Annotated in this window: 44 protein-coding genes; 18 read left to right on the top strand and 26 right to left on the bottom strand. The window is 64.1% G+C overall.

What is annotated here, in order from left to right:
* Positions 1 to 181 (bottom strand): hypothetical protein (locus tag ACFPWW_RS12330; RefSeq protein ID WP_377311850.1); only part of this gene is annotated, 181 nt, incomplete at its 3' end.
* Between the two features lie 177 nt (positions 182 to 358).
* Positions 359 to 1732, bottom strand: coding sequence for a class II 3-deoxy-7-phosphoheptulonate synthase (locus tag ACFPWW_RS12325; RefSeq protein ID WP_377311849.1), 1374 nt, complete (start codon positions 1730 to 1732; stop codon positions 359 to 361).
* Between the two features lie 255 nt (positions 1733 to 1987).
* Here ACFPWW_RS12325 and ACFPWW_RS12320 point away from each other — a divergent pair, with 255 nt between their 5' ends.
* Entirely contained in the window at positions 1988 to 3271 is a 1284-nt protein-coding gene (locus ACFPWW_RS12320) for a pilus assembly protein (RefSeq protein WP_112705237.1), read from the top strand.
* Positions 3272 to 3572: 301 nt separating this feature from the next.
* On the opposite strand, the gene gor is transcribed toward ACFPWW_RS12320, so the two are convergent.
* The 3 genes from gor to rpiA form a co-directional block, all read right to left on the bottom strand.
* Positions 3573 to 4958 carry a glutathione-disulfide reductase gene (gene gor, locus ACFPWW_RS12315; RefSeq protein WP_377311848.1) on the bottom strand — a complete coding sequence of 462 codons (1386 nt, stop codon included), beginning with the start codon at positions 4956 to 4958 and terminating at the stop codon, positions 3573 to 3575.
* Between the two features lie 106 nt (positions 4959 to 5064).
* Positions 5065 to 5631 (bottom strand): DUF2059 domain-containing protein, encoded by a 567-nt coding sequence (locus ACFPWW_RS12310; RefSeq protein ID WP_112569379.1) that lies wholly within the window; start codon positions 5629 to 5631, stop codon positions 5065 to 5067.
* A gap of 17 nt (positions 5632 to 5648) precedes the next feature.
* Entirely contained in the window at positions 5649 to 6347 is a 699-nt protein-coding gene (rpiA, locus tag ACFPWW_RS12305; protein ID WP_377311847.1) for a ribose-5-phosphate isomerase RpiA, read from the bottom strand.
* Between the two features lie 194 nt (positions 6348 to 6541).
* Between rpiA and ACFPWW_RS12300 the strand changes: the two genes are divergently transcribed.
* Positions 6542 to 7252: an HAD family hydrolase gene (locus ACFPWW_RS12300; protein WP_377311845.1), complete on the top strand. Its 711-nt coding sequence runs from the start codon at positions 6542 to 6544 to the stop codon at positions 7250 to 7252.
* Positions 7253 to 7570: 318 nt separating this feature from the next.
* On the opposite strand, the gene ACFPWW_RS12295 is transcribed toward ACFPWW_RS12300, so the two are convergent.
* Both ACFPWW_RS12295 and ACFPWW_RS12290 read right to left on the bottom strand, forming a co-directional pair.
* Entirely contained in the window at positions 7571 to 9469 is a 1899-nt protein-coding gene (locus ACFPWW_RS12295) for a L,D-transpeptidase family protein (protein WP_112705331.1), read from the bottom strand.
* 113 nt (positions 9470 to 9582) lie between these two features.
* Positions 9583 to 9825: a hypothetical protein gene (locus ACFPWW_RS12290; RefSeq protein WP_377311844.1), complete on the bottom strand. Its 243-nt coding sequence runs from the start codon at positions 9823 to 9825 to the stop codon at positions 9583 to 9585.
* A gap of 63 nt (positions 9826 to 9888) precedes the next feature.
* Between ACFPWW_RS12290 and fumC the strand changes: the two genes are divergently transcribed.
* The gene (gene fumC / locus ACFPWW_RS12285) at positions 9889 to 11280 is read left to right on the top strand and encodes a class II fumarate hydratase (RefSeq protein ID WP_377311843.1); all 1392 of its coding nucleotides are present in this window, start codon (positions 9889 to 9891) and stop codon (positions 11278 to 11280) included.
* Positions 11281 to 11334: 54 nt separating this feature from the next.
* Here fumC and ACFPWW_RS12280 read toward each other — a convergent pair whose 3' ends face one another.
* Together ACFPWW_RS12280 and ACFPWW_RS12275 are read right to left on the bottom strand one after the other, a co-directional pair.
* Complete coding sequence (locus ACFPWW_RS12280; RefSeq protein WP_112569391.1) at positions 11335 to 11625, bottom strand: type II toxin-antitoxin system RelE/ParE family toxin; 291 nt, start codon at positions 11623 to 11625, stop codon at positions 11335 to 11337.
* Positions 11618 to 11878 (bottom strand): ribbon-helix-helix domain-containing protein, encoded by a 261-nt coding sequence (locus tag ACFPWW_RS12275; RefSeq protein ID WP_377311851.1) that lies wholly within the window; start codon positions 11876 to 11878, stop codon positions 11618 to 11620. Before ACFPWW_RS12275 ends, ACFPWW_RS12280 begins: the two co-directional genes overlap by 8 nt.
* A 165-nt stretch (positions 11879 to 12043) precedes the next feature.
* On the opposite strand from ACFPWW_RS12275, the gene ACFPWW_RS12270 reads away from it, so the two are divergent.
* Positions 12044 to 13651, top strand: coding sequence for a fumarate hydratase (locus ACFPWW_RS12270; protein WP_377311841.1), 1608 nt, complete (start codon positions 12044 to 12046; stop codon positions 13649 to 13651).
* Between the two features lie 260 nt (positions 13652 to 13911).
* On the opposite strand, the gene ACFPWW_RS12265 is transcribed toward ACFPWW_RS12270, so the two are convergent.
* Entirely contained in the window at positions 13912 to 14133 is a 222-nt protein-coding gene (locus tag ACFPWW_RS12265; RefSeq protein ID WP_112759307.1) for a hypothetical protein, read from the bottom strand.
* Positions 14134 to 14494: 361 nt separating this feature from the next.
* Here ACFPWW_RS12265 and ACFPWW_RS12260 point away from each other — a divergent pair, with 361 nt between their 5' ends.
* Complete coding sequence (locus ACFPWW_RS12260; protein WP_112755063.1) at positions 14495 to 15565, top strand: GGDEF domain-containing protein; 1071 nt, start codon at positions 14495 to 14497, stop codon at positions 15563 to 15565.
* Positions 15566 to 15600: 35 nt separating this feature from the next.
* On the opposite strand, the gene ACFPWW_RS12255 is transcribed toward ACFPWW_RS12260, so the two are convergent.
* Together ACFPWW_RS12255 and ACFPWW_RS12250 are read right to left on the bottom strand one after the other, a co-directional pair.
* On the bottom strand, positions 15601 to 16254 hold the full coding sequence (locus tag ACFPWW_RS12255; protein ID WP_112755061.1) for a LysE family translocator: 654 nt from the start codon (positions 16252 to 16254) through the stop codon (positions 15601 to 15603).
* An 85-nt stretch (positions 16255 to 16339) separates the two neighbouring features.
* Complete coding sequence (locus ACFPWW_RS12250; RefSeq protein WP_377311840.1) at positions 16340 to 18748, bottom strand: glucan 1,4-alpha-glucosidase; 2409 nt, start codon at positions 18746 to 18748, stop codon at positions 16340 to 16342.
* Between the two features lie 159 nt (positions 18749 to 18907).
* Here ACFPWW_RS12250 and ACFPWW_RS12245 point away from each other — a divergent pair, with 159 nt between their 5' ends.
* The 4 genes from ACFPWW_RS12245 to ACFPWW_RS12230 all read left to right on the top strand — a co-directional run bounded on the left by ACFPWW_RS12245 (position 18908) and on the right by ACFPWW_RS12230 (position 21580).
* Positions 18908 to 19651, top strand: coding sequence for an ROK family protein (locus ACFPWW_RS12245; protein WP_377311839.1), 744 nt, complete (start codon positions 18908 to 18910; stop codon positions 19649 to 19651).
* Positions 19652 to 19757: 106 nt separating this feature from the next.
* On the top strand, positions 19758 to 20393 hold the full coding sequence (locus ACFPWW_RS12240; protein WP_112759305.1) for a LysE family translocator: 636 nt from the start codon (positions 19758 to 19760) through the stop codon (positions 20391 to 20393).
* Between the two features lie 181 nt (positions 20394 to 20574).
* Positions 20575 to 20997 carry a hypothetical protein gene (locus ACFPWW_RS12235; RefSeq protein ID WP_112569407.1) on the top strand — a complete coding sequence of 141 codons (423 nt, stop codon included), beginning with the start codon at positions 20575 to 20577 and terminating at the stop codon, positions 20995 to 20997.
* 4 nt (positions 20998 to 21001) lie between these two features.
* Positions 21002 to 21580 (top strand): OmpA family protein, encoded by a 579-nt coding sequence (locus ACFPWW_RS12230; RefSeq protein ID WP_112759304.1) that lies wholly within the window; start codon positions 21002 to 21004, stop codon positions 21578 to 21580.
* A gap of 49 nt (positions 21581 to 21629) precedes the next feature.
* Here the strand turns inward: ACFPWW_RS12230 and ACFPWW_RS12225 are convergent, their stop codons facing one another.
* The 4 genes from ACFPWW_RS12225 to ACFPWW_RS12210 all read right to left on the bottom strand — a co-directional run bounded on the left by ACFPWW_RS12225 (position 21630) and on the right by ACFPWW_RS12210 (position 25841).
* Complete coding sequence (locus ACFPWW_RS12225; protein WP_377311837.1) at positions 21630 to 23069, bottom strand: transglycosylase SLT domain-containing protein; 1440 nt, start codon at positions 23067 to 23069, stop codon at positions 21630 to 21632.
* Between the two features lie 93 nt (positions 23070 to 23162).
* Complete coding sequence (locus tag ACFPWW_RS12220) at positions 23163 to 24818, bottom strand: arylsulfatase (RefSeq protein WP_112759303.1); 1656 nt, start codon at positions 24816 to 24818, stop codon at positions 23163 to 23165.
* A gap of 107 nt (positions 24819 to 24925) precedes the next feature.
* Positions 24926 to 25300 (bottom strand): MarR family winged helix-turn-helix transcriptional regulator, encoded by a 375-nt coding sequence (locus ACFPWW_RS12215; protein WP_112755081.1) that lies wholly within the window; start codon positions 25298 to 25300, stop codon positions 24926 to 24928.
* Positions 25301 to 25394: 94 nt separating this feature from the next.
* A complete protein-coding gene (locus tag ACFPWW_RS12210) occupies positions 25395 to 25841 on the bottom strand; it encodes a MarR family transcriptional regulator (protein ID WP_112705225.1) in 447 nt (148 codons plus the stop codon).
* 85 nt (positions 25842 to 25926) lie between these two features.
* Here ACFPWW_RS12210 and ACFPWW_RS12205 point away from each other — a divergent pair, with 85 nt between their 5' ends.
* Positions 25927 to 27744 carry a chloride channel protein gene (locus tag ACFPWW_RS12205; RefSeq protein ID WP_112569415.1) on the top strand — a complete coding sequence of 606 codons (1818 nt, stop codon included), beginning with the start codon at positions 25927 to 25929 and terminating at the stop codon, positions 27742 to 27744.
* 18 nt (positions 27745 to 27762) lie between these two features.
* Here the strand turns inward: ACFPWW_RS12205 and ACFPWW_RS12200 are convergent, their stop codons facing one another.
* Together ACFPWW_RS12200 and ACFPWW_RS12195 are read right to left on the bottom strand one after the other, a co-directional pair.
* Positions 27763 to 28032 (bottom strand): hypothetical protein, encoded by a 270-nt coding sequence (locus ACFPWW_RS12200; RefSeq protein WP_112569416.1) that lies wholly within the window; start codon positions 28030 to 28032, stop codon positions 27763 to 27765.
* On the bottom strand, positions 28032 to 28229 hold the full coding sequence (locus ACFPWW_RS12195; RefSeq protein WP_112759301.1) for a hypothetical protein: 198 nt from the start codon (positions 28227 to 28229) through the stop codon (positions 28032 to 28034). Before ACFPWW_RS12195 ends, ACFPWW_RS12200 begins: the two co-directional genes overlap by 1 nt.
* 233 nt (positions 28230 to 28462) lie before the next feature.
* On the opposite strand from ACFPWW_RS12195, the gene ACFPWW_RS12190 reads away from it, so the two are divergent.
* On the top strand, positions 28463 to 29302 hold the full coding sequence (locus tag ACFPWW_RS12190; protein ID WP_377311835.1) for a DUF4118 domain-containing protein: 840 nt from the start codon (positions 28463 to 28465) through the stop codon (positions 29300 to 29302).
* A 131-nt stretch (positions 29303 to 29433) separates the two neighbouring features.
* Positions 29434 to 29613: a hypothetical protein gene (locus ACFPWW_RS12185; protein WP_112569422.1), complete on the top strand. Its 180-nt coding sequence runs from the start codon at positions 29434 to 29436 to the stop codon at positions 29611 to 29613.
* Positions 29614 to 29655: 42 nt separating this feature from the next.
* On the opposite strand, the gene ACFPWW_RS12180 is transcribed toward ACFPWW_RS12185, so the two are convergent.
* Positions 29656 to 29967: a hypothetical protein gene (locus ACFPWW_RS12180; RefSeq protein ID WP_112759299.1), complete on the bottom strand. Its 312-nt coding sequence runs from the start codon at positions 29965 to 29967 to the stop codon at positions 29656 to 29658.
* A 144-nt stretch (positions 29968 to 30111) separates the two neighbouring features.
* A complete protein-coding gene (locus ACFPWW_RS12175) occupies positions 30112 to 31326 on the bottom strand; it encodes an alpha/beta hydrolase family protein (protein ID WP_112759298.1) in 1215 nt (404 codons plus the stop codon).
* A 147-nt stretch (positions 31327 to 31473) separates the two neighbouring features.
* On the opposite strand from ACFPWW_RS12175, the gene ACFPWW_RS12170 reads away from it, so the two are divergent.
* Positions 31474 to 33027, top strand: a complete 1554-nt coding sequence (locus tag ACFPWW_RS12170; protein WP_112759297.1) for an acetolactate synthase large subunit — start codon at positions 31474 to 31476, stop codon at positions 33025 to 33027.
* A gap of 36 nt (positions 33028 to 33063) precedes the next feature.
* Here the strand turns inward: ACFPWW_RS12170 and ACFPWW_RS12165 are convergent, their stop codons facing one another.
* A complete protein-coding gene (locus ACFPWW_RS12165) occupies positions 33064 to 33345 on the bottom strand; it encodes a hypothetical protein (RefSeq protein WP_112755038.1) in 282 nt (93 codons plus the stop codon).
* Between the two features lie 98 nt (positions 33346 to 33443).
* Positions 33444 to 34340, bottom strand: a complete 897-nt coding sequence (locus ACFPWW_RS12160; protein WP_112759296.1) for a LysR substrate-binding domain-containing protein — start codon at positions 34338 to 34340, stop codon at positions 33444 to 33446.
* Positions 34341 to 34508: 168 nt separating this feature from the next.
* Between ACFPWW_RS12160 and ACFPWW_RS12155 the strand changes: the two genes are divergently transcribed.
* From ACFPWW_RS12155 to ACFPWW_RS12145, 3 genes are all read left to right on the top strand, one after another.
* Positions 34509 to 34670 (top strand): DUF1127 domain-containing protein, encoded by a 162-nt coding sequence (locus ACFPWW_RS12155; RefSeq protein ID WP_112569435.1) that lies wholly within the window; start codon positions 34509 to 34511, stop codon positions 34668 to 34670.
* 51 nt (positions 34671 to 34721) lie between these two features.
* Positions 34722 to 35642, top strand: a complete 921-nt coding sequence (locus ACFPWW_RS12150; RefSeq protein WP_377311833.1) for an NmrA family NAD(P)-binding protein — start codon at positions 34722 to 34724, stop codon at positions 35640 to 35642.
* Between the two features lie 129 nt (positions 35643 to 35771).
* Positions 35772 to 36170: a cupin domain-containing protein gene (locus tag ACFPWW_RS12145; RefSeq protein WP_377311832.1), complete on the top strand. Its 399-nt coding sequence runs from the start codon at positions 35772 to 35774 to the stop codon at positions 36168 to 36170.
* A gap of 41 nt (positions 36171 to 36211) precedes the next feature.
* On the opposite strand, the gene ACFPWW_RS12140 is transcribed toward ACFPWW_RS12145, so the two are convergent.
* Together ACFPWW_RS12140 and ACFPWW_RS12135 are read right to left on the bottom strand one after the other, a co-directional pair.
* The gene (locus ACFPWW_RS12140) at positions 36212 to 36823 is read right to left on the bottom strand and encodes a pyridoxamine 5'-phosphate oxidase family protein (RefSeq protein ID WP_377311831.1); all 612 of its coding nucleotides are present in this window, start codon (positions 36821 to 36823) and stop codon (positions 36212 to 36214) included.
* A gap of 48 nt (positions 36824 to 36871) precedes the next feature.
* The gene (locus tag ACFPWW_RS12135) at positions 36872 to 37822 is read right to left on the bottom strand and encodes an alpha/beta hydrolase (protein ID WP_377311830.1); all 951 of its coding nucleotides are present in this window, start codon (positions 37820 to 37822) and stop codon (positions 36872 to 36874) included.
* Positions 37823 to 37867: 45 nt separating this feature from the next.
* Between ACFPWW_RS12135 and ACFPWW_RS12130 the strand changes: the two genes are divergently transcribed.
* Positions 37868 to 38335, top strand: a complete 468-nt coding sequence (locus tag ACFPWW_RS12130; RefSeq protein ID WP_112569446.1) for a MarR family winged helix-turn-helix transcriptional regulator — start codon at positions 37868 to 37870, stop codon at positions 38333 to 38335.
* Between the two features lie 15 nt (positions 38336 to 38350).
* On the opposite strand, the gene ACFPWW_RS12125 is transcribed toward ACFPWW_RS12130, so the two are convergent.
* Together ACFPWW_RS12125 and ACFPWW_RS12120 are read right to left on the bottom strand one after the other, a co-directional pair.
* Positions 38351 to 39538, bottom strand: a complete 1188-nt coding sequence (locus ACFPWW_RS12125; RefSeq protein ID WP_377311829.1) for a low temperature requirement protein A — start codon at positions 39536 to 39538, stop codon at positions 38351 to 38353.
* A 25-nt stretch (positions 39539 to 39563) separates the two neighbouring features.
* Complete coding sequence (locus ACFPWW_RS12120; protein WP_112569449.1) at positions 39564 to 39938, bottom strand: gamma-butyrobetaine hydroxylase-like domain-containing protein; 375 nt, start codon at positions 39936 to 39938, stop codon at positions 39564 to 39566.
* Positions 39939 to 40074: 136 nt separating this feature from the next.
* Between ACFPWW_RS12120 and moaA the strand changes: the two genes are divergently transcribed.
* Positions 40075 to 41121: a GTP 3',8-cyclase MoaA gene (gene moaA / locus ACFPWW_RS12115; RefSeq protein WP_113414713.1), complete on the top strand. Its 1047-nt coding sequence runs from the start codon at positions 40075 to 40077 to the stop codon at positions 41119 to 41121.
* The last annotated feature ends 606 nt before the right edge of the window (positions 41122 to 41727 follow it).

The raw sequence follows: 41727 nt of genomic DNA, 5'->3' as shown, positions 1-41727 counted from the left end.
CCGAAGACTGGAAACGTCCGCCGCGCGAATGGTTCGAGGCCAAAACCCAATTCGCCGTCGTCTTCGGCGAACGGTTCTTCAACCAATGACGAACCGGCCTCACGCACAGAATTCCTGACAGTCCCGATGCCGGGCGGCGCGCCACGACGACCATCTGCATGTTCAGGTGCAGTGATGCCATCTCCTCCCTCATCTCTGTGCCTTGTGCTGGCACGAGGGCACAGAGATGAGGGAGTGCGGGGTGTCCCGCTCCACAAACAGAAAGCCCAGCTTCGCAGCCGGGCCTTCAACTCTACTCACTACTCACTACTCACTATTCGCCACTCACTATTCACTATTCGCTACTCACTACCCGCCATCAAGCGCTCGCAGCCATCCGCTTCTCATCCCGGCCACCCTTCATGCGCTCGGCCAGCAGGAAGGCCAGCTCCAGTGCCTGGTCGGCGTTGAGGCGCGGGTCGCAGTGGGTGTGGTAGCGGTCCTGCAGGTCCTCGGCGGCGACGGCGCGGGCGCCGCCGGTGCATTCGGTCACGTCCTTGCCGGTCATTTCGACATGGATGCCGCCCGGATGCGTGCCTTCGGCGCGGTGGATCTGGAAGAAGCTTTCCACTTCCGAGAGGATGCGCTCGAAGGGGCGCGTCTTGTAATTGTTGAGCGTGATCGTGTTGCCGTGCATTGGGTCGCAGGACCAGACGACCTTCCTGCCCTCGCGCTCGACGGCGCGGATGAGTTTCGGCAGGTTTTCGGCCACCTTGTCGTGGCCGAAGCGGCAGATCAGCGTCAGGCGGCCGGCCTCGTTGGCCGGGTTCAGCGCGTCGATCAGCTCGATCAGGTTGTCGGGCTGCAGCGACGGGCCGCATTTCAGGCCGATCGGGTTCCTGATGCCGCGGAAATATTCCACATGCGCGTGGTCGAGCTGGCGCGTGCGGTCGCCGATCCAGATCATGTGGCCCGAAGTCGCGTACCAGTCGCCCGAGGTGGAATCGACGCGGGTCAGCGCCTCCTCATAACCGAGCAGCAGCGCTTCGTGGCTGGTGAAGAAATCGGTCTCGCGCAGGCTCGGATTGTTTTCCGAGGTGATGCCGATCGCCTTCATGAAATCCATGGTTTCGGTGATGCGGTCGGCAAGCTTGCGGTAGCGCTCGCCCTGCGGGCTGTCCTTGACGAAGCCGAGCATCCACTTGTGCACGTTGTCGAGATTGGCATAGCCGCCCATGGCGAAGGCGCGCAGCAGGTTCAGCGTCGCGGCCGACTGGCGGTAGGCGTCGAGCTGGCGCTCCGGCGCCGGGATGCGGGCTTCCGGCGTGAACTCGATGCCGTTGACGATATCGCCGCGATAGCTCGGCAGCGACACGCCGTTCTGCGTTTCCATCGGCGCCGAACGCGGCTTGGCGAACTGGCCGGCGATGCGGCCGACCTTGACCACCGGTAGCTGTGCGCCAAAGGTCAGGACGACGGCCATCTGCAGGAAGGCGCGGAAGAAATCGCGGATATTGTCGGCGCCATGTTCCAGGAAGCTTTCGGCGCAGTCGCCGCCCTGCAGCAGGAAGGCGTTGCCTTCGGCCACATTGGCAAGCGCGCTCTTCAGGCGCCGGGCCTCACCGGCAAAAACGAGCGGCGGATAGGTGGCAAGCGTGGCTTCCGTCGCCGCCAGCGCAGCCGCGTCAGGATATTCCGGAACCTGCTGGATCGGCTTGCTCCGCCAGCTGCTCGGGGTCCAATTCTGTGCCATGTCACTCATCCGCTTCCCCACCCGGTTTGCCCCGGATGCCTGCCCGTTAAAGATTGCGGCGGCTTATAAACCTTTCGGCATCCCTTGCCTAGCGCATTCGGCGCCCGGCGGGCGTTTCCGCAAGCGGCCGACGGCACCGTGCCGGCCGTGCCGGTATGGCGCAAAATTTTATGGTTAAGGCCGCATTTATCATACTATTTTCCAGCTAATTTAGAATCTGAATGTACAGCTACCCCTAAAAAACGGGGGTTGAATATGCATTTCCTTTTGTCCGCTTTCTTTTCGGACCGATCCGGCAATTTCGGCATCATGACGGCGCTCCTGATGGTGCCGCTGGTCGGCTCTGCCGGCCTGGCGCTCGACTATGCCCATGCGCTTAGCCTGCGCACCCAGCTCTATGCGGCGGCCGATGCCGCAGCCGTCGGCGCCGTTTCCGAGAAGTCGGATGCGGTGGCCGCGGCCATGACCATGCAGGGCGACGGCACGATCTCGATCGCCAAGACGGATGCCCGCAACATCTTCTTCTCGCAGATGTCCGGCGAGCTGGCCGCAACCCCGGTGGAGCTCGCCATCGACGTCACCAAGACGGCCAACAAGATCAATTCGCAGGTCGTCTTCAGCGCCACCGTGCCGACCACGTTCATGCACGTGCTCGGCCAGGACTCGATCACCGTTTCGGGCATGGCGACGGCGGAATACCAGACCGCCTCCTTCATGGATTTCTACATCCTGCTCGACAATACGCCGTCCATGGGTGTCGCCGCGACCCCGGCCGACGTTTCCAAGCTGGAGGCCAAGACCGGCTGCGCCTTTGCCTGCCACCAGATGGACCAGAGCAGCAACAATTACACGATCGCCAAAAGCCTCGGCGTCGCCATGCGCATCGACGTGGTGCGCAAGGCGACCCAGGCCCTGACCGATACGGCCAAGACCGAGCGCGTCAGCGCCGACCAGTTCCGCATGGGCGTCTACACGTTCGGCACCAAGGCGGAAGACGCCAAGCTGACGACGATATCGAGCCTCACCTCGGACCTGACGAAGGTGAAGAACTATACCGACGCCGTCGACCTGATGACCATTCCCTACCAGAACTACAACAAGGACCAGCTCACCAGCTTCGACAGCGCCATGAGCCAGATGAACACCATCATCACCCCGGCCGGCGACGGCACGTCGAATATCAGCCCGGAAAAGATCCTGTTCTTCGTGTCGGACGGCGTCGGCGACAGCTACAAGCCCTCGACCTGCACCAAGAAGACGACCGGCGGCCGCTGCCAGGAGCCGATCGACACGTCCTTCTGCAAGCCGCTGAAGGATCGCGGCGTCAAGATCGCCGTGCTCTACACCACCTACCTGCCGCTGCCGAGCAACAGCTGGTACAATGACTGGATCAAGCCCTTCCAGAACGAGATCCCCTCGCGCATGGCCGCCTGCGCCTCGCCCGGCCTCTATTTCGAAGTATCGCCGACCGAAGGCATTGCCGAGGCCATGAAGGCGCTGTTCCTGAAGGTCATCCGCGCGCCACGCCTGACCGGCTAGAAAGGAAAGGCGCTAGAGCCTTTCCTGGTTAGATTGAAGCATTCTGCCGGAGCAGGTTTGTGTCAGGGCGGAAGCGATTGGCGAAGGGCATACCCCAAGGTACGTTCGAGCCGATCGCTTCTGATCCTGGCGCAAAGATGCCCGGCCCCGGCTGGTTTGCAAACCACCGGGGTTGGCTGAAACGGGCCGCCTGATCGACCGGCCGGCTTGGCCGTAGATCTGGGCTACGACGCGCGCCGGCCGGTCGACCATCCGACTCCGTTTGAGCCAACAGAATGCTTCAATCTAACCAGGAAAGGCTCTAGACGCGCTGCCCGTCGCGGATGCGGTAGCTCGGCGCATACATCGTCACCAGCTCTTCGGCCGCCGTCGGGTGCAGCGCCATCGTGCGGTCGAAATCGTCCTTGGTGCAGCCGGCCTTCAGCGTGATGCCGAGGATTTGCGCCATTTCGCCGGCGTCGTGGCCGAGAATATGGGCGCCGACGACCTTGCGGCCGGCTGCATCGACGATGAGCTTCATCATCATCTTTTCCGCCCGGCCCGAGAGCGTGGCCTTCAGCGGCCGGAACTGGGCGCGGTAGACTTCCAGCTCCTTGTAGCGCTTGCCCGCCTCTTCCTCGGAAAGGCCGACCGTGCCGATCTCCGGCTGCGAGAAGACGGCGGTCGGGATAAGGTCGTAATCCGGCCGGGTCGGATTGTTCTTGTACTCGGTTTCGATGAAGCACATCGCCTCGTGGATCGCCACCGGCGTCAGCTGTACCCGGTCGGTGACATCGCCGAGCGCATAGATGTTTTCGACATTGGTGCGCGAATATTCGTCGACGATGACCGCGCCGCGCTCGTTGAGCGCAACGCCCGCCTTTTCCAGCCCCAGCCCCTTGGTGTTCGGATCGCGGCCGAGCGCCAGCATGACGACGCCGGCATGCAGCGTCTCGCCCTTCATCGTCTGGATGACAAGGCCGTCTTCGCCCTTCGTCACCTTCTCCATCACATCCTGGCAGAGGATGCGGATGCCCTTGGCGACCATCGCCTCGTGCAGCCCGCGGCGCAGATCCTCGTCGAAGCGCGACAGGATCTCGGTGCCGCGATAGATCAGCGTCGTTTCGACGCCGAGCCCGTGGAAGATATTGGCGAATTCGACGGCGATATAGCCGCCGCCGGCGATCAGGATGGATTTCGGCAGCTCTTCCAGATGGAAGGCCTCGTTGGAGGAAATGCAGAGCTCGTGGCCGGGCAGCGCATCGTGCGGGTTCGGCCTGCCGCCGGTCGCAATGACGATGGTCCTCGCCGTCACCGTCTCGCCGGTTTTCATAAGCTTGATCGTGTGGGCGTCGACCAGTTCGGCCCGCGTCTCCAGGATCTCGGCCTGGGCGCCGGCAAGCCCCTTCTTGTAGAGCCCTTCCAGCCGTGAAATCTCGGCGTCCTTGGCGGCGACGAGTTTCTTCCAGTCGAAGGCGCTTTCGCCGACCGTCCAGCCGAAGCCGGCCGCGTCCTCGAAATGCTCGTGGAACTGCGAGGCATAGACGAAGAGCTTCTTCGGCACGCAGCCGCGGATCACGCAGGTGCCGCCATAGCGATATTCCTCGGCGATCGCCACCTTCTTGCCGAGCGAGGCCGCGACGCGCGCGCCGCGCACGCCCCCCGAACCGCCGCCGATGACGAAGAGGTCGTAGTCGTAGGAAGGCATGATGATCTCCGCAGGAATCGAAAGAAGGGTCTTTCACACATAGGGACAGGCGGAGAAAAACAAAAGCCCGGACGAGGCCGGGCTTTTGCGAAAGGTGAAGGCGGCCTTACGGCTTGGCCGGGGCAGCGGCCGGAGCCGGCGCCACCGGGCTTTCGGTTGCCGGCGGCGGAGCCTTGATGACCTTGGAAAGCTCGGCATTGCTCTGCTTTTCCAGGTCGCGGGAAATGCCCTGCGCCCAGATATCGGCAGCCTTGGCGGTTTCGCGCGAGGCGACCGGGCCGTCGCGCAGCAGCTTCTTGCCGACGTCGGAATTGTAGAAATCGGCAATCGCCTTCAGCTCGTCGACCGTAAACGCCTTGGCATAGGTCAGCGCCGCTTCCTTTTCCAGGTCGGCGCGGCGCGGTGCGAGCGCCAGCGCCTGGGCATCGACGGTGGCGGTGATGACGTCCTGGTAGTTCGGCGAATCCTGGATGAGGCCGGCCTTGAGGCGCTCGGCCAGACCCGGCAGGATATTGTCGTACTGCGTGGTTGCGCCGATCGCGTCCATGGCCGCGCGGGCGGCCTTCAGCTGCTCTTCGGATACTTCCTGCGCTCTTGCGGCAGAGCCGAAGGCAAGCCCGGAAAGAACGATGGTCGCAGCGGCAAGACGGCCAAGACCTGCAATGTTCATCATGAGTTTCTATGCTCCTGTTATCTGTTTGCCTGCAGCGTGCGGGCACCTGCAGGACCGGCAATGATCGCAAGCGCCGCCATGTTGATGAAAAGCCCGTGCTCCACGACACCGGGTATGGAATTCAGCTCCCTCGAGAGCGCCTCTGCATCAGGAATGCGGCCAAAAGATGCATCGATGATGTGATGTCCGCCGTCGGTGGTAAACTCTCCGTCACCGGACTGACGCAGCGTCAGTTCGCCGGAAAGACCAAGCCGCGCGGCGGTCTCTTCGATCGCGATACGCGTCGAAACGAGGCCGAAGGGATTGACTTCGATCGGCAGGGCGAAAGCGCCGAGCGTATCGACCAGCTTGCTTTCGTCGGCAATGACGATCATGCGCGTCGAGGCGGCCGCCACGATCTTCTCGCGCAGCAGCGCGCCGCCGCCGCCCTTGATGAGCCTGAGCGCCGGATCGACCTCGTCGGCGCCGTCGATCGTCAGGTCGAGCTGCGGCAGTTCGTCCAGCGACTTCAGGGGAACGCCGAGTTCGACGCAGAGCCGCGCCGTGCGCTCGGACGTCGGAACGCCCTCGACCTTGAAACCGGCCGCCACCTTTTCGGCGAGCAGCCGGACGAATTCCTCCGCCGTGCTCCCCGTCCCGATTCCGAGGCGCATGCCATATTCGACATGGACAAGCGCTGCCTCGGCGGCCTTGATCTTCATTTCGCGGGCATCCATGCGCCGCCAGCTCCTGATATTGCGTTGGATGTGCTGTTTACACGGCTCGTATTGCAAACGAAAGCCAAAATCATCGTCCTGCGATTGAAAGCCACGCGTTTCGGCTGCGACTTTTCCGTAGCATGTCGCAGCGTTGCTTTTCGCCCGTCCATCGCCTACTGCGGAATGATCTTACCCCGCAAAGAGGCACGACTTTGACCCGCGCTCCCGAAAATAAGGCCCTCATCGTTTTCGATCTCGACGGCACCTTGCTCGATACCAGTGTTGATCTCGTCGATAGCCTGAACCACACGATCGCGACGATCGGCCTCGTGCCCGTCACCTATGACGACCTGACCTCTCTCGTCGGCCAGGGCGCCCGCGTCATGATCGAGCGCGCCGGCAGGATGCAGGACAGGCCCGTCTCGCAGGAAGAGCTGCCGTCCCTGGTCGAACGCTTCGTGGATCATTACATCGCCAACATGCCGGGCCACACCCGGCCCTATCCCGGCCTCGTCGCCGCCATGGATCGGCTGAAGGCCGACGGCTACGCGCTCGCCGTTTGCACCAACAAGATGGAAGGGCTTGCGACCAGCCTCCTCCAGAAGCTTGAGCTGACGCATTATTTCGATGCGGTCATCGGCGGCGACACGTTCGAATACCGCAAGCCCGATGCCCGCCATCTGACCGGCACGATCGAGCGCGCCAGCGGCGATGTCTCCCGCGCCGTCATGATCGGTGACAGTATCAATGACATTGCCGTGGCGAAGAATGCCGGCGTGCCTGTGATTGCCGTTCCCTTCGGCTTTTCGGACGTGCCGGTGGCGAGCCTCGATCCGGATGCCGTCATCGCGCATTTCGATGAGCTGACGGGGGAGCTGGTGGAGAGCCTGCTGAAAGGGTCTGCGGCGAAGGTTGCTGTTTGAGGCCGGTAAATCGAGCGTATACGCTTGCAATCGCGGCCCCCTCATCCGGCTGCCGCCACCTTCTCCCCGCTGGGGAGAAGGGACAAACCTCAGCCGGCTCGCCTATCCTGACGCTTTCTTTATGGAAGTGAACGCTGCCGCGACACCCCTTCTCCCCAGCGGGGGTCCGAAGGACGGGTTGAGACCCGTGGCTCAACCCCGGTCAGGTGGCCCGAAGGGCCGGATGAGGGGGCCACGAGCACGCCCTGTCCAAACGGCCACCTTAAACAAAAACGGGCGGCCCGAAGACCGCCCGCTTGAACTCCATAATGCCAGGCGTCAGATCTGCGCCTCACGCGCCTTCGTCGTCACGTCGAACGCCTTCAGCGTATAGGCATCGCGCCCGTAGACGTCGTCGAAATACTCGATCACGCCGTCCTTGTTCGGCCATGCGGTGAAATAGGACACATAGACCGGGATCTTCTGCGGCACCTTCACGGCATGGTTCTGGCCGGTCGCGATCTGCCGGGCCACATCGTCGACCGTCGTGCCGAGCACGGCTGCGGCCATGGCGCGCGGGTCGGACAGGCGCACGCAGCCGTGGCTGAGAGCCCGCATGTCGCGCTTGAAGAAACTCTTGGACGGCGTGTCGTGCATGTAGATGGCGTGGCTGTTCGGGAACAGGATCTTCAGCTCGCCGAGCGCATTGTCGCTGCTCGGCGGCTGGCGCACCGAGATGTTCTGCGTCGAGCCGTACCAGTCGACGCTGGAAGACGGCACGGCATGGCCGCCGACTTCGACTTCATAGCCCAGCTGGTCCAGATAGTTCGGGTCGGCGCGCAGCTTCGGCAGCATCTCGTTGATGATGATCGACTGCGGAACACCCCAGAACGGATTGAATTCGACGGTTTCGATCTCGTCGTCGAAGAAATAGGTCTGGTTGTTCTTGCCGCCGACGACCGTGCGCATCGCCAGCTGCTGCTTGGAGTCGTTGTAATAATAGGCCATGAAGGCGGGCTGGTTGATCATCACGTAACGCGGGCCGAGATCTTCCGGCAGCCAGCGCGCCTCTTCCATGGCGACGACGAGCTTGTCGATCTTGGAGGCGTTGCTGTCGCCGCCGGTCATGGTGCGCACGGTCGCCTGGCCGATCACGCCGTCCGGCTTCAGGCCGTGTTCCTTCTGGAAGTCTTCGACCATCGACACGATCTCGGGCGAATAGTCGCTGCTGCCCGCATAGGCCGCAAATGTTGCCGCATGCGCGCTCTTCAATTCCGGCGAACCGTGCTTCTCGATCGCCTTGACGATATTGGCCACTTCCGGCGAGCTGTCGCCGGGGCGCAGCAGGCGGTCCAGCGAAATGGTGATGCGCTCTTCATTGCCGCCGTCGGCCGCGCGCAGCTTGGCAAGCTCGGCCTTCAGCGCCAGGAACTGCGGGCTGTCGGGGTTGCGGCTGGAAAGATAGGCGGCGACGTCGGGGCTGAGGCGCGAAAGCTTCAGCACCGGATCGAGCTTGACGACCTTGCGCTGGAAATCATGGTAGCCGGAGAGCTTGTTGGGATCGATGCGGCCGCGCGTCGTATCCTGCACATAGGCCAGGACCTTGGCGGACAGCGCCAGTTCGAACTGCGTCAGCGCCCGGTCGCGGGCGTCAGGGTCGGGATTGGCCGGATCGATCGCCGGCTGGGTGACGGCGTAATCGGCCGGATCGAGGCCGACGCTTGCCGCATCGGCAAGCACGGCGAGCGCCGCCTTGCCGCGCTCGTTGACACCCTCGCCGGAAACCCAGACGAGCGGGTTCTTGCCGTCGCCGTAATAGGCCTGCAGCGCTCTGGCGACATCGGCATTGGCGCGAACCTTGGCTTCCGTCAGGAAGTGGCGCTGCGGGGCGACGTCGGTCGTGGCCGCACCCGAAACGTCGGCCACCGCGCCGGTCACGACCGGATCGGCAAACTTGGTCGTGTCGACGAGCTGCAGCGTTTCAGCCTTGTAGGTGTAATAGCGCGGGCTGGAAACCTTGGGCAGGGCCGCTTCCGGATCGAGATCGCCGCCAAGGCCGCCGTTGCGATTGCCCGGATTGCCGCGAACCGGAGCCGAAGGGTCCATGAAAATGGTGCTCTGGCCCCTCGCCCGGTCGCCGCGCAGCATATCCATCAGCGTATAGGCATGCGCAGGAACCGCGCCCATCACGCAGGAAAGTGCCAATGCGGAAACCGCGCTTTTCAAAACGAACTTCATCTTGTTTTCCAGTTCCAGTATCATGCTGTTCGAGCAAATGGCTCAGATCAATTCTTCCCGGCAGCCGCGGTCCATTCATCAGAAACCGGCCTGCGCCGCCAGCGTTTTCAGACTCAACTTTGTGTGACGGGGTTGAACGCAACGCCGGCCAGCAGTTCACACAAAATTATGAAATTATTAGTTAATTTTTTACCGAATTTTCCCGCCCGAGAAAGTGCGCTTTCTGCCGCCATTTGCATTAATTTGCCGGCGTGGCCGAAAGAACACGCTGGCTGCGGCGCCGAAGGACGATGCAAAACATGAGGCCCATCATCAATATTTCGCACGGCGTCCGGTTTTCTTGGAAAGCGTTCCACCCTATAAGTCCCTCATCTTCAAAAAACTGCCCTTAACAGCATGTGACAGGAAGGCCGCAAGCCATGAGCTCCACCCGCACCGAAACCGACACATTTGGCCCGATCGAAGTTGCCAGCGACCGCTATTGGGGCGCCCAGGCGCAGCGTTCTCTCGGCAATTTCAAGATCGGCTGGGAAAAGCAGCCGCTCTCGATCGTGCGTGCGCTCGGCATCGTCAAGCAGGCGGCCGCGCGTGCCAACATGGCGCTCGGCCAACTCGATTCCACCATCGGCAAATCCATCGTGGATGCGGCCCAGGAAGTGATCGACGGCAAGCTGAACGACCATTTCCCGCTGGTCGTCTGGCAGACCGGCTCCGGCACGCAATCCAACATGAACGCCAACGAAGTGATTTCCAATCGCGCCATAGAAATGCTTGGCGGCGTCATGGGTTCCAAAAAGCCGGTACATCCGAACGATCACGTTAATATGAGCCAGTCGTCGAACGACACGTATCCGACGGCCATGCACATCGCCTGCGCCGAACAGATCGCCCATCACCTGCTGCCGTCCCTGAAGCATCTTCATGCCGCGCTCGACATGAAGGTCACGGAATTCAGCCACATCATCAAGATCGGCCGCACCCATACGCAGGATGCGACGCCGCTGACGCTCGGCCAGGAATTCTCGGGTTACGCCGCGCAGGTGGGCTCGGCCATCAGGCGCATCGAGATGACCCTGCCCGGCCTTTGCGAACTCGCCCAGGGCGGCACCGCCGTCGGCACGGGCCTCAATGCGCCGGTCGGTTTCGCCGAAAAGGTCGCCGAGGAAATCGCCGCGATCACCCGCATGCCCTTCGTGACCGCGCCGAACAAGTTCGAAGCGCTCGCCTCGCATGATTCAATGGTCTTCGCGCACGGCGCGATCAACGCGGCCGCCGCTGCCCTCTTCAAGATCGCCAACGACATCCGCCTGCTCGGCTCCGGCCCGCGCGCCGGCCTCGGCGAACTGGCGCTGCCGGAAAACGAGCCCGGCTCCTCCATCATGCCCGGCAAGGTGAACCCCACCCAGTGCGAGGCGCTGACGCAGGTCTGCATCCATGTCTTCGGCAACCACGCGGCGCTGACCTTCGCCGACAGCCAGGGCCATTTCGAGCTCAACGTCTATAACCCGATGATGGCCTACAACTTCCTGCAGTCGGTCCAGCTGCTCGGCGACGCCGCCGTCTCCTTCACCGACAATTGCGTCGTCGGCATCGAGGCCCGCGAGGACAATATCAAGGCCGGCCTCGAACGCTCGCTGATGCTGGTGACGGCACTCGCCCCGAAGATCGGTTACGACGCGGCCGCCAAGATCGCCAAGACGGCGCACAAGAACGGCACGACGCTGAAGGAAGAGGCACTGGCGAGCGGGCTGGTGACGTCGGAAGAATATGACGCGATCGTGCGTCCGGAGACGATGATCAGCCCGAAGTGAGTGGATCGCCAACGCGATGATGAAAAGGCCGGAGTTTTCGGCCTTTTTTGTGCTCTAGCTCAGCCACTGCGACGGATCGCGCATTCCATGCACGATGGCGATAATCAGTATGCCGTAAGGCGCCGGCTCATAGATGGCGATATATCTGCCTTCGATAATCAGGCGGACGGTTGCCGCAATTTCCGGGCGTGCCGGTCCCATCTCCGGGTGAAGTGCCACCAATTGGAACTTCTCGAAAAGCCTGTTCAGCAAATTGTCAGCCGCGGGTTCGTTTTCGGCGGCAATATTGAACCAGATGTCACGAAGATCCTGCTGGGCACGAGGCGTAAGTTTGTAACTAGCCACGAGTGGAGCGTTCCGCCTTCAGTCCCTTCAGAAAGGTCGCGGGATCGACATCCTCTCCGCCGCCGCTGGCTTTGCCGTCGCTGTAAGCTCGTTTGAGCTGTTCCAACTCCAGCGCACGGATATCTTCGCGCTGCTCCCACAAACGAAGTGCATCGCGCACAATTTCGCTGTTCGAAGCATAACCGCCCTTCTCGATGGCGGCCTTCATTCGCGCCGACTGCTGGGGTGTCAACGATACTGTAAGAGTGCGCATATCGGTCTTCATTCCCAACCTCATACCACGACCAACAATTTCTAACAAACTTTGTTAGATACGCCGCGTCACTTTTGTCAACAATCCCCCACGCTCGGCAATTGCTTTTGCACTGCACCACATTTAGACCGGTTCCAAACTATCCCACCTAGAAAGGTCACTTCGATGGCTGACGATCTCTTTCCCCTCGGCGCCGACACCACCCCCTACCGCAAGATCAGCAGCGACTACGTCTCTGTCGATACGTTCAAGGGCCAGGAGATCCTGACGGTCGATCCCGAGGGCATCCGCCTTCTCGCCGAAACCGCCTTTTCCGATATCAACCACCTCCTGCGCCCCGGCCACCTGAAGCAGCTCGCCGCGATCCTCGACGATCCCGAAGCCACCGACAACGACCGTTTCGTCGCCTACGACCTCCTGAAAAACGCCAATATCGCCGCCGGCGGCGTGTTGCCCATGTGCCAGGATACGGGCACGGCGATCATCATGGGCAAGAAGGGCCGTCGCGTCTGGACGGAAGGCGGCGATACGGCTGCCCTTTCGAAGGGCGTGCTCGATGCCTACGAGAAGAAGAACCTGCGCTATTCGCAGCTCGCCCCCATCAGGATGTTCGAGGAAAAGAACACCAGGAACAACCTGCCGGCGCAGATCGACATCTATGAGGAAGGCACCGACTCTTACGACTTCCTCTTCGTCGCCAAGGGCGGCGGCTCGGCCAACAAGACCTTTCTCTATCAGGGCACGCCCTCGCTTCTGACGCATGACCGCATGCTGGACTTCCTCAAGGAGAAGATCCTGACCTTGGGTACGGCAGCCTGTCCCCCCTACCATCTGGCTGTCGTCATCGGCGGCACCTCGGCCGAGATGAACCTGAAGACCGTCAAGCTCGCCTCCACGCGCTATCTCGACGAACTGCCGACCGAAGGTTCGGAGAGCGGTCACGCCTTCCGCGATATCGAGATGGAAAAGGAAATCCACAAGCTGACGCAGAACCTCGGCGTCGGCGCCCAGTTCGGCGGCAAGTATTTCTGTCATGACGTGCGCGTCATCCGCCTGCCCCGCCACGGCGCCTCGCTGCCGATCGGCCTCGGTGTCTCCTGTTCCGCCGACCGGCAGGCCAAGGGCAAGATCACCCGCGACGGCATCTTCATCGAGCAGCTGGAGACCGATCCGTCGAAATACATGCCCGAGATCGACGAGGCCAAGCTTTCCGAATCCATGGTGCGTATCGATCTCAACCAGCCGATGGCCGATATCCTTGCCGAGCTTTCCAGGCACCCGGTCAAGACGCGCCTGTCGCTGACGGGCACGATCATCGTCGCGCGCGACCTGGCCCATGCCAAGATCCGCGAGCGGCTGGAAAAGGGCGAAGGCATGCCCGACTACATGAAGAACCACCCGGTCTATTATGCCGGCCCGGCCAAGACGCCTGCGGGCTACGCTTCCGGCTCCTTCGGCCCGACGACGGCAGGGCGCATGGATTCCTATGTCGACCAGTTCCAGTCCTTCGGCGGCTCGATGGTCATGCTTGCCAAGGGCAACCGCTCGCGCGCCGTGCGCGAGGCCTGCAAGACGCACAAGGGCTTCTATCTCGGCTCCATCGGCGGCCCGGCCGCGCGGCTTGCGCAGGACTGCATCCGCAAGGTCGAGGTGCTGGAATATCCGGAACTCGGCATGGAAGCCGTCTGGAAGATCGAGGTCGAGGATTTCCCGGCCTTCATCGTGATTGATGACAAGGGGAATGACTTCTTTCAGGAGCTGAATCTCGGTTGATTGGCTTCTGATGGGATGATTGAGGGCGTGCCGTGTGGCCCCCTCATCCGCCCTTCGGGCACCTGACCGGGGTTGAGCCGCGGGTCTCAACCCGTCCTTCGGACCCCCGCCGGGGCGAAGGGGAGCCAGCCATTTCGCCTTCGAACATCTTCAGGACAGAGGGGCGCAGAAGGCCGCCACATCCCCTTCTCCCCAGTGGGGAGAAGGTGCCGGCAGGCGGATGAGGGGGGCCACAGGCAACACCCTCAAACGTAAATGCCCTACCTTACAGAGGCCGTCTCTGCCGGATCGATATTCGCCGCCACCGGTTTCTGCATACCAGCAATATCGGCAGCACCAAGCACATCCTCCGCCTTCACGCTGGCGAGGATGTCGGTGTTGAAGATGCCGTTGAAAAAGCCGCTCTGCTGCAGCAGGAAGGCGGCGCCGGCGACGATGGCAAGCGCGAGAATGGCGGGTGACGTGTGGCGAGACGATTCCATGATCTCATGCCTCAAGAGGACCGTGGCCCGGTCCTCGCAATTCAGGTTTCATGGGACAGAATCTGGTATTGCGTACCTGCGGCCAGTAGATCGGGGAACGAAGACCAACCGTCAACAAAATAAAAACAATCCCTGAAAAGACAAAATGACTGAACTTTTTTGACGCACCTCGCGCATAAGAGGTGTGTCCGCTACAGTGGAGCTTACAAATATCCGAGAAAAATCATAGGGCTGATCGTAGTATTCGCGACGATCAAACTTATCGTATGTAATCTTTGGTATATGTCGCTTTAATCATTTCCCAAGAAATCTAAGATAACAAATAGAAGATTGCTTAAGAATTGGATGAGGAGTTGCCGGAATGAATACGGCCGTTGCGCCCAAGGTGCAGGTTCCCGATGTGGCAGGTCAGATCACCTATGCCATGCGCTCCATGGGCGTTGCGCCAATTCCGCGCAATTACGAACTCTTCTACGAGGCCTATATCGGCTCGAACCCGGCGCTGACCCGCGACCTTGCCGCGCTCGGCAGCCAGGCCACGCAGGCCGAGCTGGACGCGCTCGGCGCCCAGCACTGCGCCCACACGGCCCCTGCCAAGATTTTCGACGACGCCCACAGCCGCATTGCCAGCGAGCTGGAAGGCCTGTTGCGCGTGCTGCGCCAGGAGCAGACCTCGCTCGAAAGCTATAACCGGCTGCTCAACGAGACCTGCAAGCGCATCAGCTCCAAGAGCACGAGCAGCGCGGAGCTGATCGAAAGCGCCATCGACCTGCTCACCCAGGCAACCGGCGATACGATCACCCACGGCGAAAAGACCGTCGAGGACATGGTCCAGCGCTCGCAGGAGATGGATCAGGTCCGCAAGGAACTGGACGAATACAAGCGCATCGCCAATACGGACTCGCTGACGCGCCTTTCCAACCGCCGCGCCTTCGACGACCGGCTGGCCGCCATCTTCAACAACCCGTCGCTGCGCCCGGTCACGGCGCTGGTTCTTGCCGACATCGACAATTTCAAGAAGATCAACGATACCTACGGCCATCCGGTCGGCGACAAGATTCTGGCGACGGTCGCCTCCGTCATCCGCACAAACGTGCGCCGCGACGTCTTCGTCGCCCGCACCGGCGGCGAGGAATTTGCCCTCATCATCGACGGCAATACGCTGGAGGAAGTAACGGCGATTGCCGAGCGCATCCGCCGCACGCTGGAATCGACCCCCTTCAAGAACTCGCGCACCCGCGTCAATTACGGCCCGGTGACGGTCTCCATCGGCATCTGCATGGCGTCCAATGCCGACGATGCCGGCGAGCTCTATTCCAAGAGCGATATCGCCCTTTACAGCGCCAAGAATGCCGGCCGCAACTGCACCGTCGTCTACGAGGACGGCATGCAGAAGGAATTCACCAAAAGCTGGCTGATCTACAAGTCGTAATCAGGCTTTCCGCCGATCGTCCCGAAGCTGCCGCATCAGGCCCGGACCGCGCGCGCGTCGCCCGTCAGCGCCAGGCGCAGGCCGAGGCCGAGCATGACGAGCGCGGTAAAGCGCTTCTGCCAGACGAGCAGATGCGGGCGGCGGGAGATCCAGTCGCCGAGGCCGCCGGCCCCGAGCGCCACGAGCGTCAGCACGACGAAGCCGGAGAGTTTCTGCATCCCTCCAAGGATCAGCAGCTGGGCGGCGACGGGCCAGCCATTGTGCGGATCGACGAATTGCGGAAGGAAGGCCAGCATGAAAACCAGCACCTTCGGGTTGGTCAGGTTGCTGACCATGCCCTCGCGCAGCGCCGTCCAGCCGGAGACGGGAACGCGCTCGACGGCCGGATCGAGCCTTCCGCGCGATTTCAGCAGCAGCTTCAGGCCGAGCCAGATGAGATAGGCAGCCCCTGCCCAGCGAAGAACGGCAAAGGCGAGCGGCGAGGTCTGGATGATCGATGCAATGCCGAGCGCCAGAAGCGGAAGCTGGACGAGCCCTGCCGCAAGCGTGCCGCCGACGGCCGTCAGAAAGGCCACGCGCCGGCCCTGCCCTATGCCGCGCCCGATCACCAGCAGCATGTCGGGACCCGGTGAGAGCTGCAGGGCGAGAAGCGCCAGGAAAAACGGGATCAGCGTGCTTGAAACGAACATGTGTCGACCTCCCGGTATGCGTCACCTTGCGATACAGCCGATAACACGCCGGAGGCCGCATGCAAACCGCGCGGAAAAGCCCGCGTCAGATTACCTCGATCCGGAAATCCGCGCCCTCCCAGCGCCCGGTCTCCGTCCAGAAGATCGTAAAATCGATCGTGTCGGGGCCGAGCGCCTGCGTCGGCAGGTCGAGGACATGCATGCCGAAGCCGGTATCGCGACACGGGCTGTCGGCGGCCGTGGCCCAATGGTCGGCGGACCAGCGCACCAGCGCAGGCGACGCCAGCTCGATGCGCAGGCGCCGGCCGGCCGGCATCCGGTTCCGCCGCTCCGCCGGCCGCCAGCAGAACGGCGCCGGCGCCGGTTTTGCCGCGACGTAACGCGCGAAGGTCTGGGGCGGCATGTCGAAGACAACGCCGTCGCGCAGCGAGCGCAGCAGCTTGATATGTTCGGCATGTGCCCAGACGAGCGGCATGGCGCTGCCCGAGGGACGGCCGAGGAAAAGCTCGCGCTGCGGCACGTCTTCGCTGTCCCAGATCTGTTCGGGCAGCAGCCCGCCTTCGCTGGCCGAGGCTTCCAGCGCCGCAAGCAGGCGCCGCGCCTCGTCCGCCCGCCCGGCGGCGAGTTCGTAATGGGCGCGCTCGCCGGTCAGGAGCGGCCACAGCCTGCCGATGCCGCTGCCGGCGAAGGGGCCGCCGTCGATGCGCTCGCCATAGCCGTCATTGTTGTAGCGGTACCAGTAGGGCCCGGCCGCAAGGTCGCGGCGCAGTTCCGCATCGATCGCCGCGACCGTGCCGACCATGCGCGGATCGTCGGCGGCCCTGAGCCCGAAACGCACCAGCGCCAGCGCATCCGGGCTGATGAGCAGGTCCGCCTCCAGGACGGCGTCGCCGTCGTCGCGGTTGCGGATCGGGATGAAGTCACGCCGCAGTGACAGGCCGCCGTCGGTGGCCGAGGCGATGCGCACATAATAGCCTTCGATACCGAGCCGGCGCGACAGCTCGGTGTCGGTGGCATAGGTCCATTCCTCGATCCGCTCGTTCCAGCCGTCGGCCACCTCGCGCAGATAATGCGCCGCATCCAGCCGCCCCGCCGCTTCCACCGCATCGGCAGCCGCAAGCAGGCCGGCGATCTCGACGGCGAGCGTGAAGGGCGAATAGCCGGCATCCTCCTCCCAGCGGTCCTCCTGCGTGGCGGGTCCGTTTTTCACGATATAGCCCGCCGCCGCCTCGATCATCGGCAGGTAGCGCCCCCGCTCGGACCCGTCGATCGCGCCCGAGCGCAGCAGCATGTCGTAGAGCAGGATCGGAAAGGCCGTCTCGTCCATCTGGATGCCGTACCAGTAGGGTCTGCCGTCCAGCCAGGCATTCTGCACCCAATGGCCGTCGACTTCCTGGATGACGGCGAGATAATCGAGCACGGAACGGGCATCGGCCACCGCCCCGGCCGCAAGCAGGCCGCCCGCCGTCTCCACGAGATCGCGCGTCCAGACCAGATGGTAGCCGCCGAGATCGTCGTCGCTCTTGCTGAAACCCCAGGGGATGGACAGGCTGGCGATGATGGCGCCGGAAGCGTCGTCGCGATGGGTGGCAAGCACGCCGGTGCTGACGCGGTAGCGGTTCAGCTTGCCGGGATCGTGCGGTTCGTCGAGCGCAAGCAGGCCGGACTGCCATTCCCGCCAGCCGGCGCGATAATGTTTCAGCGCCGGCTCCGCGCCCTGTTCCAGGCTGAGCAGCGTGCGCAGCGCCGCCTCCTCCGGCTGCGTGCCGAAGCCGATGGCGACCAGCGCGCGCCCCTGTTGCGACTGGATGTCCAGTGTTCCCGACAGGGCGACGTTGCCGGACCTGGCGCAGCAATATTCCTCCTTCAGCCCCTCGCCGCGCGACAATGTCTGCCAGCCGTCGGAAAAGCCGACGTAACCGGCCGAGCGCGCCAGCCAGGGCACCGAGGCGGCAACGGCAAGCGCCCGCCCGGAGCCTTCGGCAAAGAGCATCGGCCGGCCCTTGAAATCGGCGTACCAGCCGGTGTTGTCGCTGCCGCCATTGACGAGATGCGGCGCCACCAGCGCATGCAGCCGGTAGTCGGAGAGGCGGCCCGCCAGGGCCTCGAAGCGGATATCCTGCAGCACCACCTCGCGCTCGGGATCGGAAAAGACCGTCTTGGTGATGCGATAGCGGCCGTCGCGGGCGGTATTGACGAGGCGGAAGGCCGGAATGCCGTCCTCGATCGCCTGCACGCGGTGATCGGCATCGCGCTTCTCCTCGGAAAAATAGCCCTCGGCGGTGACGATGAAGCCGAAATCGCGCACGCAGGCCATGTCGAGCCGCGGCGCGTAGATCTCGTTGAGGATGCCGTGGCTTGCGGTGAACCAGACCGAGCTTGCCGAACTGACGGAAGTGCCCACCGCGCTCTTGTCGCTCGAGGTCCAGCGGGGCTCGATGCCGGGCGCGCCCGGTGGCTCGACGGAGCCGGGTGGCAATGTCGGAAAGGCCAAGTGCTGTTCCTCCGCTTGAAGGGTCTCCTCCGGAATGCGCTATCCTGGGATGAAATTAAGCAATCTGCAATATACCGGGCTTGACAGCCGGCTTCTATCTTGCGCCCGATAGAGTGGCGCGGGGAAGATCGGGGCATGGCCCGGAGAGGAGCGTCTGATATGGCTGATATCACGGAGGCACCGGAAGCGAAGCGGACACGCGGGCAGGCAAAGCCAAAGGCGGAGGCGGCCAAGGCTGGCCGCATCGTGCTTGCCGTCGATATCGGCGGTTCGCATGTGAAGGCGGAACTCAGCAGCGGCAGCGAGCGGCGCGCGGTCGTCTCGGGGCGCGGGATGACGGCGGCAAGGATGGTCGCCGCCCTTAGCGAACTGACCACCGACTGGCATTATGACGTGGTTGCCATGGGTTATCCCGGCCCGGTTGCCGCCCACCGCCCGGCCGCCGATCCGTTCAACCTCGGCCCCGGCTGGAAGGGCTACGATTTCGAGGCGGCCCTCGGCAAGCCGGTGCGCATGGTCAACGACGCGCTCATGCAGGCGATCGGCAGCTACGAATCCGGCCGCATGCTCTTCCTCGGCCTCGGCACCGGGCTCGGCTCGGCCATGATCGCCGAGAATGTCTGCATGCCGCTCGAACTGGCGCACATGCCCTACAGGAAGAAGACGTTCGAGGATTATGTCGGCGAACGCGGCCTCGAGGATCGCGGCAAGGGCAGATGGCGCAAATCGGTCTTCGATGTCGCCGGCCGCCTGAGCGCCGCCCTGCTGCCGGATTACATCGTCATCGGCGGCGGCAATGTCGACCGGCTCAAGGAACTGCCCCCGAACTGCCGGCGCGGCAACAACGACAACGCCTTCCGCGGCGGCTTCCGCATCTGGCTGGACGACAGCCTGCGGCTCTAAACGCCCTGCTGCGTGCCGACAATCGCAAACGGAGATTCGGGGCAGCCTCGCCTCTTCCGCAAAGGCCCGGCCGATGTCATAGCTTGTGGCAACCGAGGAGGACGATATGACTGAAATGACGGTTCTTGCATTCGCGCTTGTGGCATTCATCGGCATCGCAACACCCGGCCCGACGGTGCTTCTGGCCCTCACCAACGGCTCGAAATTCGGGGTGCGCCGGGCGATATCCGGCAAGGCCGGCGCCGTCATGTCCGATTTCGTGCTGATCGGCGCGGTGGCGCTGGGGCTCGGCGCGCTGCTGGCCGCTTCGGAATTCTGGTTCACGGTCGTCAAATGGGTCGGCGTCTGCTACCTCGCCTTTCTCGGCGTGATGCTGCTGCGCTCGAAGGGAACGCTGGATGTCTCGCTGCGCTCCGAAAACGGCGGCGCATCCGCTTCGCCGGCGGCGATTTTCCTGAAGAGCTTTCTCGTCGCCGTCACCAATCCCAAGGGCTATCTCTTCTTCTCGGCCTTCCTGCCGCAGTTCATCGACCCGGCCGGCCCGCAGGTGCAGCAATATGCCGTGCTCGCCCTCGTCTTTGCCGGCATCGATTTCATGGTCATGTTCGGTTATGCCCTGCTCGGTTCGCAAGCTGTCCGGCTGCTGCGCAAATCCGGCGCGCTCTGGCTCGACCGTATCTGCGGCGGCGCCCTGCTGGCCCTTGCCGGCTCGCTCGCCCTCTATCGGCGCGCGAGCGCCTGACCGCCGGCGGGCTTCCGACCCTTTCCGCTCTCAGTTCCGCACGGCGGCCGGATGCGGCGCCGCGCCTCCTGGCCGTTTACACGCCGATTTACGGTAACGTACTTATCCGGGCCCGGCCGATCTGCATTCAATAGGCCCCAGGGGGGCGCCGTTCAGGCGGCCGCAGCAGGAGGGTTTTGGAATGCGGACAGGATGCAGACTGGCGGGTGCTGCGGCCATTGCCGCCATCGCCTGGACAGGCGCCGCCAGGGCCGACACGATCAGCTACGCCGATGCGATCACCGTGCTGGCAAAGGATTGCGGCGCCGATATCCGGAAGCTCTGCAAGGGGCTGAACCTCGGCAACAACAGGATTGCCGATTGCCTGGCGCAGAATGCCGCCAAGGTTTCGCCGACCTGCACCTCCACGCTCGCAAGCGTCTCGGCATCCATCCAGAAGCGGGAACAGGCGCAGGCGTCCTACGGCAAGGTCTGCGCCGGCGACATGGCGCGCCGCTGCAACGGCGTCGTCGGCGACGGCTACATTCTCGCCTGCCTGATCAAGACGGCAAAATACGTCAGCGCCCGATGCAACCAGACGATATCGGATGCGGGCTGGAGGTGATGGGATGAGAATGCGAAAGACAGCGCTTGCCGGTTTTGCCGCCGCCCTGCTCGTCCCTGCCGTCGTGTTCGCGCAGCAGATCTCCGAACAGCGCCTGATCAACGGCCTCGGCAGGCTTCGCGGCGCGGCCCCGATCGTCGATGTCGAGCTTTTGCGGCAGGAGGCGATGAACGGCGCGGGCAAGCAGATGTCCGGCCTGCCGAACTGGAGCAAGGTCGCGCGCCTGCCGCAGATGGTCGTCGAGATCGACTTTACCAACGATTCCGTCGCCATCGAGCCGGAATCCTACCGCACGCTCGGCATGATCGCCGATGCCCTGCACCATCCGAACCTCTGGGCCTACAAGTTCCTGGTCGTCGGCCATACGAGTTCGACCGGCAGCGACGAGCACAATCTCGATCTCAGCCAGAAGCGGGCCGAAGCGATCAAGGAGATCCTCTCGACCACCTTCGCCGTCGATCCCACCCGCCTCTACGCCGTCGGCGTCGGCGAATATTTCCCGATCGAGGGCGCGAAATCGGAGGCCGCCAATAACCGGCGGGTGCAGCTCTACAATCTCGGCGTCTTCACGAAGAGGCCGTGAGCGGACACGGGTCGGATGATTGTCTCCGGATGGTGACAGTACCGAAAGCCTATTTCTGCCCTGCCCCGCCGGCATCCGTCCTTTCTCCCATGCGCGCGACCAGCAGCGAATAGGCCACGTAATATTTGTAGATATTGCTGACATACTGCACCGTCTCCCGCCCGACGATTTCGGAGGCGGCATTCTCCACATTGCCGAACCAGACATTGGGATCGAGCCCCATCGTCCCTGCCCTGTCGCGGAACTTGCGCAGGTTGCCCGGCCCGGCATTGTAGGCGGCAAAGGCAAAAAGCTGCCGGTCCCTGGGGCTCAGGCCCTCGTCGGCGATATAGGTATCGATGAGATGGCGCAGATATTTGGCCCCGGCCTCCACGTTGCGGTCCGGGTCCCTGTCGATGCCGCTGATGCCGATCACCTTGTCCCTGGCCGTCGAGGGCAGCATCTGCATGATGCCGACGGCCCCGCGCGGCGAGCGCCGGGACTGGTCGAGCTGCGATTCCTGATAGCCCTGCGCCATCAGCATCAGGTAATCGAAGGAATAGCTGCCGCCATATTTGCGGAAGATCTCCACGAGCGTGCGGAAGCGGGCGACATCGTCGGGCGAATAGGCGCGCCTGACGATCTTGTCCTGCTTGTAGAAAGTGTTTCTGAGGATATTGCCGAAGGTCGTGCCGACCTTGTGAGTGGCGACGAAAGCGTTGAGCTCGGCCTTCAGCTGCGGGCTGTCCTTGCGGATTGCCCAGGCGATCTTCCCCTGCGACGACAGCACGATATCGTGGCGCACCTTCATGTCGGCAAAGACATGCGTCCAGATATCCGCCTTGTAGGCATCGACGATGGTAAAGGGCAGAAGCTCGGCATTGACCATTTCCATCAGGTCCTCGTCCTCCAGGCTTTCCTCCATGAGGTCGATGACGATTTCCGCCTTGCCGGCGGCCGCAAGCTCCCTGTTCTTCGCCACAAGATGCTCGTGATAGCTGCTGGAGGCGCGCACGGCGACATGCTGGCCCGAGAGGGCGTCGAGGCTGGCTGTCGGCGCAGCGTTTGCGGACGCGACCAGCACTTCCTCGGCGTCGCCATAGAGCGGATCGGTGAAATCCACCTGCTTCAGCCGCTCCTCGGTGATCGTCAGGTTCGCCATGACGATATCGCCATAACCCTCGCTCAGCGCACCCAGCAGCCGGTCGCGCGGCATCGGCACGAAGACGATATGGATGTGGTCGATCTGCTTCTTGCGGTCCCTGTTGAGCACCTTTTCCAATTCCAGCCCGAACTGCACCGCCGTGCCGTACTGGCGCCCCTTGTCGACGAAATAGATCGTCTTGCTGTAGGGCACGAGCATGCGCACGATGCGCCGCTCCTTCATCGCGCCGAGATCGATCACATGCCTTTCGACGAAACGCGGAGCGCCCGCGTCCTGCGCCGCCGCCGCCGCAGGCAGGACGGCAGCAAGCGCGAGCACAAGCAGCACCCTCGGAAACGGGCTCATCGCGGCCTCCCCGGCATCGGCCCCTGATTACAACACGGATGACCGCATCGGGTGGTTCCTGCGATTGCGCCCCCGCGGCGGTCTCGGCTGGGCCTATTGCGGCGCCAGCCGTTCCAGTTCGTTCAGCCGTTTCAGGGCCGCCTGCTGGCGCAGCAGGCCGTAATTGATGCCGGCCGCATTCAGCGAGTTGCCCTCCTGATAGGGGAACTGGTCGAAGTCCGCGAAGAACTCCTTGATCTTTCCCTGGATCGGCACGAGCAGCCAGATGTTGCGCGCGAGGAATTCGATTGCGCCGCCGCCCTCATGCATGCCGCGTTCGTAGGGGTCCATGCGCAGGTTGGCGATATTGGCCCAGGCCGGCACTTCGCGCGTGGCCGTGGCGATATTGCCCTCGCTGTTGATCGCGAAGCTGAGCTTCCAGTCGTTCCACCGGATGGCGTTGAGATTGCCGCCCTGGTCGAAATAATAGACGGAATCGCGCGGTCCGCTGTCGGTGTCGCCCTTCAGCATCGGCAGCAGGTCGTAGCCGTCGAGATGCACCTTGAAGGTCTTCGCGCCGGCCTGGAAGCCCGTTTTCATCTGTTCCTTGAGGTCGCTCATGCCGGCCGCACTGGCGAAAGTCGGCATCCAGTCCATCAGCGTGACGATATCGTTGATCTCCGTTCCGGGTTTGACCACGCCCGGCCAGCGCACCATCATCGGAATGCGGAAACCGCCCTCCCATGTCGTGCCCTTCTCGCCGTGGAACGGGGTCATGGCGCCGTCGGGCCAGAGCGCCAGTTCGGCGCCGTTGTCGGTCGTATAGAGAACGATCGTGTTGTCGGCGATGCCGAGCTGGTCGAGCTGGTCGAGCAGCTGGCCGACATGGCCGTCATGCTCCACCATGCCGTCGGCATGGATGCCCTTGCCGGTCTTGCCGAGCGACTCCGGCTTGAGATGCGTGAAGACATGCATGCGCGTCGCGTTGAACCAGCAGAAGAAGGGCTTCCGGTCCCTCGCCTGCCGTCCGATGAAATCCTTGGCGGCGGCCAGGAATTCCTCGTCCACCGTTTCCATGCGCTTCGTGTCGAGCGCCCCCGTATCCTCGATCTTGCCGCCGGCCGTCGCCTTGATGACGCCGCGCGGGCCGTATTGCCGGCGGAAGGCCGGGTCCTTCGGATAGAAATAGCCTTCCGGCTCCTCCTCGGCATTGAGATGGTAGAGATTGCCGAAGAACTCGTCGAAACCGTGCCTGGTCGGCAGGTGCTGGTCCTGGTCGCCGAGATGGTTCTTGCCGAACTGGCCGGTCGCGTAGCCCCTGGTCTTCAGCACGTCGGCAATGGTCGGCATCCAGTCCTGAATGCCGTGCGGATCGCCCGGCATGCCGATCGTCAGAAGGCCGGTGCGGAACGGCTCCTGCCCGAGGATGAAGGAGGCGCGCCCGGCCGTGCAGCTGTTCTGGCCGTAGGAATCGGTGAAGATCGCCCCTTCCCTGGCGATACGGTCGATATTCGGCGTGCGATAGCCCATCAGCCCCATCGTATAGGCGCTGATCTGCGGTATGCCGATATCGTCTCCGAAGATGACGAGAATGTTCGGCGCGCCGGCGCCCTGCGCCGGCGCGGCCTGCTGGGTCTGGGCGGCGGCCTGTTCGCCTGCCGATGAAACTGCAAGCGCCGTCAGCGCCAGCGACGAACCGCCGAGAAGAAGGCTGCGGCGGCTGACGGATACGGTGTGGTCATCCTGCTTTCGAATTTCGACGTTTTCCATCGAAGATCTCCCTTGAGATGAAACCCCGGGAAACCCTTCGCCTATTTTGGAGGCTGCGTAAGTACGTTACGGTAAACGGCGCACGTAAACGGGCCTCGCGCGGCCCCTCAGCGCGGCCAGCCGTCGCCCCCGGATTCGCCGCCTTTCTGCAGGCTCTGCAGCATATGGATGAGCCGCGGCGCCATGTCCCGGATCTCGGTCAGGTGAATGGCCGTCAGCCGCCGCAGCACGTCGTCGGCCTTTTTGGTTAGTTCCAGCGTCTGCCGCCGCTTGTCGGCCGGGTCGGTATGGCGGGAGACATAGCCGGCGGCCACCAGCCGGCCGACCAGTTCGGTGGCCGAATGCGGGGCGATCAGCAGCCGCTCGGCCAAAAGGCCGACCGTCATCGCATCCTCGCCGCGATGGCCGCGGATGGCGAGCAGCGCCTGGTGCTGCTGCGCCGGCAGGCCCTCCTCCTGGGCGGCCGACGCGCTGAAATCCATGAAGCGGCGCAGCGTGTAGCGCAGGTTGGAGAGCGCCTCGTAATCGGCATCCGTCAGATCGGCTTTCGGCTGTCTCACCCTGCGTCTCCCGCTCTCATTGCATCCATGCGGCCACTTCCATCTGCCGGTGATCCTGCAGCATGCGCAGCGCCTGCATCAGTTCCGGCGCCATCTCGCGGATCTCGTAGAGATGGGCCGATGTCAGACGACGCAATAGCTCTTCCGCCTGCCCTGTCAACACGACGGCCGGCCGCCGCTTCTGTTTCGCCTCGATGGTGACGTGCCCGGCCGCCTGCAGCGAGGCCGCCAGACCGGCGGTTTCGGCCGCCGTCAGGAAGAGCTTGTCGGCAAGGTCAGGCAGGCTCATGCGCCCGCCGGCGCCAAGCCCCTTGATCGCCAGCAGCGCCTGGTGCTGCTGGCGCGTCAGGCCGAGCCTTTCGGCCGCCTTGCCGCTGAATTCCCGGAACTTGCGGATCCTGTATCGCAGATTGGCAAGCGCCTCATATTCGATGTCCGACAGGGTGCGGTCATTGTCTGGCATGGTTTCAGCTCCCGATTTTGGCTGTTGATTTATATCGTACTACGATATATTTGCGACGGAAACGAAGCCGTCAACAGGACCCTCGATGCCTGCTCATAAAAACGCACATCGCCCCCATGATTTCATGGGCGGCCTCTCCCGGCGCGAGGCCGGGGATTTCACCACGGACAAGCGCGTCCTCGCCCTCGTCGGCATGGCGCTGATCGTCGGCACCGGCGGCGCCCTGGCCGCCTGGGTCCTGGTCAGCCTCATCTCGCTGGTGACGAACCTTGTCTGGTTTCACCGCTTCAGCATCGCCGCCGTGTCGCTCGCCCAGGCGCCGCGCTCCGCCTGGATGGTGCTCGTTCCCGTTATCGGCGGCCTCGTCATCGGCCTGATGGCCCGCTACGGCTCCGAAAAGATCCGAGGCCACGGCATTCCCGAGGCGATCGAGGCGATCCTGATCGGCGGCAGCCGCATGTCGCCGAAAGTCGCGGTCCTCAAGCCGCTCTCCTCGGCGATCTCGATCGGCACCGGCGGCCCCTTCGGCGCCGAAGGCCCGATCATCATGACGGGCGGCGCCATCGGTTCGCTCTTTGCCCAGTGTTTCCACCTGAGTTCGGCCGAGCGCAAGACGCTGCTGGTGGCCGGTGCCGCCGCCGGCATGACGGCGATCTTCGGCTCGCCGATCGCCGCCGTCATGCTCGCCGTCGAACTGCTCCTGTTCGAATGGAAGCCGCGCAGCTTCATTCCGGTGGCGGTCGCCGCCTGCGTGTCGATCTGCTGGCGCCCCTTCCTGTTTCAGGCCGGCCCGCTCTTCCCGAAGCAGTTCCACATGGACCTGCCCTGGTGGGGCATCCTGCTCTGCGCGGCGATGGGCATCGTCGCCGGCCTGCAATCCGGCATTCTCACCACGCTGCTCTACAAGATCGAGGATCTCTTCGAAGCCCTGCCGGTCCACTGGATGTGGTGCCCGGCGCTCGGCGGCCTCTTCATCGGCCTCGGCGGCCTGATCGAGCCGCGCGCGCTCGGCGTCGGCTACGATATCATCGACGGGCTGCTGAACAGCTCCATCCTGCCGGCGGCAGTGCTGACGATCCTGCTGGTCAAGGCGGCGATCTGGCTGGTCGCGCTCTCATCGGGCACGTCGGGCGGCGTGCTGGCGCCGCTCCTGATCTTCGGCGGCGCGCTCGGCTGGCTGGTCGGCCTTTTCCTTCCCGGCGATCCCGGCTTCTGGGCGCTGCTCGGCATGGCCGCCATGATGGGCGGCACGATGCGCGCGCCGCTGACCGGCACCTTCTTCGCCGTCGAGCTGACCGGCGACGTCTCCTCGCTTCTGCCGCTGCTGGCGGCGACCGTCTCGGCCTACGCGGTCACGGTTCTCCTGCTGCGCCGCTCCATCCTGACGGAAAAGATCGCCCGCCGCGGCCAGCACATCACCCGCGAATACGGCATCGACCCCTTCGAGTTTTCCCGCGCCCGCGACATCATGATCAGGGAGGTCGATACGTTCCCGGCCCATATGACGGTCGGCGAAGCGATCCATTTCTTCGTCGCCACGCCGAAGACCCACCGCATCTATCCGGTCGTCGACAGCCGGGGTGTCGTCAAGGGGCTGGTCTCGCGTGGCGACGCGCTGCGCTGGCAGGCCGACGGCACGCTTGCCGACCAGATGCTCGGCGATTTCGTCTCCGACGCCTCGCTGCCATCGGCCCATCCCGACGATACGGTCGGTTATGTCGCCGACCTGATGCTGGCGACCGATGCCGGCCGCATCCCGATCGTCGATCCCGAAAACGGGCAACTGCGCGGCCTCGTCGCCCGCAAGGACCTCCTGCGCCTGCGCCGCCAGCTGAAGGCGAGCGAGACGGAGCGCCAGCCCTATTTCGGGCCGCGGGCGCAGACGGGCGAAACACGCAGCTGAAAGGCGTCGGCAGGCCGGCTATTGCAGCAGATGCAGGCCGGCCGCGACGAAGGCGAGCCAGAGCGCTTCGCTCCAATGGTTGAAGCTTCCGGCAAGGTAGCGCTGCCGCGTGAAGGACGCGACCATGACCATCAGCGCGGCATAGAGGATGAGGCATTCCGAGACCGTCTCAAGTACGCTCGACCGTGCAAAGAGGGCGATGGCGAAGGCGATATAGCACTTCCAGACGAAACGCCCGACGGTTGCCCTGGATATTGCGTCCAGCTCGACCGGCCCGGCCGTCCGCATCAGCTCGCCACCCACAGGATGCCGGCAAGGCCGGCAAGGAAGACGGCGAGAACGAGCGCCAGCCGCAGGAATATCCAGAGGTCGTCCGCGTGATCGAAGGCGGCCTCGCTCCTGTGCCGCGCGCCGGAGGACGGGTGAGACTGGCTCACATGGCGCATGCGCGCCTGCAGGTAATAAGCCCACCAACGACCGTACATCGCCTTTTCCTTTCGATCATGCACATTGCGGGCGCACGACGCATCCGCAGACAGTGAGCCTATCGGCAGGGGCATATGTTTTCGATTGGAGGAGACGGGCAGCGGCATAAGCATCGCGTAAAGACCGGGGCATATCCGGCATCCGCCTTTATGCGGCCCTTATAAAAGACCGCCTCTTTCCGCATGGAATTCAAATGCGAAGCTGGCCAATTTCCTGTCAGGAGGATCAGACCATGTCTCCTGACAAGACCATGCCTGCCGCGCAGGCCGAAGCGGCGGTTGCCGAGTTCAACATCGAAGAGGGCCTCGACGTCTTGCAGGTGCCGCCGCTCGTGCGCTACCTCGCCTGCCTCGTCATGACGGCGATGGCGACGGCCATTGCCGCCGGTTTCGACCGTTACGAGGCCATTCCCAACCTGTCGCTCATCTATGTCCTGCCGGTCGTTGCCGGCAGCGTCTTCTTCGGCCTCGGGCCGGCGCTGTTTTCGGCCGTGCTCGGCGCGCTCGCCTATAATTTCTTCTTCACCGAGCCGCGCCTTTCGCTGGCCGTTGCCGATACCGCCAATATCTGGGCGATCGTCCTGCTCTTCGTCGTCGCCTGCATCATCAGCGCCATCACCGCCTGGGGACGTCGCAAGGGCATCGATCTGGAGCGAAGCCGCCGGATGCAGGCCGCGCTGAAGACCTATGCCGGACGCATGGCGGCAAGCCGTTCGACCGAGGACGCCACGAAGCTGACGCTTGCCGCCGTCACCGGCTTCTTCCAGTCGCCGGCCGTCGTCGTCTTCGCGGCAGAGGCGGAGGGCGAGCCTCGGGTGCAAGGCGCAGAACGGCTATCGGCAATCGAGATCGAGGCGGCAAGATCCGCCTGGGATTTGCGCCTCGCCGTCGCCGGCGGCATCTATCCCTATGACCAATCGCGCTTCGATTTCTGGCCGGTTTCGACCTTCGGCACCCGGAGCGCCGTCATCGGCGTCGCTTTCGATCCGGACCGGCGCCCGGCCAATCCCGATGCCATGATGGATATCGTCGCCCTGGTCTTCGGCGCCGCGATCGATCGCTGCCGGGCCTGACCGGCTCCCTGCGGCGGCGCCCCGGCGCCTATGCGGTTCTTATATTTCCCGCCCCGCAGCCCTATCGATTTCCTACGGGCTTGTCGGGCAGAGTCCCCGGCGATCCCGATCTTGACCTTGAGGAAGAAACCATGTTCGGCCGCAACGGCGTAACCTATCTGGCGCGTGAACGCGAAATCATTGCCGGCAGCGCCGGAAGCAGAAAAACCCACCGGCAGTTCCTGGCAAGCCTGCTGACCGCAGGCGTGCTCGTCCTCCTTCTGGCCGGCGCAATCGCCATCCGGCTGATGCCGCACGGCCCCTCCTTCTAGCGCCCGCCGGCGGCGGGCCGCCATGGGCAGGATCGCAGCGCCTCAGCGGCCGAGCCAGCGATATTCCTCGATCGATACCTTGCCGGTCTTCTTGTCGTAGAGGCAGATCAGGTTGACGTTCCTGACCCGGCTCTTGCCCTTGCCCATCGCGCCGCGCAGCAGCACCGCCACCTTGCCCGTCGCATCGTCGAAGACGACAGGCGCGCTCGCCTCCGGCGTGTCCATGCCCGACTGGCCGATGCAGGTGCCGTTCACCTTGGCGAAGAGCGCATTCCACGCGCCATCGCTGGAGGCGGCCGCAAGCGGGGCCGATGCCAGCGTCGCGGCCGCGGCAATCGTCGTAATCCTGATCATTTTCAAACCCTTGTTGTTTGGAAGGAATCGCCCGTCGTCCGGGACCTGCTTGGTGACCGGCGAGCGGGGCCAAAACAAGGCGATGGGGCCAGACGTCGGACGGTCAGCCGCGCGCGATCTCCGCAGCCAATCGAAGCCGCGCGCTCACGGCCCGAACTGCTCGTCGAGCCAGTCCAGCACCCGCCTGTTGAGCAGCGACCGGTTCTTCATCTCGCAATGGCCGTCGGCGCCCTCCGCGGCGGTCAAGCGCAGCAAGGTTTTCGGGCAGCGCAGCGCATCCATGTAGAGCGCGGCATCGCTGGAGAGAATGTCGTTTTCCGCCTGGGTAATCAGCGTCGGGCAGCGGATGCGCTCGGCATGTCCCCGCATGGTGAAAAGCTCGGCCGAAGCGAGGTAGGAGCGGAGATCGCCCACCCCGTGCACCCAGAACCCGCGCTGCACGATCTTCCAGTTCAGCACCGGGCTGGCGCGCACGAAGGCATCCATCCCATCGATGACCTCCTGGTCGAGCGCGCCGAGATCGGCCGCCGCTTCCGCCGGCAGGCCGAATTTCTGGATGACGATCCTGCGAAAGCCGTCGGCAATGCTCCAGGTGCCGGGATCGGCAATCAGCGCGGCGATGCGCGGCTCGCCCGCCGCCCCGCGCGGCGCCAGCAGGCCGCCGAGGCTCCAGCCGCTGAGCGCGATGCGATCGGGATCGACGAGCGGATAGTTGACGGCAAAATCCACCACCGCCCGGATCACCACGTCCCAATCCGGCCGCAGCGGCACATTCTGCTCGTAGAGCATGGCGCCCTGGCCGGGACCGTCGAAGAGCAGGCTGTGATAGCCGCGCCGGGAGGCGGCGACGGCGGAGGCGAAATAGGTATCGGTGACGGTGCAGTCATAGCCGTTGTTGAAGATGACGAGCGGCCGCACCTCATGTTCGAGGCCCTGCGCCGAAATGAAATATCCGGGCATCGCCGTCTCGCCGAGCGCGATGGCGAGCGGTTCGATCGCCGGCGCCGAGAGCGCAAGCCCCTTTTCCAGCGCATCCGTCTGCTTGCGGAAGGCCGAAAGCAGGCGGGCATCGACGGGCGCGCCGTAGAGCGGATGGTAGGACGTGGCATAAAAGACGCTTGCCCGCAGGTAAAGCTCGCGCGCGCTGCCCTTGTGGCCCCTGGAAAGCGCCGTTTCCGCTTCGCCCTTCAGCCGGTCGCCGGCCGCAATCCAGGCCGCGTGGAAGGCGCCGTCATCGCCGTCGCCGACGGCTTCCGCCACCGCCCGGATCTCCCCGAAATCCGCCCCGCCATAGGGAATATAGGCAATCGGCCAGCTGCCGAAATCCTCATGCAACGCGTTCCTGAACAGCATGCTCATCGCCAACTCCCCCAATGGCTGCCGTGGCTGCGATGGCGGTAGTATAATGGCGCCCTGCCGCCCTGTCACGAAAGCGCGCCGCCCCTTTATTCAAGGTTGTGCTTATGCGCTTCCCGTGCAAGGCTGCTGCCAGCGGGAGGAACTGCCATGAATGGTGCGGACAGCCTGTGTGACACGCTTCTGGCAAACGATGTCAGGGTGTGTTTTGCCAATCCCGGAACGTCGGAAATGCATTTTGTGGCCGCCCTCGACCGCAAGCCCGAGATGCGCTGCGTGCTCGGCCTTTCCGAGGGCGTGGTGACGGGAGCGGCCGACGGTTATGCGCGCATGACCGATCACCCGGCGGCAACGCTGCTGCATACCGGACCGGGCCTGGCGAACGGCCTTGCCAATCTTCACAATGCGCGGCGGGCGCGGGTTCCCGTCATCAATGTCGTCGGCGATCACGCCTCCTACCATCTGCCCCTCGATGCGCCGCTGACATCCGATATCGACAGCCTGGCCGGCGCGATGTCCAACTGGGTGCACCGCATCCGCAGCCCGGAAGAGATCGTCGGCGCGACGGAGGCCGCCTACCGCGCCTGCCTGTCACCGCCCGGTGTGGCAACGCTCATCCTGCCGGCGGATGCCGCCTGGGGCCATGTCGAAGCGGAGCGGCCGATCCGGCTGTCCCGGCCGGAACCGCATGCCGCCAACATGGATAGCGTGCGCGAGGTTGCCGCCGCCATAAGGGAAACGCCCGGCGAGGTCGGCATTCTCGTCAGCGGTGCGGCCGCCCGTGCCGACTGTCTCGAGATCGCCGGCGCAATTGCCGCCTCCAGGGACGTGCGCCTTTTCTGCGAGATGCAGCTGCCGAGGGTCGAGCGCGGCCGCGGCCGCGTCGCCCTGACCCGCATTCCCTACCCGATCGACGCCGCCCTGGAACTGCTTGCCGATATCGACGTGCTCGTGCTGGCGGGCGCGCCCGAGCCGGTCGCCTTCTTTGCCTATCCGGGCAAGCCCGGCCGGCTGGTGCGCAAGGGCTGCAAGGTTCTGACCCTTGCCGGGCATGGCGAGGACCTGAAAGGCGCGCTGGAGGCGCTGAGGGACGAACTCGGCGCCCGCCAGTCGCTGCCTCCGGCGCGGCCCTCGGCCCTTGCCGACGATATCGTTCCCTTCGGGCACCTGACCGAGGACGCGATCGCCGTGATGGTGGCCGCCAGGCTCCCCGACGATGCCATCGTCTGCGACGAGGGTGTCACCTCCGCCCGTCGCTTCTTCGAGCTCTCGGCCGGTGCCGCGCCGCACGATTACCTGATGAACACGGGCGGCTCGATCGGCTGCGGCATTCCGCTTGCGACGGGTGCCGCCGTCGCCTGTCCCGGCCGCAAGGTCATCAACCTGCAGGCCGACGGCAGCGGCATGTATACGGTGCAGGGCCTGTGGACGCAGGCGCGCGAAAATCTCGACGTGGTGACGGTCATCTTCGCCAATCGCGCCTATGCCGTGCTTCACGCCGAGATGCGCAATGTCGGCGTCGACGGCATCGGCGAGAACGCAAGGCGGATGATGGATCTCGACCACCCGGCCTGGGACTGGGTCGCCGTCGCCAGGGGCATGGGCGTCGATGCCGCCGGCGCCCATAGCTGCGAGCAGTTTGCCGATCTCTTCGACAGCGCGCTGAAGCGCCGCGGGCCGTTTCTCATCGAGGCGATCATCTGAGCCTTCGGGCCGCCCGGCTGGCGCGCCGGCCCCGCCTCACGGGTCGCGCCGGCCCTGCGAATTGCTGCGATAGGGATTGCGGTCATAGATCCGGTAGCCGCCGCCGGAATAGGTTTCCCGATAGCGGCCATCCAGCTGCTGGCTCGTCTGCGAATGCAATATCCCGTTGCGATAGGTATTGTAGCCGCCGCCGAGGTTCTGCTGCGTCGTATAGGTATTGCCCGAACTGTCGGTCGAGCACGGGCGGGAAACCAGTTCGCAGGACGCCGAGGCATTGCCGGCGGCAAGCAGGAAAATCGAAAATAATACAGCCTTCACGGCAATCTCCCCTGGCGCGAATCCAATGCCGCGCATCTGCACTGTAACCCAGCGGCAGAAAAAGAACAAACAGGAAACATTCGCGCGAGGCTGCCCTGTCAGGCCGCTTCCCGCACGAAGGCGCTGCGCAGCCAGTCGAGGAAATGGCTGGCCGCCGGCGAAAGCGTCCGGCCCGGTTTCATCATCGCCACGAAGCCGTCCTCGTATTTCAGGAACCGGGACCGTTCCACCAGCTTGCCGCTCTTCAGCTCGTTCAGCGCAAAACGCCGCTCCACCAGCGCCACGCCGAGCCCGGTTGCCGCGGCGCTGACGCACAGATGCATATGCGGGAAATAAAGCTCCGATTGCGCCGAGACCCGGTGGCCGGTCGCCGCCTGCCAGCTCGTCCATTGCGCGCTCATATCGTCGGGCGAAATGCGCGTCGGGAAGCTGATCTCGGCGCCCTCGGCGCGGAAGGGATAGTCGGGCGCCGATACAAGGCCGAAGGAAACGGAGGCGAGCGGCACGAATTCGCCCTTCACCAGCGGCCGCGCCAGCCGGTCCCAGCTCAGCGTGAAATCCACCCCGTCCCTCGCCCGGTTCGTGCCGCCGTCGCGCGCGCTCGACGACATGGAAAGCTGCACGCGGATATCGGGATGGAGGCTGTAGAATTCCGCCAGCCGCGGCACGAGCCAGACCATGGCGAACGTGGCGCTGCAGGCAATATGCACGCTCGCCTCGTTCCGGCTCGCCTTCAGCTCCTGATAGCGCTCCTCCAGCAGGTCGAAAGCGCGCGAGACCGTGGCGAAGAAGGCCGCCCCGTCCTCGTTCAGGCGAAGCCCCGTTCCCGATTTTTCGAAGACGGGAATGCCGAGCTGCTCCTGCAGGAGCTGCAGCTGCTTGGAAACGGCGCCATGCGTGCGCCCCAGCTCGTCTGCCGCCCGTGTCACCGAGCCGAGACGTGCGGTGGCCTCGAAGGCCTTGAGATAGGAGAGCGGCGGCAGGTTGCGGGCCATGATCGTCCAATATGTGAGTTTTTCTAACGTATAAGGTCAAGATAACGCGCTTTTCCGATCTCCGAAACTGCCATAAAACCGTTGCAAATCAGCAAAGCGACCGAAATTCCACTTCGGCTATTCGTTAACGATAGGTGAGTTTTGCAGACAAAGAAAGGAAATTTCATCATGCATGTGGCCGACACCCTGCGGCTGTGGCGCGAACGCTGGACCGAGCGCCGCCTTTTTGCCCGCGAACTGGACACGCTGCCCGACGAGACGCTGCGCGATTTCGGCATGAGCCGCGAAGCCGCCTACGAACAGAGCCACCGGCCCTTCTGGCGCGCCTGACCGGCGGATTGCCGCACCGCTTGCCGGCATTCGGCCGCACCCCTGCAAGACATGCGGAACCTCGAACCGGGCAGCGCCGTTATAGGTGCGACCGTCTGCGAGATTGCACCCATGTATGTCATCCTCGGCGCGTCCGGACACATTGGCTCTGCCGTCATCGACGCATTGCGGGCGTCGGGCGACACGGTGATCGCCGTCGTCCACAGTGCGGAAAAAGCTGCCGCCATCGGGCGCGAGGGCGTTGAACCCGTCATTGCCGATGTGGCCGATACCGCGCGGCTCCGCTCCGTCCTGCAGAAGGGGCGCCGCGCCTTCCTCCTGAACCCGCCGGCCGATATCAGGCGTGATACGAACGCCGAGGAACTGAAGACCGCCAGGAGCATCGCCGCAGCGCTCGACGGTTCCGGCCTCGAAAAGCTCGTCGTGGCCTCGATCTACGGCGCGCTTGACGGCGCCGGCATCGGCGACCTCTCGGTGCTTTACGACTTCGAGCGCGAGGTGAAGGCAAGCGGCATTCCGGCCGCCATCAACAGGGGCGCCTATTACTTCACCAATCTCGACATGCTGCTGGAACCCGCCGGCAAGACCGGGCGCCTGGTCACGCCCTTCCCCGCCGACATGAAGATACCGATGGTCTCGCCGCACGATCTCGGAGAGATCGCCGCCGCGCGCCTGAAAAGCCCGACCGACGATATCGGCATCGACTATGTCGAAGCTCCGGAGCGCTATTCCTTCGCCGATGTCGCCGAGGCGTTCTCCTCGCTCCTCGGCCGTCCCGTGACGACCGAGACCATACCGCGCGAGAAATTCGAGGACTATTATCTCGGCCTCGGTTTCTCGTGGGCGGCCGCCCGTTGCCACGCGAAAATGACCGAAGTCACCATCGACGGCGGCGCCGAAACGCCCGACCGCCGCCATTGGGGCAGGACGACGCTGGCCCGGCATCTCGAGGCGCTGCAGGCGCGGCGCTGACGACAGCGCCTTCGGATACACGCCGATACAAAAAGCCCCCTCCACGGAAACATTCCGCATTCATTGCCCTGCTCAGATAGGTCCGTCGCCCGATCACGGGTTTCAGGCAATCTGACGGAGGATAGACAGATGAGGACGATCATGACCTTGGCAGCCGGCGCGCTTGTCGTGGCCGGCGCAATGCAGCTGACCGCGGCCGATGGCGAGGAACCGATAAGCCGCACCGATCTCGTGAAAGGCGATATCGACGTGCCCGGCCACGAGGCGGCGCAGGTGCGCGTCGATCTCGCGCCCGGCGCCTTTGCACCGAAACACCGCCACCCCGGCGAAGAAATCGCCTATGTCATCGAAGGCACGCTGGAATATGAACTCGACGGCCGCAAGCCGGTGACGCTCAAGGCCGGCCAGTCCCTGTTCATCCCCGCCGGCGTCGCCCATTCGGCCAGGAATGTCGGCGACGGCAGGGCCTCGGAACTGGCGACCTATATCGTCACCAAGGGTTCGCCGCTCCTTGTCCCGGTGAAGTGACCTGCCGGAAGCGGGCACGGAGACGAGGGACGGCCCTCACCTCACCACATCGTCTTCGCAGCCCGCGCCGGCCATTCCCGGTCATAGGTCTCGTGGTCGAAATCGCCCACCGCGTCCTTCAGCATCTGCCCCGGCGTCGGCAGCCTGGCCGGATCGACGAAGTGCTCCGCGTTCCACAGCTCGGCCCGCATCACTGCCCGCGCGCACTGGAAATAGACCTCGACAATATCGATCACCACCACCGTGCGCGGGTGTTTGCCGTCCATCTCGAAACTTGCAAGCAGCGCCTCGTCGTTCGAGACCACCCCGCGCCCGTTGATGCGCATGACCGTATTGGAACCGGGGATCAGGAACATCAGCGACAGGCGCGGATCGCGCACGATGTTGGAGAGCGAATCGACGCGGTTGTTGCCGCGCCAGCCGGGAAGATGCAGGGTCGTATCGTCGATGATGCGCACCACGCCGCCGAGATCGCCGCGCGGCGAGCAGTCGAGCCCTTCCGGGCCGATGGTTGCGAGCGCCATGAAGGGCGAGATTTCGATCATGCCGCGGTAGAGCGGCGTCAGCGCCTTCGTCACCTTGTCGACGGCCGCCTGCGACAGGCCCGCGCCGTAGATTTCGTTGAGCTCTTCGATCGTGCTGATGATCTTCATCCGTATGTCGCCCCGCTACCGGCCGCCCGGTCGGCGGCCGGGCGGACGCTACACCGACGCGCGCCGCGCCGGAAGCTCAAAAATCGGAATGATTTCGGCATCTTTCCCGATCGTATCTTCGGCGAGAAAGGCCGCGACTTCGTCAAGCACCGGCCTTGCCGACATGATGCGCCGGTGGCCGAAGCCGTTTGCCCAGGAAAGCCGCACATGCGCGCCCGAGGCCGCGTAGCGGCGCGCATGGGCCGCACCCACTTCCTTGTCTTCCTCGGCATGAATGACCAGCACCGGCCTGTCGATGCCGCCGGCCCTGCCGCCCGCGTCGAAATCCTCAAGCCTGCGCCCGGTGATGCGCTGGACGACGTCTTCGAGCGCTGCCTGCGCGGCCGGCTTCAGCCGCAGCATCCGGCCGAAATCGGTAAACAGCCACTGCATTTCGCTGGGTGAGCCGATCAGCACCAGACGCTCGGCCGAAACCGGCGTCAGGCCGGGCAGGATGGCGAGAGACGATACCATCAGCGCCGCGCCGCCGAAGGAATGGCCGACGACGGCGTCGAAACGGCCGAAGCGCTCTTGCGCCGCCGCAATCGCCTTCACCGCCAGCGCCATGTGCAGGAAGCGCCCGCCGGCCCGCCCGTGGCCCGGAAAATCGAGCGCGATCACCTCCGCGCCGCTCTCGGCCAGCATCGTCACCAGATCGGCCATATAGGCCATGCCGGAACCCCAGCCATGCGTGACGAGGTAACGCTTGCGCCGCCCGCGCGCCCCGCCGTTCAGCCGGTAGGCATGGGCGCGCCGGCCATCGACCGGCAGCAGGAAACGCTCGGCGCCGGCAAGCTTGGCAAGACCGGCGGCATGGGCCGCCCTGGCTTTCTCGCCCTTGGGCCTTGCAGGCGGGGTTCGGCAGAACAGCCGGAAGGCGGCCTCGCCGGCCAGACGCGGCGAAACGGCCTGCATGAGCGAAAAGGCGAGGCGCGTGACCTCAAGCGCAAATTTTGCCATGATGGGATTCCAATAATGTTCAACACTGAACAATAAAGTACAACGATGAACAAAAATCAATCCCTGCCCTGGGATCATCCGCGGTTTCGCAGCTGGATCGCGGTGGCTCGCGCCTGCCAGCTCATGCAGCAGTCGCTGGCGCGCTCGCTATCCGATCTCGATATTAAGCCGCCGCATCTCGATATCCTCGTCAATCTCTACCGCTTCGAGGGCATTTCGCAGCAGGAACTGGCAAGAAAGCTGCTGGTCGGCCGCTCCAACATGAGCATGCTCCTGCCGCAGATGGAAAAGCGCGGCCTTATCATCCGCCGCGACGACGAGCGCGACAGGCGCGTGCTGCGCCTGCACCTGACCCCGGAGGGCCGCAGGATCACCGAACAGGCCATGGCCATCCAGACCGGCCTGATCGACCGCGTCCTGTCGGCCGAGCCGATCGAACAATGCATGGCGACCGCCGATTCGATGGAGCGCATCATCGGCGTGCTGCTGCAGGATCTGAAGGACGAGGACTAGCCGGAACTGCCCCGGCTAGTGCAGCGTCGGCCCGGCCGGCGCCCGCGTCAGCGACTTGTATTCCCAGGCCGCCACGACGATCAGCACCAGCGTCGCCAGGATGCCCATCACATAGACCTGCAGGAAGGGCGCGACGAAGGCCGAGAGCAGCAGGAAGACGATGCCGGCAAGATGGGAGAGCGGCAGGCGGCCGCTGGTGGCGCCCTTGAACCAGAGATTGCCGATCAGGAACAGGCCGGAGCCGCCGAGAACCGAGGCGGCAATGGCAAGGTTGCCGGTCTCGTGCGGATGCTCGAACATGAATTCCACCGCCACGGCATGCACGATGATGCCGGCGAGAACGGGCAGATGCGCATAGGTGAAGGCCAGCCGCGCCAGGCTGCCCGGCGTATCCTCATGCTCGATGCGGTGGGCGGCGCGCTGGTGGCCGAAGCGGAAATAGAGCCACCACATGGCGACCGTGCCGATGAAGCCGATCGCGAAGACCACGCCGGTCAGCAGGGAAAATTCCATTTCGGAAAAGGTGCGGCCGGACACCAGGATCGCCTCGCCGAGGCAGATGATGATGAAGAGCGCGCAGCGCTCCGCCATATGGGCGCCGGAAACGTCCCATTCCTCCGTCCGGGAGCGGCCGAGGCCGGGCACGGCAAAGGCGAGCGCCGGCCCGCAATATTCGACCGCGAGCGCCACCGCCCAGCAGATCAGCCGCGCCTCCTGCTCCAGAAATCCGCCGGCGATCCAGAACAGGCCGGAGAAGGCGAAGTAGATGGTGATGCGCACGAAATTGATATAGCTCGACCGGCCGACCGGCCGCATCGCATAGCTGGTGAAGGCCGAGCGGCCGACCTGCATCAGCACGTGGGCTGTTGCAAACAGCAGGCCCTTCTCGCCGAAGGCCTCGGGAATGGCGGCCGACAGGACGAGGCCGAGCAGCATCAGCACGATCAGCATGGAGCGCACCGGCATGCGCTCCGGGTCCAGCCAGTTCGTCGCCCAGGCGGTGAAGATCCAGACCCACCAGACGGCAAACATCATCAGCGCCGCCTCGATGGCGCCGAGCGGCGTGTAATGGGCAAACAGCGCGTGCGAGAGCTGGGAAACGGAAAAGACGAAAACGAGATCGAAAAACAGTTCGAGGAACGTCACCTTGCTGCCGGCATGCCCCTTTGCCCGCAGCCAGTTCCCGTTTTGCGCCTGTGTCATGTGCCCCCTCGCCCTTTGCTGATCGTTACCGCGGCCGCTCCGCCACGTCGCGGCTCATTCCCTTTTCCTTGAGCTCCTCCTCGTAAGCGGAGAACAGCTCGAAGCCGCGCTCGCCGAGTTCGCGCAGGTAGGTCCAGGTATAGATGCCGGTATCGTGCATGTCGTCAAAGCCGATGCGCACCGCGTAATTGCCGGTCGGGATCATCGAGACGATGGCGACGTTGCGCTTGCCCGGGACCGTGACCTTTTGCCCCGGCCCGTGCCCCTGCACTTCGGCCGAGGGCGAAAGCACCCGCAGAAGCTCGGCCGAAAGGTCGAAGCTCTGCCCGTCGTTGAAGCTTACCACCAGCCTCTGGCGGTCCTTGGAGACCCTGAGTTCGGTCGGCCAGATATCGCTCATGTCAATGTCCTCTTCTGATGCGAGGAGTAGGCGCTGATCTTTTCCGGCGCAAGCGCAATTTGCCGTCTCTCGGAAAGCTGTTTCCCTTGACGCGACAATAGCATATGCCCACATTCAGGCGAGTGCGGAGACGAACGTGAACACGAGAGTTGGAACGATAGGCAATGCCGCGCCGCTGGTGGCGGACGCATCCCCCATGATCGACCCCTTCGGGCGGGCTGTCACCTATCTGCGCGTGTCCGTCACCGACCGTTGCGATTTCCGCTGCACCTATTGCATGGCAGAAAACATGACCTTCCTGCCGAAGAAGGATCTGCTGACGCTGGAAGAGCTCGACCGGCTCTGTTCCGCCTTCATTGCCAAGGGCGTGCGCAAGATCAGGCTCACCGGCGGCGAGCCGCTGGTGCGCAAGAACATCATGTATCTCGTGCGCCAGCTCGGCCGCCAGATCGGCTCCGGCCTCGACGAACTGACCGTGACCACCAACGGCTCGCAGCTCGCCCGCCACGCCGGGGAGCTTTACGATTGCGGCGTGCGCCGCATCAACGTCTCGCTCGATACGCTCGATCCGGAGAAATTCCGCAGGATCACCCGCTGGGGCGATTTCGCAAAGGTCATGGAAGGCATTGACGCGGCCCAGAAGGCGGGGCTGAAGATCAAGCTCAACGCGGTGGCGCTGAAGGATTTCAACGAGGCCGAGATGCCCGCCATGCTGCGTTTTGCCCATGGCCGCGGCATGGACCTGACCGTCATCGAAACCATGCCGATGGGCGAGATCGAGGAAGACCGCACCGACCAGTATCTGCCGCTGTCGAAATTGCGCGCCGATCTCGAAAAGCAGTTCACGCTTGCCGATACCGACTACCAGACCGGCGGCCCTGCCCGCTATGTGACCGTCGCCGAGACCGGCGGCCGCCTGGGCTTCATCACCCCGCTCACCCATAATTTCTGCGAGAGCTGCAACCGCGTGCGGCTGACCTGCACCGGCACGCTCTACATGTGCCTCGGCCAGAACGATGCCGCCGACCTGCGCGCCGCACTGCGCGCCACCGAAGACGACGGCCTGCTCCACGCGGCCATCGACGAGGCCATCACCCGCAAGCCCAAGGGCCACGATTTCATCATCGACCGCACCCACAAGCGGCCGGCGGTAGCACGACACATGAGCGTTACGGGTGGGTGAGTGACGGTGCTGCGAAGCAGCAGCAATCGATCCAGTGAATCGATTGCAAGACCGAACGCCCTGAGCCATGCGAAGGGCCGGCACGTCTCTACAATTTCGAAATCGAACAAGGAGATGTTGAGCCCGGGGCCCCCTCATCCGCCCTTCGGGCACCTTCTCCCCGCCGGGGCGAAGGGGAAATCCGTGGCGCGGTCTTTTACCAGGCAGGACGCTTCGATGGGGATATGAACGATGCAGCACCACCCCTCCGCCCCAGCGGAAGGTGGCCGGAAGGGCCGGCACGACGGTGCTGCGCTCCCAATCCGCCAACATGGAAATATTGTGCGTGTGGCCCCCTCATCCGCCCTTCGGGCACCTTCTCCCCGCTGGGGCGAAGGGGGGAGACTGCCGCAGCCTTTACGACAAACCGGGCGCCTCGATGGAGTAGAACGTCGCCGCACCGCCCCTTCTCCCCGGCGGGGAGAAGGTGGCCCGAAGGGCCGGATGAGCGACTATCTGATGTGTCAAGTTGCATATTGGAATTCCTTTCGCGCATCTCGTGCTTTTGCGTTGAGAATGACGAGGAGCTTTCTGGCGAGCGCGATGCGAATGACCATTTTCGCTTTG

The sequence above is a fragment of the Rhizobium sp. GCM10022189 genome (assembly GCF_042656325.1).
GTDB lineage: Bacteria > Pseudomonadota > Alphaproteobacteria > Rhizobiales > Rhizobiaceae > Rhizobium.
The sequence above is the reverse complement of the archived record's forward strand: the minus strand, read 5'-3'. Positions and strand labels throughout refer to the sequence as shown.

Excerpts from the sequence above, each read along its gene's own strand:
- ACFPWW_RS12215 (WP_112755081.1), bottom strand. The coding sequence starts at position 25,300 with ATGGATTTCAGCGCGTCGGCCGCCCAGGAGGAGGGCCTGCCGGCGCAG.
- ACFPWW_RS12175 (WP_112759298.1), bottom strand. The coding sequence starts at position 31,326 with ATGAGCATGCTGTTCAGGAACGCGTTGCATGAGGATTTCGGCAGCTGG.
- ACFPWW_RS12220 (WP_112759303.1), bottom strand. The coding sequence starts at position 24,818 with ATGGAAAACGTCGAAATTCGAAAGCAGGATGACCACACCGTATCCGTC.
- ACFPWW_RS12150 (WP_377311833.1), top strand. The coding sequence starts at position 34,722 with ATGCGGAACCTCGAACCGGGCAGCGCCGTTATAGGTGCGACCGTCTGC.
- ACFPWW_RS12180 (WP_112759299.1), bottom strand. The coding sequence starts at position 29,967 with ATGATCAGGATTACGACGATTGCCGCGGCCGCGACGCTGGCATCGGCC.
- ACFPWW_RS12195 (WP_112759301.1), bottom strand. The coding sequence starts at position 28,229 with ATGTACGGTCGTTGGTGGGCTTATTACCTGCAGGCGCGCATGCGCCAT.
- ACFPWW_RS12275 (WP_377311851.1), bottom strand. The coding sequence starts at position 11,878 with ATGCGCACTCTTACAGTATCGTTGACACCCCAGCAGTCGGCGCGAATG.
- ACFPWW_RS12230 (WP_112759304.1), top strand. The coding sequence starts at position 21,002 with ATGAGAATGCGAAAGACAGCGCTTGCCGGTTTTGCCGCCGCCCTGCTC.
- ACFPWW_RS12325 (WP_377311849.1), bottom strand. The coding sequence starts at position 1,732 with ATGGCACAGAATTGGACCCCGAGCAGCTGGCGGAGCAAGCCGATCCAG.
- ACFPWW_RS12185 (WP_112569422.1), top strand. The coding sequence starts at position 29,434 with ATGTTCGGCCGCAACGGCGTAACCTATCTGGCGCGTGAACGCGAAATC.
- ACFPWW_RS12320 (WP_112705237.1), top strand. The coding sequence starts at position 1,988 with ATGCATTTCCTTTTGTCCGCTTTCTTTTCGGACCGATCCGGCAATTTC.
- ACFPWW_RS12205 (WP_112569415.1), top strand. The coding sequence starts at position 25,927 with ATGCCTGCTCATAAAAACGCACATCGCCCCCATGATTTCATGGGCGGC.
- ACFPWW_RS12130 (WP_112569446.1), top strand. The coding sequence starts at position 37,868 with ATGAACAAAAATCAATCCCTGCCCTGGGATCATCCGCGGTTTCGCAGC.
- ACFPWW_RS12235 (WP_112569407.1), top strand. The coding sequence starts at position 20,575 with ATGCGGACAGGATGCAGACTGGCGGGTGCTGCGGCCATTGCCGCCATC.
- ACFPWW_RS12145 (WP_377311832.1), top strand. The coding sequence starts at position 35,772 with ATGAGGACGATCATGACCTTGGCAGCCGGCGCGCTTGTCGTGGCCGGC.
- ACFPWW_RS12245 (WP_377311839.1), top strand. The coding sequence starts at position 18,908 with ATGGCTGATATCACGGAGGCACCGGAAGCGAAGCGGACACGCGGGCAG.
- ACFPWW_RS12125 (WP_377311829.1), bottom strand. The coding sequence starts at position 39,538 with ATGACACAGGCGCAAAACGGGAACTGGCTGCGGGCAAAGGGGCATGCC.
- ACFPWW_RS12310 (WP_112569379.1), bottom strand. The coding sequence starts at position 5,631 with ATGATGAACATTGCAGGTCTTGGCCGTCTTGCCGCTGCGACCATCGTT.
- ACFPWW_RS12170 (WP_112759297.1), top strand. The coding sequence starts at position 31,474 with ATGAATGGTGCGGACAGCCTGTGTGACACGCTTCTGGCAAACGATGTC.
- rpiA (WP_377311847.1), bottom strand. The coding sequence starts at position 6,347 with ATGGATGCCCGCGAAATGAAGATCAAGGCCGCCGAGGCAGCGCTTGTC.
- ACFPWW_RS12210 (WP_112705225.1), bottom strand. The coding sequence starts at position 25,841 with ATGCCAGACAATGACCGCACCCTGTCGGACATCGAATATGAGGCGCTT.
- ACFPWW_RS12140 (WP_377311831.1), bottom strand. The coding sequence starts at position 36,823 with ATGAAGATCATCAGCACGATCGAAGAGCTCAACGAAATCTACGGCGCG.
- ACFPWW_RS12295 (WP_112705331.1), bottom strand. The coding sequence starts at position 9,469 with ATGAAGTTCGTTTTGAAAAGCGCGGTTTCCGCATTGGCACTTTCCTGC.
- ACFPWW_RS12190 (WP_377311835.1), top strand. The coding sequence starts at position 28,463 with ATGTCTCCTGACAAGACCATGCCTGCCGCGCAGGCCGAAGCGGCGGTT.
- gor (WP_377311848.1), bottom strand. The coding sequence starts at position 4,958 with ATGCCTTCCTACGACTACGACCTCTTCGTCATCGGCGGCGGTTCGGGG.
- ACFPWW_RS12260 (WP_112755063.1), top strand. The coding sequence starts at position 14,495 with ATGAATACGGCCGTTGCGCCCAAGGTGCAGGTTCCCGATGTGGCAGGT.
- ACFPWW_RS12160 (WP_112759296.1), bottom strand. The coding sequence starts at position 34,340 with ATGGCCCGCAACCTGCCGCCGCTCTCCTATCTCAAGGCCTTCGAGGCC.
- ACFPWW_RS12255 (WP_112755061.1), bottom strand. The coding sequence starts at position 16,254 with ATGTTCGTTTCAAGCACGCTGATCCCGTTTTTCCTGGCGCTTCTCGCC.
- ACFPWW_RS12225 (WP_377311837.1), bottom strand. The coding sequence starts at position 23,069 with ATGAGCCCGTTTCCGAGGGTGCTGCTTGTGCTCGCGCTTGCTGCCGTC.
- ACFPWW_RS12270 (WP_377311841.1), top strand. The coding sequence starts at position 12,044 with ATGGCTGACGATCTCTTTCCCCTCGGCGCCGACACCACCCCCTACCGC.
- ACFPWW_RS12240 (WP_112759305.1), top strand. The coding sequence starts at position 19,758 with ATGACTGAAATGACGGTTCTTGCATTCGCGCTTGTGGCATTCATCGGC.
- ACFPWW_RS12200 (WP_112569416.1), bottom strand. The coding sequence starts at position 28,032 with ATGCGGACGGCCGGGCCGGTCGAGCTGGACGCAATATCCAGGGCAACC.
- ACFPWW_RS12265 (WP_112759307.1), bottom strand. The coding sequence starts at position 14,133 with ATGGAATCGTCTCGCCACACGTCACCCGCCATTCTCGCGCTTGCCATC.
- ACFPWW_RS12135 (WP_377311830.1), bottom strand. The coding sequence starts at position 37,822 with ATGGCAAAATTTGCGCTTGAGGTCACGCGCCTCGCCTTTTCGCTCATG.
- fumC (WP_377311843.1), top strand. The coding sequence starts at position 9,889 with ATGAGCTCCACCCGCACCGAAACCGACACATTTGGCCCGATCGAAGTT.
- ACFPWW_RS12155 (WP_112569435.1), top strand. The coding sequence starts at position 34,509 with ATGCATGTGGCCGACACCCTGCGGCTGTGGCGCGAACGCTGGACCGAG.
- ACFPWW_RS12120 (WP_112569449.1), bottom strand. The coding sequence starts at position 39,938 with ATGAGCGATATCTGGCCGACCGAACTCAGGGTCTCCAAGGACCGCCAG.